The sequence below is a fragment of the Pseudomonas sp. OV546 genome, from assembly GCF_900116845.1.
Taxonomy (GTDB): domain Bacteria; phylum Pseudomonadota; class Gammaproteobacteria; order Pseudomonadales; family Pseudomonadaceae; genus Aquipseudomonas; species Aquipseudomonas petroselini.
This window is the reverse complement of sequence record NZ_FPCE01000011.1, coordinates 57,672-113,313: the sequence shown is the minus strand read 5'-3', so window position 1 is coordinate 113,313 and position 55,642 is coordinate 57,672. Positions and strand designations below refer to the sequence as shown.

The window sequence follows — 55,642 nt, the reverse complement described above, 5'->3', positions numbered from 1 at the left end:
ATCGCGGTAACCCAGCCAATACATCCGCCGGCATGTCCACCCTACCGGCAACTGCCCCCGCAACTCCTCATGCGCTTCAGTCGGCGTGGCCGGCTCGCCATTCACGGCGACGAAGTAATCCGGTGCGCGTTCAAAAAACCGCTGCAGCTCGGCCTCATCCCCACCGCCCAGCTCAGTGACCCGAATGCCCGCAACGGAGCCCCCCGGCAACAGGTGCGCATCCACGTCCATATTCATCCGCCCTCAATCGTCCCGCGTCAGGACTTCCAACAACTCGATCTCAAAGCGCAGATGACTGTTGGGCTTGATATGTGCGCCCATCGACCGCTCGCCATAAGCCAAATGCGCCGGCACGAACAAGCTGCGCACACCGCCCACTTGCATGCCCATCAAGCCCTGGTCCCAGCCCTTGATCACACGCCCGGTACCGATCACGCACTGAAACGGCTTGCCCCGCTCCCAGGACGAATCGAACACCGTGCCGTCTTCCAGGGTGCCGGTGTATTGGGTGGTAATCAGCGCGCCCTTGACCACGGTCTTGCCGGTGCCGGGGCGGAGGTCGATGATTTGGAGTTCTTCGTGGCTCATGGGCGTCCCTTTGGATACATAGTGTTTGCTTGTGTTGCTTTAAGCAGAGAGTTCGCGCAAGGCTGCCGTCGCTAAGAAACCTGACCGCGATGCATAGCGGTGGTCCTTTTGCACACGCTCATCAATACGTTGCAACAAGTGTTCCGGCAAAGAAGCATTGAACCGTACCGACTTCCCCAGATAGGGCGTGAGATCAAAGTCGACAATCGCCCAAACGCCACCGGCGAAATCCGGGTTACTTAAATGCGCATCAACCTCCAGTGCCTGAGGAAGCCGTTCCTGATCGGCAACCAGCCCTTCGAGATGCAAAGCCAATGCCTCGCGGACATTATCCAGTGCTTCGGAAAAAGACCCTCCCGCCGAGAAACAACCCGGCAAGTCAGGGACCGTCACGCTGTAATCCGAGTCAGCATCTTTGTGCACGACCACCGGGAATTTCATTGCTCCTCCTCTAGACAAGCCCCTCAGGAGCTCGTCCAACTCATTCAGCAGCATCAATAATTGAGACCGGCTGATTTGAAAATACTGTGCAGAGTGCCTTTGGCGATCTCCGACTTGGGATGAGGGACGGTTATTCGCCCCCGCTTCACAGGGTGTTTGAACTGATGGTGACTGCCTTTAACTGCCACCTCAAACCAACCCTCCGCAACCAGCAGGTCAATCAGCTCTCGACTTCTCATCGCCCAACCCTTAGGTGTGTATATTACACACCACCGCATGGCAATGCGTTATTTGTACACACGAGACACACTCATGAAAAAGCCCGCTTTACCTGCAAGCGGGCTTATGTGACGCGATGATGACGATGTGCAACTCCCTTACGCGAGCAAACTAATGTCAGTTTTTGTGCCCAGGTTTCGGTGGGTACAAAAGGCGGGTGGAATTTGACCGGATAAGAGTCGGCTATCTTGAGTTCTGCACAGCCACGCAGAATCTTGAAGCGGTCACAGGAGCCAGATCGGCGACATTTCCCTTTAACTTGCAGGACGATTCCGAGAGGATCTCGACCGCTTGCGCCGCTCAAATCACGGCCCTGCGTTTTGGTGGATCGGTCGCTGCCGTGTATACAGCCGAGCTAATACAGTGCTATCAGGGTGAGGGGGCATACTCCCTTATCGTCAGTTGTCGACACTGCCCTTACGAAAGAATACGACTTACCCTCGCCAAAAAGTCACGCCAGCTTATTTCAGGCTAACAACGCCCGCGTTCAACCTATGAAGAGCCCATTAACTCTGAATAGGGAATATCAGAATGACCATCGGTTCCAACTTCAACTACTCTGCCGACATCGCTCAACGGCATCATCGGAAAAAGCGCTCCAGCAAGAATAAATGGAGAACGACATACCCCAACCCGCCTGATTTGTGCTTTGACTATCGCGCGTTGGTCGAGCAAGTAAATGGCATCGCGCTGGCCACTGAAACCCAACATAAAATCTGCATCATCGGCGCGGGCATTACAGGCTTAACAACCGCACGCGAACTGTATCGATGCGGTTTCACCAACCTGACTTTACTTGAAAAATCGACACGCATTGGCGGCAGGCACCTTACCGCCCTTGGGCACAACAATACCAACACTGTCGGCAGACCACCTTTCGAGATGGGTGCAATGAGGATGCCGTTCTTCAACCACTCAAGCGAGCCTCCTAAAGAGGGGCGATCACTGATGGCCTATTACGCCAATGCGTTCGAATTACGTCATTCAGACTTTCCAAACCCGGGTAGCCCTGCAGTGCGCTCAACGGGTATCTACCTGCGAGAGGGAAGCATCGATAACAGCACAGAACCCACCATGCTCATCTGGAAAAACGCCGATGGGAAAACCCCGCCTCCGGGTCAAACGTTGGGCAACGTTTTTGCAAAATGGAAAGTCTTCGCCGAACGCATGACGCGGATCATCGCCGAACATTATGGGGCTGAGCACTGGGAGGACATGTGGGCGTCGATAGTCAGAACATATGAAGGTATTTCCTTTCGCGACCTGGTCAAAATGCCAAGTATCGACAACTGGAATCAAAGCAACCCTGGAAACTTTGGTGGCATGGGCATGACGGCGCAGGAGTCGGCTGTTTTCTACGCGATCGGAATTGGTGATGGCAGTTGGGGAGCGTTTTATGACGTCTGCGCGCTTTATCCGCTACGCACTGCAATATTCGGATTCAGTAGTCATCTGCAACTGATCCACGGCCGCGTAAACGCGGACGGCACCCTCATGGCCTCGCCTTACTTGGACGCTCCTGAGACGTTGGATTCGAGAGGCATTGCGTTCAACAAACCAAACTACATCGGCCTTGGATCGCTGGCCGAGTCCCTGCTCTTCATCAAACCCGGCGAAACGCAGGATTCCTTGTACGAACACCTCATAAAAAGTCAGTCCGGGCTATTGACCAGCAGTGCAGTGACAAAACTGAAGAAACTTAACAACGGGCAAATACGCGTCTATTACGACTGGAGCATCAGCCCAAAAGGAACATCGAGCAACGCATTCATCGATTGCGATTCTGTCGTAATGACGCTGCCCTCATGGCTGATCGAAACACAGGTATCCATTGAAGGCTTCAGCCAGGAAATGCTCCCCTTCGAGATCACAGAAGCCTACAAATCAGCTCACTGGGAAACCAGCTGTAAAGTGTACGCCCCGCTTAAAAAGTCGTTCCTCTCTCACAACAAGAACATTCCGCAGACGCTCGTGACAGACAGTTTAGTTCATGATGTATACACGTACCGCTATAACAACACCAACACCTATGATTGCATCCTACTCAGCTATACGTGGGAAGATGATGCCACAAAGTTATCGGTGTTCAGCGATGAAGAGCTTGTAGACAAATGCATCGAAGACCTTGACCGAATCCTGTTGAAATCCACAAACATAAAAGAAAAAATATCACCCTACATCGGACGCAAACAAGCGGTCGTGCAACGCTGGATGAACGATAAAAACGCACTGGGTTGCGCAAAGCTTTACCGTGCAGGCACTTACTACAACGCTATGAAACTACTGCAATATAATCGTAACTTCTCTCATAAGTCAGGCCTTTACCTCTGCGGGGAGTCTTTCTCCGTCGATGCAGGCTGGACGGAACCCTGTTTCAGAGGAGCAGTGGATACCGTGATAAACATTTGCAACAAAACCCGTGCAACATTCAACGGAGGTTTTACTATGCATGACTATCCCACCTACAAAGCCGAACCGTAAAAGAAAGAGACTACAACGCAACGGGAATCGCCCGACTTTCAATTAAACATTTGCTCGCCTCTTATAAACACCCAACCGATTTCCGGTTGTATAACAATAAGAGGTCACCTCCATGAGCGAACCAGCAAGCCCTGCACGCGTAGCGGTCATACAACTTGATCCTCAGGTTGGCATGAATAACCGAGCCAATAACTTGCATCAAAGTCTTGCACTGGCAACCGAAGCCGCAAACGGCGGAGCCAACCTGATCGTGCTGCCTGAGCTCACCAATTGCGGGTATTTTTTCAGCAGTCGCCAGGATGCTTTTGATCACGCCGAACTGGTTCCAGACGGTACCAGTGTGCAGGCATGGATAGACTTTGCCTGCAGGCATCAGGTTTATCTGGTGGCTGGCCTGTGCGAAATAGACGGTATGCAGTTGTTCAATACGGCCGTGCTGCTAGGTCCTGACGGGTTTATCGGCAAATACCGCAAAGCGCATTTGTGGAACCTGGAAAAGCTTTGGTTCACCCCTGGCAATACGGGCTTTCCAGTGTTTGAAACGCCGATCGGCCGTATTGGCTTGCTGATTTGTTGGGATATCTGGTTCCCGGAGGTGCCCCGCATTCTTGGCCAGCAAGGTGCCGATATTATTTGCAGCCTGAATAACTGGGTGTGGACGCCACCGCCGCTATTCGATGAGGCAGGCAAATGCATGGCGTCATACCTGACGATGACCGCCGCCCACGTCAATAATGTGTTTATCGCCGCCGCCAGCCGCATTGGCGAAGAGCGTGGAGCGCGCTACCTCGGATGCTCGTTGATTGCCGGCACCAACGGCTGGCCGATTGGCGCGGTAGCTTCGGCCAATCGCCAGGAAATCCTGTTCGCGGACATTGATGTCACCAGCGCCCGCAGTGCTCCGATCTGGAACAGCCTCAATGACCTGCAACGTGATCGACGTAATGATCTCTACGATCAAATGCTCGGTTACTCCCACCACCCTGCCCTTCCACGTTGATCGGAGGGCACAGCATGAAAACACTCATTACCGAAACGAGATCCGGCTGTTCCTGGATGGACATCACCGTCCTGATGCTGGGGTTGAGTAGCGTACTGCTGGTGCTTTGGGTAGCGCTGAGCACTCAAGGCTCATGGCCGGGCTACGCCGAGATGGTCGCGAGCCTGCCCCATCCGGTTGCGTGGCTACGGTGGATACTGGGGGATATCAGTGAAGTAGCCTTCTACAAGCATGAACTTGCATCACTCGGCTTGCTGGGCGGCGCTTACCTGGCTTGGTGGGCAAGCAAGCACGGTAAAACCTGGCAGGGATTTTCCATTTCCTACGGAACGGGACTGTGGCCTTGGCTGATAACCAGTTCACTGTTGGGGCTACTGCTGAGCAATCTACTGTGGGGCTGGAGCGTCACCGCACAGACGTGGCAACCGACGTTCGCGGCGTTCGTCTCATTACCGGCGGCGATGGTGCTGATGTTCGGTGGCGGCTGGAAAGTTGCGATAAACGGTGCGGTGCTGGGCGCATTGCTGGTGACGCCTATGTGCTTGTTGATCGTGAACTTCGTGTGCGTACCGCTAGGTCTTCCAGTGGTTATCGGCAACGTGGTGGGCATGGCCGTCGGCAGTGTCATAGCGTTTGTACTGTGTCGTAGAGTGCCCTTGCTGGTGCGTTCCGACTACATCGCCCCCGCCAGACCGGCGCCTGCAAAACCGCCTACTTACGGGATAGCCTGGAGCCTTCGGCGGGTGCTGGCAGACTTTTCCGAAGCGCCGTTTTTTGGGAACGAACTCGCCAGTCTCGGGTTGCTGGCAGGCGTGTTATTGGCATACGCCCTGAACCCCGTCAGCCCGGCGTATGGATCAGGCCTGGTCTTGCCGCTGCTGGGCGCCCAGGCGCTGACATCGTTGTCAGGTGTCGTGATCTGGCGAAAACAGTGGATCAAACGAGGCTGGTACCCAACCTACGTTCCACTGGTATCCGTCGTGCCTGCGGCTGTATTGACCCATGGTGGTAGTTGGACAGTCATTGCTTCGAGTGCACTGCTCGGGGCGCTGATCGCGCCGCCATTGGCCTGTGCGATTGCAGCGCGCGTGCCCGCACACGTTCACCCGTATATAGGTAATGTCACTTCAATGGCGTTGAGTACATTGATGATAGTGCCGCTGGTAGGTTGGTTAGTTCAAGCGTAAGAGCCTTCCCACGCTGCGTGCCTCCTGCAGCGTGGGAACAGCTTTTGGTCTCTCACAACCACCGCCAAAACCGACTCCAGAATCCCCGCCCCAAATCATCCTTACACCCCGCATATTGCTGCGCATACATCTGCGAGCGCGCCTGTACCTTGCTGGCCACCGGCGGCAACCAGGCTTTGCTGGCGTAGGTGCGCTGGCGGTAGCCGCCCCAGCCTTCGTGGTAGTTCAGGTACTGGCCGTAGGCGTCGTATTTGTACACGCCGTTGACGCTGTAGGTCTTGTCCATGTACCAGCCGACAAAGTCGATGGCGTCGTCGAAGTCATGGCGACTGGCGCCGCTGCGGCCGGTGCTTTTGCGGTAGTCGTTCCACACCTCATCCTTGGCCTGGGCGTAACCCGCGGCGGTAGAGACGCGGCCCCAGGGGATGATCCACAGCAGGTATTTGCGTGGGGCCAAGGCGTCCTGATGGAAACCCGACTCTTGGTACATGATGGCGAACGGCACCTGGATCGGCACGCCCCAACGCTTTTGCGTGACTTTAGCGGCGTCGTACCAGTCGTCCTTTTCACGGAAGATGCTGCAGAGATCGTTGGGGTTGCGTGGCGGTGAAGTACCACACGCCGCCAACAGAGAAGAGAGGAGTAACAGTCCGACGGCTTTGCCTGCGCTCAAGGGGCATCTGTGTGTCATACGCGTAAAAGGCCGCCAGTTTACGCGTATCACACCCAAGTACAGCGCTGCCGTGACGGGAAAAGCGGCGTCCTTGCCACTCGACCCAAAGGTTTAAGCCAACGGCACGCGACGGTTGGTCAGCGCCAGGCGACCCACAAAAAAGCTCAAGGCCGCACCCAGCAACAGCATGGCCAAAGTGCTCCAGGCAGCGCGGGACAGTTGCTTGGCGGCCACTTCGGCGGCTTCACGGGCTTTTTGTTCAGCCTGTTGTTTCAGCTCATCAACCTTCTGCATGGCCTGTTGATAGGCCTGGGCGTAGTTGTCGACGATCTGCGTGGCTTCTTCCTTGCTCTTGCCGGTACGGGCAGCCACGATGTTGACCAGGGCTTCTTTATCGGCCGCGTTCAGCGCAGGCTCACCGGAGGCTTTGACGCGCTCGAACCATTGCTTCAGCGCATCGCCGGCCTGGGCAGGGTCGGTCGCTGCGGCGGTGGCGGACTGTTTGCCATCGGCGGCGGCCTGGTCGGTCTTCTGCTCGACGTTAGCCGGGTCCAGTTCAGGCTTGCCGCTCTGCTTGAGCAAGGTATCGAGTTCGCCTTGCAGGCTGTTCCAATCCAACTGGATACCCTGCTCGTTCAGTTGTTGCTTGATGCTGTCACCAATGCCTGGCGCCGCCGCGGCGATACCACTGCCAGCAGCCGACAGGCCTTTACCGACCACATTGCCGGCAGTGCCGACGACACTGGCGGCCAAGCCAGCCAGCAGCCAGGTGGTGAGCAAGGTGGTGACGGTCCAGGTCAGCACGCCGTGCAGGCCGCCGCGATCCGGTGCCGTGCGGCCGGCGACAAACGCGCCAACGCCGATGGCAACCAGCGTGGAGACGAACAGCCAGATCCCTGCCCCGGTGCCGAAACCGCTCAGCGGGTTACCGGCTTCCATGGGGTTGACCGCGCTGGCACCGATGGCCGTGCCCAGCACACTGAGTACCAGATAGGTCACCAGGGCAATTGCACTACCGGCGAGCACCGAGCTCCAGGACACACGAAACAGCGAGCGATTGGTTTCATAGACAGTGGTCATACAGAGGTCCTTCACACGTTATGGGAGCAAGGCGAAATGCCTTGATGGGTGTGAGTGTGGCGAAACGACATACGTTCAGTCGTGGCCCAAATGCACCAGGTCGCCTGGTGCATTCGCACTCCCCTCCCTGCACTTTCTCTGCACTATCCTGATACCCGGGTGTCGTACTTTCATGCACCCAAAACCCGGAGATTCTATGACCCAGGATGTTCTCGCCAAAGAAACCAACCGTCGCCAACTGCAGCAAATAATCTCCGGTGTGTCCGACGGGATCATCCTCGCTGAGGTCGACCAGACCATCCTCTGGGCCAATGAAGCCGCACTGAACATGCACGGCATTGATGACGTCACGGCACTGGGTGCCAATACCCAGGCCTACGCCGAACACTTCGCCCTGCGCTATCGCAACAATCATCCGGTGCTACTGGAAAACTACCCCCTCGCCCGCGTAGCCGCAGGCGAAGAGTTCAGTGATGTGGTGGTCGAATGCACCCCCATCGCTGACGCCGATAAGACCTGGGTCCATCGCCTGCGCAGCCTGATCATCACGGACTCGCACGGCGAACCGGAATTGCTGGTGCTGATCCTCAGCGACGCCACCGAATGGGCGAGCGCCGAGCAGCGGTTCGAGAAAACCTTCAACGCCAATCCGGCGCCCGCGGTGATCTGCCGCTTGAGCGACCTGCGTTACATCAAGGTGAACCAGGGTTTTCTGGAAATGACCGGCTACAACCGCGACCAAGTCATCGGCAAATCCGTGTATGAACTGGACGTACTGGAACAGGCCGAACGCAAGGACCTGGCCATCCAGCGCCTGGGCGAAGGCGCGACCATCCCGCAAATGCAGGCCGAACTGAGACTGCCCGAAGGTGGCAGCAAACTGGTGATCGTCGCCGGCCAGCCGCTGGACATGAACGAAGAGGACTGCATGCTGTTTTCCTTCATGGACCTGGAGCCGCGACGCAAAGCGGAAATCGCCCTGCGCCAGAGTGAGGAACGCTTCGCCAAGTCTTTCCGCCTGACCCCGGTGCCCACCCTGGTGTGCAGCGCCGCCAACCGCCAGGTGGTGGACATCAACGAAGCGTTCATGAGTCTCACCGGCTATACCAGCGAGGAACTGATCGGCAAGTCCGTCGAAGACATCGACTTCATCGACAGCCCCCAAGCGGGTGCGCAGTTGTTCACCAGCCTGGAAAAAGCCGGCAATCTCGACGGCCAGGACCTCAAGGTGCGTAAAAAAGGCAATGAGGTGATCGACTGTGTGGTCTCTGCCGACACCGTGATCATTCAGGACGTGCCCTGCTATTTGCTGGTGATGATGAACATCACCGAACGCAAACGCTCGGAACTGGAACTGGTGGCCGCCATCGAAGAGGTGATGCAGGACGCCTCCTGGTTCAGCCAGACCCTCATCGAAAAACTGGCCAACGCCAAGAGCGTCAACAGTCCCAACCAACCCAATATCAGCTTTACCGACCTCACGGCCCGCGAGCGCGATGTGCTGGGCTTGATTTGCGAAGGCCTGGCCGACAAGGAGATCGCCTTGCGGCTGAAACTGGCGCCCAATACGGTGCGCAATCATGTCGCCACGGTGTACTCGAAACTGGGGGTGCACAGCCGCAGCTCGGCCATCGTCTGGGCCCGTGAACGCGGGCTGTTTGCGGGCGAGTTGCGTCTTAAAAAGTAAACCCTTTAAGTGCAAATGCACTAGTGCACCTAGTGCGAATTCGCCTTATGGCGCCAGGGGCCAGTCCTTAACCTTCAAGGGTCGAAACTTATGCCTTGAAGGAAACAGCATGTTTACCCTCTCTCAATTGCGAAATTGCATCGAAGAAGGCCTGTCGCCGCTGACATGTGAATTCACGTTGTGCCGGGATGCGTCCCTGACGCTCAAGGTCTACGACGCTGAAACCGGCCGCGTGGACTTGGTGGTGACCGGGATCAGCACGAACCGGCTGCAGACCCCGCAAGAAGTTGAAAAGATGGTGGAAGAGCTGCGCTACGAATTGCAATGCAACAACGTGGGTAAGCTCACGCTGGATGATTTGCCTTCAGCGACGCAACAATAAGCTCAGCGTGCGGGGGTAGTTTCTTAGTGGAGTAAGCACCCCCTGCTTTCTTCGCTGGGAAGGTAACGCGGTTTTTGAAGCCGGTTACCTCAACCCTGAGCCGCTACGATAACCACCGTCACTTCTTGACGGGGGTGATCTCCAGGATGGTGCCGTTGGTGGTCTTGAGCAGTACGAACTTATCGCCTACCCGCGTCCATTGGCTGTCTTCTTCAGGCTGCTTGAGACCGCGTTTTTTCCAGTCGCTGACGGCCGATTCCTTGCGCATCAGCATATCCGGCGCGCGATCACCTTCTTTCAAGTCACGGGCGTTGATATTCGAAGGTTGCACGGTTTCCTGAGGGGTATCACCGGCCTGCACGATAAAGCTGGCGGTGGACAGGCTCGTGGCGACCAGCAGGCAAGCGATCAGGGATTTGGATTTCATGGGTGCTCCTTCAATGAATGATGCGTACCCAGGTTCGGACCGCTGCCACGCGCGATCATTCAATCAAGCAACACGTCACCTGTGGCGAGGGAGCTTGCTCCCGCTGGGTTGCGCAGCAGCCCCAAAAAGCAGAACCGTGTACTCCCTGAACGGACGCGGCGTATAAATTGGGGCCGCTTCGCAGCCCAGCGGGAGCAAGCTCCCTCGCCACAGGTGACATGCCTTCATAGCCAGGAAGCGTCCCATAGAGGGTAGTCACCCACCAAGCCTGCTCGCAGGGGATTACCTATAATGTAGCGCCCCCCCCGTGGCGAGGGAGCTTGCTCCCGCTGGGTTGCGCAGCAGCCCCAAAAAGCAAAACCGTGTACTCCCTGAACAGACGCGGCGTAAGAGTTGGGGCCGCTTCGCAGCCCAGCGGGAGCAAGCTCCCTCGCCACAGGTGACCTGCCTTCATAGCCAGGTAGCGTCCCATAGAGGGTAGTCACCCACCAAGCTCGCAGGGGATTACCGATGATGTAGCGCACCACCCCCGTGGCGAGGGAGCTTGCTCCCGCTGGGTTGCGCAGCAGCCCCAAAAAGCTAAACCGTATAGCTCCTGAACGAACGCGGCGTATGAATTGGGGCCGCTTTGCAGCCCAGCGGGAGCAAGCTCCCTCGCCACAGGTGACATGCCTTCATAGCCAGGTAGCGTCCCATAGAGGGTAGTCGCCCACTTGCTCCACCAAGCCTGCTCGCAGGGGATTACCGATGATGTAGCGCGCGATTTGGATAAGGTCTTCTTCGGCACGCGCGGCTCGATCATGGTATCCGCTTTGCCAAAAAGCGCCCTGTGTGCCGCAGGCTCGATTGATCGTCAGCGTACTCCTCGATTTCACCCGCTGCATAACCTGGGGCAGCGACGCGTCCTGCAATTCAAACAACCAATGGAAATGATCCGGCATGATGACCCAGGCGAGTGATTCAACCAGGCCGAGGTCATGGGCCTGCTTGAGTTCTGCAACCAGCAACCGCCCCAGGTAAAAGTGGGTAAATACAGGCCGCCGTTGATAAACCACCGCGGTCACCAAGTAGGCACGACCTGTTTCTGAGTAACGACCACAACGTAACAAATGAGAGCTGGGCTTCTGAAGCAACTCAATGCTCCTGGCGATTGATAATCTGATCAACTCAACCTAGCAGTCCGCGCCCATCTCCCTGCTCAATTCAATTTCCTCATATTTCCTTCCACCCATGTGGCGAGGGAGCTTGCTCCCGCTGGGTTGCGCAGCAGCCCCAAAAAGCTAAACCCTGAATGACCTGAACGAACGCGGCGTACGAGTTGGGGCCGCTTCGCAGCCCAGCGGGAGCAAGCTCCCTCGCCACAGGAACCCCCTCATCCTGCAGCCCCCATTGCCCGCATGAAATAAATCCTGTAATTTTTCATGAAATTAATCGAAATAAATTTCATGAACCAACAAGAAGAACTCGCCACTCTCGCGGCGTTGATCCACGATCTGCGCAAGCACAAGAAGCTCACCCTCGCCCAGCTCGCGCAAAAAATTGAGCGTTCCGTGGGTTTCCTGTCCCAAGTCGAGCGCGGCCTGTCGCGACCGACGGTGGCCGATTTGACCGCCATCAGCCACGCCCTCGACGTGCCCACCACCTACTTCTACAGCCAGCCCAAACCCAAGGCCGTGGACTGGATCACCCGCCCCAACGAGCGGCGCACCGTGTATTACGCCAATGGCATCACCGACATCCTCGTCTCACCGAGCATGAACGGCGCGTTCTCGATGCTCGACAGCCTGTTGGCCCCTGGCGCCAACAGCGGCGAACAAACCATGAGCGATCGCGCCGAGCAGGCCGGTTTTGTGCTGGAGGGCGAATTAACGCTGTGGGTAGAAGGTGAGGCCGATCCGGTCACCCTTGGCCCCGGCGACAGCTTTCACCTGGCCAGCTTCGCCCATTGCCGCTACGCCAACCTCACCGACCTGCCCGCCCGCGTGTTGTGGGTTTACAACTAGGAGCAACACCCGTGAAAAGCCATGCCTCCACGTTACTGGCCGAAGTACGGACCTTTCGCCAGAACCATCCCGATGTGCGTTATGTCGACCTGATCGCCCTGGACATTCCCGGGCATTTCTACGGCAAGCGCTACCCCATCGAGATGCTGGAAAGAGTTGCCGCCGGCAGCCCGTTGAAGCTGCCGCAGAATGCCGTGTTGCTGGGGGCTCAGGGCGGGTTGTTCAAGATTGGCGACTACTGCTTCAACGACGGCGACCCGGACGCCAACCGCCGCCTGGTGCCGGGCACGCTCAAGCCGGTGAGCTGGGAATCACAGCCGTTGGGCCAGATGCTGATGACCTCCGATGGCACCGACGCGCCCATCGAATTCGAACCCCGCGAAGTCCTGGCCAAGGTGCTGGAGCGCCTGCAGCACAAGGGCATCCACCCAGTGGTGGCGTTTGAGCTGGAGTTCTACCTGTTCGACAAAACGTTGGATAACGGCCTGCCGCAATTCGCCCGCGACCCGCTCAGCGGCGATGCCGACGACCAGCCCAACTTGCACATCGAACGGCTGTCACGCTTCAACGGCGTGCTGGATGACATGGCGCAAACCGCCAAGGACCAGGGCATCGATATCACGGTGATCACCGCCGAACTCGGCCCCGGCCAGTTCGAGATCAACTTCGGCCACCTCGACGACGGCCTGCGCGCCGCCGACTGGGCCGCCCTGTTCTGCCGCAGCACCCGTGGCGTGGCGCTCAAACAGGGGTACCGCGCCAGTTTCATGGCCAAGCCTTACCTGCAATTCCCGGGCAGCGGCATGCACGTGCATGTCAGCCTGTATGACGGCGCGGGCAACAATGTGCTCGCAGCCCATCAGCAGCAGCCCCTGCGCCACGCCGTGGCCGGGTGCCTGGAATTGTTGCCGCACTGCATGCCGATCTTCTCGCCCAACCACAACGCCTTCCGCCGCCTGGGCGGCACGGTGAATGCCGCCACCCGCGCCAGCTGGGGCTTTGAAGACCGCGACGCGTGTGTGCGCATTCCCGAGTCCGACCCACGCAACCTGCGCGTCGAGCATCGCCTGGCCAGTGCCGATGCCAACCCGTACCTGGTACTGGCGGCGATCCTGGTGGGCCTGGAGCATGGCCTCGAAGCCAAGCGCGAACCCATCGCCCCGCTGAACGAGGACCGTAGCAGCGGCAGCGACTTCCCCCTGGAAATGCTCGAAGCCGTACGCGCCATGCAGCATCAAGCGGTGTTGCGCGATAAGCTGGGCGCCGAATTTGTCGACGTGTACTGCGAGAACAAACGCCAGGATCACCTGGCCTTTCAACAAGAGATCAATGCGCGGGAATACCGCTGGTTTCTTTAACCGCCCCTGGAATCATCGATGACCGACCAAGCTGCCCCGGCGCTGAAGGAAATTTTCAACGTCGAACGCCTGCAACACATCGCCAGTGAGATGACGGCGGTGTACCCGGCGTTCGACGCCAAGGGCTTCCTCAAGCACGCCAAGGCCGGGCTGGCCGAGTTATCGGTGATGCAGCGCATGGCGCGGGTCAGCGAGAGCCTGCATGCGGTGATCCCGCTGGACTACCCGCAAACCCTCACGCGGCTCTACGCCTTGGCGCCACGCCTGAACAGTGGGTTTGTCAGCCTGTTTTTGCCGCACTACGTGGCGAGCTATGGGCGGGATGACTTCAAGCGCTCCATGGCTGCCCTCAAATACTTCACAACGTTTGGCTCCGCCGAATTCGCCATCCGCCACTTTCTGCTGCACGACTTCCAGCGCACATTGGCGGTCATGCAGGCGTGGTCGCAGGATGACAACGAACACGTGCGCCGCCTGGCCAGCGAAGGGTCGCGGCCGCGCTTGCCCTGGTCGTTTCGCTTGGCCGAAGTCCAGGCTGACCCTGAGTTGTGCGCGTCGATCCTCGACCACCTCAAGGCCGACAGCAGCCTGTACGTGCGCAAGTCCGTGGCCAACCACCTCAACGACATCACCAAGGACCACCCGGAGTGGGTGCTCAGCCTGATCGAAGGCTGGAACCTGGAGAACCCTCACACCGCCTGGATCGCCCGCCATGCCCTGCGCAGCCTGATCAAGCAAGGCAATACGCGTGCATTGACCCTTATGGGTGCAGGCGCCAAGGCCGAAGTGAAGATCCACCATCTCATGGTCACGCCAGCGGTGATCAACCTCGGCGAACGCATCAACCTGTCCTTCACCCTGGAATCCACGGCCCCGGCCCCACAGAAGCTGGTGGTGGATTACGCCATCGACTACGTGAAGAGCACCGGCCACGGCGCGGCGAAGGTGTTCAAGCTCAAGGCATTCAGCCTGGGTGCCGGAGAGCAGCAGCACATTCGGCGCGAACAGCACATTCGCGACATGACCACCCGCAAGCATTACCCTGGCCGGCATGTGGTGCATGTGCTGGTGAATGGGGAACGGCTGGGGAGTGCCGAGTTTGAGTTGCGCGCCTGACCGGGTTCAGTGATTCCACACAAATCCAATGTGGGAGCAGTATTGATCCGGTTTCTTCAGTTGGTTTCGCCCAGCAACAAGCCTTGCTCCCGCGCGCACAACTCCACCACGTAGTCCCACAACACCCGCAGCCGCACCGACTTATGCAACTCCCGGCGCGAGCTGATCCAGTAACTGCGCTGGATCCCCTCCCCCGGCAGCAACGGCACCAGCTCCGGGTCGCCGGCTGCCATGAAGCACGGCAACACCGCGATCCCCAACCCGGAGCGCGCCGCCTGGTGCTGGGCGATCACGCTGGTGCTGTGGAACACCACCTTGGGGTTGCGGCAGAAGCTGCTGAGGAATTTGAGCTCCTGGCTGAACAGCAGGTCGTCCACGTAATCGATCCACGCATGCGCCGCGAGGTCTTCGCGTTTTTCGATCGGCGGGTTGCGGTCCAGATAGGCACGGCTGGCGTAGAGGGCCAGGCGGTAGTCGGTGAGTTTGCGTGTGACCAGTTGATCGACGCTCGGGCGTTCGAGGTGGATGCTGATTTCCGCTTCGCGGTTGAGGATGCTGACAAAGCGCGGCACCGCCACCAGTTCCACTTCCAGGCCGGGGTAGCGGTCGAACAGGCCGCCCATGCGGCTGGCCAGGAACATCACGCCCAACCCTTCGGCCACCCCGAGGCGGATCTTGCCCAGGGGCGCGGCGGAGTGGGTCAGTTCGTCTTCGGCCAGCAGCGCGACGTTTTCCATGGCTTCCGCGTGCTTGAGCAGGGCTTCGCCGGCGGGGGTCAGTTCGTAGCCCTGGGCATGCTGCACGAACAGTGCGGTGCCGAGGCTTTTCTCGATCGCCTCGATATGCCGGGCCACGGTGGCATGCGTGGTTTTCAGGCGTTGCGCGGCGGTAAGCAGGCGGCCGCTGCGCTGCAACTCGAGAAAGTACCGCAGGTCGTTCCAGTCGAACATGACGCCTCCATTGAATGAGCCTCGGCTACGCTGTTTAAAAACGCACAGCAGCTGGGTAAAAACTAACATTTTTAAGACGAAAACTAACAACTAGGATGGAACCAATAAGAAAAACAAGCGAGGCCTCAGATGCCCTTTGCAACTGCTGAATACGATTACATCGTGGTAGGCGCCGGCCCCGCGGGCTGCCTGCTCGCCAATCGACTGTCCGCCAACCCCGCCCATCGCGTGCTGCTGCTGGAAGCCGGCGGCCGCGACAATTACCCCTGGATCCATATCCCCGTCGGCTACCTGTTCTGCATCGGCAACCCGCGCACCGACTGGTGCTTCAAGACCGAAGCCCAGGAAGGCCTGCAAGGCCGTGCGCTGAGTTATCCACGCGGCAAGGTGCTGGGCGGCTGTTCGTCCATCAACGGCATGATCTACATGCGCGGCCAGGCCCTGGACTACGACGGCTGGGCGGCAGAAGGCAACGCAGGCTGGGCCTGGAAAGACGTGCTGCCGCTGTTCAAGCAAAGCGAAAACCACTTTGCCGGCAGCTCGGAGTTCCATAGCGACGGCGGTGAATGGCGGGTCGAGCAACAGCGCCTGCACTGGCCGATCCTCGATGCGTTCCGTGACGCAGCGGCGCAGAGCGGCATTGCCAACCTCAACGATTTCAACCAGGGCGACAACGAAGGCTGCGGCTACTTTCAGGTCAACCAGAAAGCCGGGGTGCGCTGGAACGCAGCCAAGGCGTTTCTCAAGCCGGTCCGCCAACGCCCCAACCTCACAGTGCTGACCGACGTGGACGTGGACCGCGTGCTGCTGGAAAACGGCCGCGCCTCTCAGGTGGTCGCGCGTCAGCACGGCCAGCAGGTCAGTTGGAAAGCGCGCAAGGAGATTGTGCTGTGCGCCGGCTCCGTGGGTTCACCGGGCATCCTGCAACGCTCCGGGATAGGTCCCTCCAACGTGCTAAAGCCATTGGGCATCGAGGTACTGCACGAGTTACCGGGCGTGGGCGGCAACCTGCAGGATCACCTGCAACTGCGGCTGATCTACAAGCTGGAAAACGCCCGCACCCTCAACCAGATCGCTGGCACCGTATGGGGCAAGATGGGGATGGGCCTGCGCTACCTGTACGACCGCAGCGGCCCGCTGTCGATGGCGCCCAGTCAGCTCGGCGCATTTGCCCGCTCGGGCCCGGAACAGGCCTCGGCCAACCTTGAATACCACGTGCAACCGCTGTCCCTGGAACGCTTTGGCGAACCGCTGCATGCGTTCCCGGCGTTTACCGCCTCGGTCTGCGACTTGCGCCCGCAAAGTCGCGGGCGCATCGACATTCGCTCGGCCAACCCGGCGGATGCACCGCTGATCCGTCCCAACTACCTCAGCCATCCGGAAGACTTGCGTGTGGCCGCCGATGCGATCCGCCTGACCCGCCGCATCGTTGCCGCACCGGCCCTGAGCCAGTTCAAGCCGGTGGAATATCTGCCGGGCGACTCGCTGCAGACCGAAGAGGAACTGCACGAAGCCGCCGCGCGCATCGGTACGACCATCTTCCACCCGGTCGGTACCTGCCGCATGGGCAGCGATAAAGAGGCGGTGGTCGATGCGCAACTGCGGGTGCATGGCGTCCCTGGGTTGCGCATCGCCGATGCGTCGATCATGCCGCGCATTACCTCCGGCAACACCTGTTCACCGACGCTGATGATCGCGGAGAAAGCCGCGCAGCTGATCCTTTCGCCGCCTACAAGGAGTCTCGCCCCGGAGAAAGAACTGGTTCATGCAATCTGAATAGCGGCGCCAAACCTGGCGCCGACAGTGGAACAACAATAAATAATCACTGTGAGGGCTACCCGATGTCAGAACATGCTCAACCCCTGGGCTCGGCGGTTACCGCCAGCACCGGCAACGAATCGAGAAAGGTCATCTTCGCCTCGTCCCTGGGGACGGTGTTCGAGTGGTATGACTTTTTCCTCTACGGCGCCCTGGCGGCGGTGATCAGCAAGCAGTTCTTTGCCGGGGTCAACGACACCACGGCGTTTATCTTCGCCTTGATGGCCTTCGCGGCCGGCTTTGTGGTGCGACCGTTCGGGGCACTGGTGTTTGGCCGGTTGGGCGACATGATCGGGCGTAAATACACCTTCCTCGTCACCATTATTTTGATGGGCGTGGCGACCTTCTGCGTCGGGCTGTTGCCGACCTACGCCAGCATCGGCATTGCGGCGCCGATCATCCTGATCGTGCTGCGCATGCTCCAAGGCCTGGCCCTGGGCGGCGAATACGGCGGCGCGGCGACCTATGTGGCCGAGCATGCGCCTGCGGGCAAGCGCGGGTTTCACACCAGCTGGATTCAATCCACCGCGACCCTCGGCCTGTTGCTCTCACTGCTGGTGGTGCTGGCCTGCCGTTACTTCACCGGTGACCAGTTCGAAGTGTGGGGCTGGCGCATTCCGTTCCTGTTTTCCATCGTGCTGCTGGGCATTTCCACCTGGATCCGCATGAGCCTGCATGAGTCGCCGGCGTTCCTGAAAATGAAAGAGGAAGGCAAGGTCAGCAAGGCGCCGATCCGCGAGTCCTTCGGCAAATGGGAGAACCTCAAGATCGTGCTGATCGCCCTGTTCAGCATCAACGGCGGCCAGGCGGTGACCTTCTACGCGGCGCAATTCTATGTGCTGTTCTTCCTCACGCAGTTCCTGAAAATGGACCCGGCCCTGGCCAACATGTTGTTGATCATCAGCGTGGTGATCGGCGCACCGTTCTTTATCTTCTTTGGTTGGCTGTCGGACAAAGTGGGCCGCAAGCCGGTGCTGATGCTCGGCCTGCTGCTGGCCACCGTGCTGTACTTCCCGATCTTCAAGAGCCTGGCGCACTACACCAACCCGGCGATGGACCAGGCCAGTCGCCAGGCACCGATCACCGTACTGGCCGATCCGGCGACCTGTACCTTCCAGTTCGACCCGGTGGGCAAGGCGAAATTTGACAGCCCATGCGACAAGGTCAAGACCTTCCTGGTCAAGCAAGGCCTGCCCTACAGCAGCGCCGTGGCACCTGCCGGCAGCCCGGTGCAGGTGAGCGTGGGTGACGTGCGTATCGACGGGTTTGACGAAAAAGCCCTGCGTGGCGCCGTGACCCTGGCCGGCTACCCGTCTTCGGCGGATGTGGCCCAGGTCAACAAGACCATGGTGGTGGTGCTGATCGTGGCGCTGATCCTGATCGCCGCCATGTGCTACGGCCCGCTGGCAGCGCTGATGGTGGAACTGTTCCCGACGCGCATCCGCTACACCTCGATGTCCCTGCCCTACCACATCGGTAACGGCTGGTTTGGCGGGTTCCTGCCGACCGTGTCGTTTGCCCTGGTGGTGTACACCGGCGATATCTTCTACGGCCTGTGGTACCCGGTGGTCGTGACAGGGGTGAGCCTGATTGTGGGGATGGTCTGCCTGAAAGAAACGCGGCATGTGGATATCGATAACAACTGACCCGTAACAACGGATTTTCAAACACTGAAGATCGCCTGTGGGAGGGGGCTTGCCCCCTCCCACATTTATTCCCCAGCGCCTACATAAATTGCTGTACATCCATACAGATAACAGTTGCTCAAATCCCTCAGACTAAGCATCCTGCAAGGCATCAACCCCATCTGATGTGATGACCATGCGGCTGTACCTCTGTGAAAAACCCTCCCAGGCCAAGGATATTGCGGCCGTGCTCGGCGCCAGCCGCCGGGGCGACGGTTGCTGGCTGGGCAATGGGGTCACAGTCACCTGGTGCATCGGCCACCTGTTGGAAACCGCCCCGCCCGATGCGTACGATGCCAAGTACAAACGCTGGGTGCTGGCCGACCTGCCCATCGTCCCGGAAAAATGGAAGATGCTGGTCAAACCCAAGACCGCCAGCCAATTCAAGGTGGTCAAGCGACTGCTGGGCGAAGCGCAGGAATTGGTGATCGCCACCGACGCCGACCGTGAAGGCGAGATGATCGCGCGCGAGTTGGTGGAGCATTGCCGCTATCGCGGGCCGATCCAGCGGCTGTGGCTGTCGGCGCTCGACGATGCCTCGATTCGCAAGGCCCTGGCGGCCCTCAAACCCGGCGCCGAGACCTTCAGCCTGTATCACTCGGCCCTGGGCCGCTCCCGCGCCGACTGGTTGATCGGCATGAACATGAGCCGCCTGTTCACGCTGCTCGGGCGCCAGTCCGGTTACCAGGGCGTATTGCCCGTAGGTCGGGTGCAAACGCCGACCCTGCGCCTGGTGGTGGACCGCGACCGCAGCATTGCGGATTTTGTGCCGGTGGCTTACTGGGCCATCGATGTCGACCTGCACCACGAGCGCATGACCTTCACCGCCCAATGGCGCGCGGCCGAGGATGCCTGTGATGACCAGGGCCGCTGCCTCAACCCGCAACTGGCGCGTGACGCCGCCGATGCCATGGCCAATGCCGCCACGGCGCGACTGGTGAAGCTACGCACCGAACGCATGCGTGAGGTCGCGCCCCTGCCCTTCGACCTCGGCACCCTGCAGGAAATCTGCTCCAAGAAACTCGGCCTCGGCGCGCAGGAAACCCTGGATATTGCCCAGTCGCTGTATGAAACCCACAAAGTCATCACCTACCCCCGCAGCGATTGCGGCTACCTGCCGGTCAGTCAGCACAGCGAAGCGCCGAAAATTCTGGCTGCGCTGGGACGCGCTGATGCAGCGGTAAACGCATTGATGCCGCATATCGATCCCCAGCGTCGCTCGCGGGCGTGGAACGACGCCAAGGTCAGCGCCCACCACGGCATCATCCCGACCGGTGCCGGCAAGGAGGTCGGGCAATTGGCCGGTAAGCATCGTGCGGTGTACACATTGATTCGCGCGCGCTACCTAGCGCAGTTCCTGCCCAACCATGAATACGATCGCACTCAAGCGGATTTCGACTGTGCGGGCCAAGCATTGCGTGCGGTGGGCAAAGTGGTGATCGAGCCGGGTTGGAAACGCGCCCTGCCCGAAGCACTCACACCGGCCAAGGGCCGTGAAGCGCCTGTGCCGCAGGCATTGCCGACATTGGTGCAGGGCCAGGATTACGCGGTGGCCAAGGTCAACCTCAAGGACCTCTGGACCCAACCACCCAAGCCCTTCACCGAAGGCGACCTGATCAAGGCGATGAAAAACGTCGCCAAGCTGGTGGAAGACCCGCTGCTCAAGCAAAAGCTCAAGGACACCACCGGCATCGGCACCGAAGCCACCCGCGCCGGGATTATCCAAGGGTTGCTCGACCGAGGTTACCTGGTGAAGAACGGCAAGGCGCTGTCGGCGACACCGGCGGCGTTCAGCCTGATCGACGCGGTGCCCCGCGCCATCGCCGACCCTGGCACTACCGCGATCTGGGAGCAGGCGCTGGACATGGTACAAAGCGGCGAAATGAGCTTGGAAGAATTCGTCGCCAAACAGGCGGCCTGGATGAGCAAGCAGGTGGCGCGCTGCAATGGCATGCGCATGACCATCACCGGCCCGGCCAGCCCGGCAGGTCGAGGCGCTACGCCGTGGAAAAACAAACGCAAGAGCGCGCCACGCAAGACGACAGCCAGCCCCAAGCGGGCAAAAAAGCCGACAAATGCTGGGTGAATACTGAAAAAAACCGGCGAATGACGCTTTTCGACGGGTTTAACGCCGCTTTGGACCTTGCCTCGGCGTGGGCCGTCTAGGATTCTGTAAGGGGACCCTGACTAACTAACAACAACACCGGAGTGGCCGCCATGAAAACCGTTGCACAAGTGCTCAAAAGCAAGGACCAGAAAAACCAGGAGGTCCATACCATCAAACACGACCACACCGTGTTTGAAGCACTGGTCCGGATGTCGGAGAAAAACGTCGGGGCTTTGCCGGTCATCAAGGAAGGCGTGGTGGTAGGGATCATCAGCGAACGTGATTACGCACGTAAACTCATCCTCAAAGGCCTGTCGTCGGTCACCACTCGGGTCGATGAAGTCATGAGTTCTCCGGTGATCACCGTCGACTCCCATAAAAAGGTCGATGAGTGCATGAACATCATGACCGACAGTCACCTGCGTCACCTGCCGGTGGTCGAAGACGGCAAGCTGCTGGGCTTGCTGTCCATCGGCGACTTGGTCAAAGAAGCCATCGCCGACCAGGCTGACCTGATCAAACAGCTGGAGCAGTACATCCGCGGCGAATAGGGGACCCCATGCTCGACACGCTGGAACATCAAGAGGACCACCTCGACACCCTGCACCGGGCCATGGCCGAACGGCGTTTTCTGGTGTTGACCGGTGCGGGGATCAGCACGTCGTCGGGCATTCCCGATTACCGCGACAGCGAAGGCGTGCGTCGAGGCCGGGCACCGATGATGTATCAGGAGTTCCTCGCCACCCCGCAGGCACGTCGCCGTTACTGGGCACGGGCGATGCTGGGGTGGCCAAGGGTACGCATTGCGCAACCGAACCAGGCACACCTGGCGTTGGCAACCTTGCAGCAGCGCGAGCGCATCAGCGGGCTGATCACACAAAACGTCGACACCCTGCATGATCAGGCCGGCAGCCACGATGTGATCGAACTGCACGGCAGCCTGCATTGGGTGCTGTGCCTGGACTGCCAACAGCGCAGCGAGCGCGGTGTGATCCAGCGGCAGATGGAAATCGACAATCCCTATCTGGCGCAAGTCCATGCGGTGCAGGCCCCGGATGGCGACACCTTGCTCGACCCGGCCTTTGAAGAGCACTTCCAGGTCCCCCACTGCCCCCATTGCAATGGCGAGCGCTTGAAGCCGGATGTGGTGTTTTTTGGTGAGAACGTCGCGCCGGCGACAGCGGCCAGGGCGATGGCTGCGGTAGGACATGCCGAGGGGTTACTGGTGGTAGGGTCATCGCTCATGGCCTATTCGGCGTTTCGCTTGTGCAAAGCGATGGTCGAACACGGCAAGCCCGTGATTGCCATCAACCTGGGCAAGACCCGGGGGGATGAACTGCTGCAGGTGAAAATCGAGGCATCGTGCGAGCGGTTGTTGCCGTTGTTGGTCGATCGACTCGGCTAGCACAACCACATTGAACGGTGTTGAGTTTGCCCTCTCAGTCTCGCGACCCACCGCACAAAAAATGACGCTCAAGTCACGTTTTCCCGCATTCTCCCGTCCCCACAGCAATTTATGTAGTGAGCAAAAATAATCACTACATAACCGTTGACGTAACGATTTTGTCCTTGCATTATCGAGACGTCTCCCGGATCGGGAGCGTTGGCAACCAGCGTTTTGAACAAGCTCGTCTGACCGCCGAGCTGTTTTTTCCGGATGTGCACTGCCCACAAGGCGGATTGATGAAGCTGACCGGCCCAAAGGGCTCGGTACAAGGCGCTCAAATGCGGCTTATCTTCGTTATGAAAGCATTGCGTAGCAGCTCATCAGCAAGACTACATGCATCAGGTTCAAGACCCTGCCCGTATTCGGCAGACCGTTGCTGACGCCCGGTTTTCGCAACCGGAGACAACTAAAGAAGTTTTAACGAACCAACTGATAGATCGCCAACTGGTCAAGGGGCTTACACATGAATCTGAACAACCAACCAACTATCGATGAATTGGCTGAGATGTTCGCAGCGCAGAAAGACACACTCGACGACCATATCCTGTGGATTGGCAAATCGGGCGAAGTGCAACTTGACTGCCTGGAGCCCAATACCGAAGAGGCCGAGTTCGACCGCAATCACCGCGAACTGGCAGCGCGCCTGAAGGTTTACCGTCGCGGCCAGGGTTATGTTGGTAAGAAAGCGGCAGCCGATCGTAATTTTATCGAGCAAGTCTTCCACACACTTAACACCGAATGGCAGAACCTCAAGGGCCAATCGCACGTTAAGGTAATTGATAGATACTGCTGATAAGAAACTAATTAACACATTAAGTCCGCCCGGTAAGCCGAGCGGACTTTTTTATTGCCATCGTTATTCTGTTATCAACAACAGCCGGCGCCTGCAGTGATCAGAGCGGAAACCGGCCTTTCGCGGCCTCATCCTGAAAAATATCAAACAACGCCTGCGCCGCCGCTGACAGCTCATGCCCCGGCTTGGTCAATACCCCAATCGGTCGCTCGATCACCGGGTCGGTCAAAGTGATGCAATGAGCACCCGCCTCTTCCATCTGCCGTGCGCACAACGCGGGTACCGCGCTGACGCCAAGCCCGCTGGCAACCATCTTGCCCACCGTCGCCAATTGATGGCTTTCCAGTGCGACCGGCAGCTTCATCTTTAGAGCGCCCAAGTGTTCTTCCAGCATCACCCGTACCGTGGACGGCCGTTGCAAGGTGATGAACGGCTGCTCCAGCAAGGTCTTCCAATCGATTTCGGCACACCCCGCCAACGGCGAATCACCGGGCACCACAGCGATGAAGCGGTCCAGGTACAACGGCGTGAACGCCAGCGACGACCCTTCTGACGGCTCGAACGCCACGCCCAACTCCACCTGGCGGTCACGCACCATCTCCAGCACCTGCTCGTTGATCAAGTCATGCACCGTCACGTTCACCTGCGGGTAACGTGCGCGGAATATCTTCAGGATCGGCGGTAACAAGTTGCCCGCAAACGACGGCATCGCCGCGACCGTGACTCGCCCACGCTGCAGCGTGAACCGTTGGCGCAGCTCATCCTCGGCGTTGTCCCAATCGGCAATCAGCCGGCGTGCCAGCGGAAGCAGGGATTCGCCTTCGGGTGTCAGCGCTACATTGCGCGTATTGCGGCTGAACAGGCGCCCACCCAGGCCTTCTTCAAGGCCCTTGATGGTCAGGCTCAGCGCCGACTGGGAAAGGTGCAGGCGCTCGCAGGCGGCAGCAAAACTCAGGCTCTGGGCCACGGCGAGAAACGCGCGCATCTGTTTGACGGTCATGAGGTTGCTCCGGGTGGCGGGTCGACTATGCTGTTTTCTAAATCAATCAACCTTAAAAAACAACTTAACAAATCAATCCGTCGGAGCAACACTCGGTTCATTGGCTGGCCCACACACAAGAAAAAGAGGTGCATATGGCAGGTTTCGATAAACGCGTGGCGTCCTATGAAGAAGCGCTGGCAGGCCTGGAAGACGGCATGACCGTGCTCTCCGGTGGTTTTGGCCTGTGCGGCATTCCGGAAAACCTCATCGCCGAGATCAAGCGCAAAGGCACCCGCGACCTGACCGTGGTGTCCAACAACTGCGGCGTCGACGGTTTTGGCCTGGGCGTGCTGCTGGAAGAAAAGCAGATCAGCAAGGTGATCGCCTCCTACGTCGGCGAAAACGCACTGTTCGAGAAGCAATTGCTCAGCGGCGAAATCGAAGTGGTGCTGACCCCCCAAGGCACCCTGGCCGAGAAAATGCGCGCAGGCGGTGCCGGCATTCCCGCTTTCTTCACCGCTACCGGCGTCGGCACCCCGGTCGCCGAAGGCAAGGAAACCCGCGAATTCAACGGCCGCCCGTACCTGATGGAAGAATCCATCACCGGTGACTTCGCCATCGTCAAAGGCTGGAAAGCCGACCACTTCGGCAATGTCATCTATCGCCACACCGCTCAGAACTTCAACCCGCTGGCCGCCACCGCCGGCAAGATCACCGTGGTCGAAGTCGAAGAAATCGTCGAACCGGGCGAGCTGGACCCGGCGCAGATCCACACCCCTGGCATCTACGTCGACCGGATCATCTGCGGCACGTTCGAGAAGCGCATCGAACAGCGCACCGTGCGCAAATAATCCGCCCCCAGCCCGAACAATAAGGACTCATAAAATGGCTCTTACCCGCGAACAAATGGCTCAACGCGTCGCCCGCGAAATGCAGGACGGTTTCTACGTGAACCTGGGCATCGGCATTCCGACCCTGGTCGCCAACTACATCCCCGAAGGCATGGAAGTTATGCTGCAATCGGAAAACGGCCTGCTCGGCATGGGACCGTTCCCGACTGAAGAAACCATTGATGCCGACATGATCAATGCCGGCAAACAGACCGTGACCGCGCGCATCGGTGCGTCGATTTTCTCCTCGGCCGAGTCCTTTGCAATGATCCGTGGCGGCCACGTCGATCTCACCGTGCTTGGTGCGTTTGAAGTCGACGTACACGGCAACATCGCCTCGTGGATGATCCCCGGCAAGCTGGTCAAAGGCATGGGCGGCGCCATGGACCTGGTGGCCGGTGCAGAAAACATCATCGTGATCATGACCCACGCCTCCAAGGACGGTGAATCCAAGCTGCTCAGCCAATGCAGCCTGCCGCTGACCGGTGCGAACTGCATCAAGCGTGTGTTGACCGACCTGGCGTACCTGGAAATCGAAAATGGCGCTTTTGTCCTCAAGGAACGCGCACCTGGCGTCAGCGTTGAAGAGATTGTGAGCAAGACCGCCGGTAAACTGATCGTCCCGGACCACGTTCCAGAAATGCACTTCCAGTGAGGACAGATCCCATGCAAGACGTCGTGATTGTTGCTGCCACCCGCACCGCCGTGGGCAGCTTCCAGGGTTCGCTGGCGAATATCCCGGCACCCGAACTGGGCGCCGCCGTGATCCGTCGCTTGTTGGAACAGACCGGCCTGGACCCGGCCGAAGTGGATGAAGTGATCCTCGGCCAAGTGCTCACCGCCGGCAGCGGCCAGAACCCGGCGCGCCAGGCTTCGATCCTTGCCGGCCTGCCCCACGCCGTGCCCAGCCTGACCTTGAACAAAGTCTGCGGCTCCGGCCTCAAGGCCCTGCACTTGGGCGCCCAGGCCATTCGTTGCGGTGACGCCGACGTGATCATCGCCGGCGGCATGGAAAACATGAGCCTGGCCCCCTACGTACTGCCCGCCGCGCGCACCGGGTTACGCATGGGCCACGCCAAGATGATCGACAGCATGATCACCGACGGCCTGTGGGATGCGTTCAACGATTACCACATGGGCATCACCGCCGAGAACCTGGTCGACAAATACGGCATCAGCCGAGAAGCCCAGGACGCGTTCGCCGCGGCTTCCCAGCAAAAAGCCGTCGCCGCCATTGAGGCCGGGCGGTTTGCCGACGAAATCACACCGATCCTGATTCCCCAGCGCAAAGGCGACCCAGTGGCCTTCGCCGTGGATGAACAGCCGCGCGCCGGCACCACCGCCGAGTCCTTGGCCAAGCTGAAACCGGCCTTCAAGAAAGACGGCAGCGTCACCGCCGGCAATGCCTCCAGCCTCAACGATGGCGCCGCTGCGGTGCTGCTGATGAGTGCCGACAAAGCCAAGGCCCTCGGCCTGCCGGTACTCGCGCGCATCGCCAGCTACGCCAACGCCGGCGTCGACCCGGCCATCATGGGCATCGGTCCGGTTTCGGCCACTCGCCGTTGCCTGGACAAAGCCGGTTGGAGCCTGGGCGACCTGGACCTGATCGAAGCCAACGAAGCCTTCGCCGCCCAATCCCTGGCCGTGGGCAAAGAGCTGGAATGGGACGCCGACAAGGTCAACGTCAACGGTGGCGCCATCGCCATCGGCCATCCGATCGGCGCCTCAGGCTGCCGCGTACTGGTGACCCTGCTGCATGAAATGATCAAACGCGATGCCAAGAAAGGCCTGGCGACCCTGTGCATCGGTGGCGGCCAAGGCGTGGCCCTGGCCCTCGAACGCAGCTGATTGTAGTGAGCGGGCTTTCTGTGGCGAGGGAGCTTGCTCCCGCTGGGCTGCGCAGCAGCCCCCTGCACTAAAGAGCAACACGGAAAAGGCCTGGTTCCACGAAAACCAGGCCTTTTCTTCATGTGGTATTCCTGAAAAAACGCAGTCCATCTATGGGAGCGGGCGACTGCGTGGCACGGCAAACACCGCACTCGCCCGCGCCACTCACTTCTGCCCCACGATGCTTTGCGTTAATCCGCCAGACCCGCTTTAATCGCCGTCAAATCCCCCCTGATCCCAAGGAACAGCAATACGCCACCTGGACGGCAAACCAAAACCCTACCTGTTGCTCCTGCTGGCAGCGTTGGCCGTTGCAGGCTGTTCGCCCAAGGACCACTCCCGCGCCACGGTGATCAACGGCGAACAGGGCCGGGCCGGGGCACAACTGGCCTACGAGCACGAGCTGAGCCTGGCCCTGCCCGGCGCCCTGCTCGCCCCTCGTATGCAGGCCACCCGCGAGGCCTGCGAAACGGCACGCTTCGGTGCCTGCAATATCCTCGGCATCACCGAAGACAGCAGCGGCGGCCAGATCATTCTGCGCATTGCGCCGACGGGTGTGGAGCCGATCGTTGCGATGGCCGCAGAAGGCGGCAAACTCGGCCAGCGCATAACCACCGCCGAGGACCTAGCCGATGCCGTCGCCGACGTACGCCGCCGCCAGGACCGCCTGCAAGCCCAACAACAACGCCTGGATGAGTTGGCCAAACGCAAGGACATCACCGTCAGTGACCTGATCGTCTTGAGTAAGGAACAGGCCGCTATCGAAAACGAACTCCAGGAGCTGGCCCAGGTTGCCGCCGGCCAGCAACGTCGTCTCGACACCAACCGTGTGACGCTGAATTTCCGCTCCGCTGATGGCGCCAATCAGCAGTCACGCTTCAGCCGCATGTTCAGCAACCTGGGCGACAACCTGGTGGAAGGCACAGCCGACGCCCTGGAACGGTCAAGCTATGTGTTGCCGTTCGTGATCCTGGCGTTTCCGGTCGTGTGGTTGTGGGTGTGGTTGTGGCGACGCTTTGTGGTGAGGAGCCGTCCTGGGGTGAACGGGCTTGCCCCGCGCTGGGGTGCGAAGCAGGCGCAGAGTGAGCCGCCGAGTGATGCCTGATAGACCGCATCGTACTTGATGGGGGGCGCTACGCACCCCAGCGCGGGGCAAGCCCGCTCACCACAGGAAGCCAGCTCACCACAGCAAGCCTGCTTACCACAGGAGCCCGCTCACCACACAGTTGATCAGCGTTTCATGCAACGCTGATACCGCTCATCCACGCGCTTGGCGAACCATGCGGTGGTGAGGTTGCGGGTGATCTTGGGGCTCTTGAGCACGATGCCCGGCAGGATCGCCCGTGGCATCGGTTTGCCCGCGGCCTTGTCAGCCAGGGCAAACACGCGCTTGTAGAGCGTGGTGTCCTCGAAATCCAGTTGCTCACCCTGCTCCAGTTGGCTGCGGATGCTGGGGTTGCGCATATCCAGCTTTGCGCCCAATGAGCGCACCGCCAGTTCGGTGGTGCCGGGGAGCAATGAACCATAGCGAATCAAATCCCCATCCAGCGCCAACTCGGTACCCGAGGCACGGCTGACGGCGGCCTGGAATGCGGCGTTGCGACTGGCGTACCAACCGGCATTGAAGTCGGCAAAACGGTACAGCGGCTGGTCATAGTTCACCGGGTAACCGAGCAAGTGCGCGATGCCGAAGTACAGGCCACCACGGCGGGTGAAAACTTCGCGGCGAATAGTGCCGTCCACCGTGTAGGGATAACCGCGTGCCTGTTTCTGCGCGAAGTCGATACTCACCTGCATCGGGCCTGCGGTGTGCACCGGGTTGAAACCGCCAAACAGTGTATTACCCAGGGGCACCATGCTGATGAAGTCATCGAAGATGCCACTCAGGTCCTTCTCCGTGCGCGCCGCGTTCAGGCGGTCGGCGTAAGTCTTGCCGGTGGGCGAACTCAGTTGCAGCGCACTGCGCACGACAAACGCCGGCACGTGGATTTTTCCGGCACGCCGCAGGATTTCATCCTGGGCTATCTTGCCCATGTTCGGCACGGGCGGGTCGACTTGGTACGTAGATTCCTGCTCGGTCACCGCCAGCACGGCGCAGATATTTTCCGTGCTGGGATAGATTTTCTGGGTGTCGAAGGCGGTGTAGATGTCTTGGGCCCAACCATTGCGATCGGACACCTTGGCCGGCAGCAAGCGCACGATCTGCGCCTTCACCTCGGCCTCGCTACGCTCCGGCTGTTGCGGGTTGCGCGTGGTGGAGCAACCGGCCAGTACCAGTAGCGAACAGAGTAAAAGGGGAAGACGGGACGAAGACATTCAAAGCTTCCTGAGGCGGCGGAATTGAAATACTACCCCACAAACGACGCAGCAAATGTGGGAGCAAGCCCCCTCCCACATTTGAGTATGCGGTGGCTTTAGATCCCCGCCAACGCCAGGTCCATCGCGAAGTAGGTGAAGATCAAGTCCGCGCCCGCGCGCTTGATCGAGCCCAAGGTCTCCCGCACCACACGGTCTTCATCAATCGCACCGGCCTGGGCGCCGAACTTGATCATCGCGTACTCGCCGCTCACCTGATACGCCGCCACTGGCAGGCGCGAGGCTTCGCGGATGTCGCGGATGATGTCGAGGTAGGCACCGGCCGGCTTGACCATCAGCGCATCCGCGCCTTCCTGCTCGTCGAGCAGCGATTCGCGCACGGCTTCGCGGCGGTTCATCGGGTTCATCTGGTAGCTTTTGCGGTCGCCCTTGAGCGCACTGCCGCCGGCTTCGCGGAACGGGCCGTAGAGGGCCGAGGCGAATTTGGTGGAATACGCCATGATGGGGATATGGGTGAAGCCCGCGTCATCCAGGGCACGGCGAATCGCCTGGACCTGGCCGTCCATCGCCGCCGACGGGGCGATGACGTCGGCACCGGCACGCGCAGCGGCCACGGCTTGCTTGCCGAGGTTGACCAAGGTCGCATCGTTGTCGACATGGGCGCCGTGCATCACGCCACAGTGGCCGTGGTCGGTGTATTCGCAGAAGCAGGTATCCGACATCACGATCATTTCCGGCACGGCGTCCTTGATGATCGAAGACATGCGCGAAACCAGGCCGCGCTCTTTCCAGGTGTCGCTGCCGCTGGCATCCAGGTGGTGGGACACGCCAAAGGTCATCACCGACTTGATGCCGGCACGCGCGTAGCGCTCGATCTCACCGGCCAGTTTCTTCTCAGGAATACGCAGCACGCCCGGCATACTGGTGATGGGCACGAAGTCGTCGATGTCTTCTTCGACGAAAATCGGCAGCACCAGGTCGTTGAGGGTGAACTCGCTTTCCTGGAACAAACCACGCAGCTCCGGAGAGCGGCGCAGGCGGCGTGGACGGGCTTGGGGGAACTGGCTGGTCATGGATATCCTGAAAAAGTGGCAGAAAACTTTAGGGCGAAAGCTTATGCCCCAGGCCCCGGCAGCACAAACGCCAAGGGGCCAACAGTGTATTGCGTGTGTCGTAACAATTTATTGATCTAGAGCCGTACATGCCCTTCGATGCACACCGCCACCGCGCCACCGACCCAGATTTCATCGCCCTGGCGCTCAACATGAATCCGCCCCGCCCGCCCTATGGCCGTGCCCTGGCTGACCACATAGCGCTCGGGCGCCAGGCCCTCGCTGAGCAACCATTGGGCCAGCCCGGCGTTCAAGCTGCCAGTGGCCGGGTCTTCCTGCGCGCCATCGCCTGCGATAAAGGCACGCACTTCGAACTGCGCGTCCACATCGTCGCGAGCGGGGTCACACGGCGCAATCACGCCCACCGCCAAACCGAGCAGTTGCGAGTAATCCGGTTGCAGGTCCAGCACCTGGTTTCGATCGGCCAACATCACCGCCAGCCAGCCCGCGCCATTATCGACCCACTGGCTGCGCACAATGGCGTCGGGCGCCACGTGCAACGCCTGACGCACGCGCTCTATCACGGCGGCCTCGACCGGCCCGGAACGCAATAATGGCGGTGCGATAAACGCCAGTTCATCGCCCTGGCGACGGATACGCACCAGGCCGATTTCGCACTCCTGGATGATCTCCTCGCCGCGTGGAATACCGCCTGCCTGCAGCCACGCGTGGCAACTGCCGAGCGTCGGGTGCCCGGCGAAGGGCAGTTCCTGCAGGGTGGTGAAAATTCGCACCCGATAGTCAGCCCTGGGGTCGCGGGGGGTCAGCAGGAACGTGGTTTCGCTGAGGTTGGTCCAGTTGGCAAAATCCGCCATCTGCCGGTCGGACAGGCTGTCGGCATCGAACACCACCGCCAGCGGGTTGCCTTTGAGCGGCACGCGGCTGAATACGTCCAGCTGTTTGAAATCGAAAGTCTGCATGTTTCAACTCGGAATATTAAGGCCACGGATCACTGCTGGCCGCGCAACAAAACCGTCCAGCGCGCGCAGTACATTGGGGAAGTCGGCAATGCCCACCAGGTCGCCGGATTCATAGAAGCCGATCAGGTTGCGAACCCACGGAAAGGTGGCGATATCGGCGATGCTGTAGGCGTCGCCCATGATCCAGGTGCGGCCCAGCAGGCGTTTTTCCAGGACGTCCAGCAGGCGCCGGGACTCAGCGGCGTAGCGGTCGCGAGGGCGCTTGTCTTCGTAGGCCTTGCCGGCAAATTTGTTGAAGAACCCCAGTTGGCCGAACATCGGGCCGATACCGCCCATCTGGAACATCAGCCACTGGATGGTTTCATAGCGGGTGGCCGGGTCTTCGGAAAGCAGTTGGCTGGTTTTCTCTGCCAGGTAGATCAGGATCGCACCGGACTCGAACAGCGCCAGCGGCTGGCCGCTGGGGCCATTGGGGTCAATGATGGCGGGGATTTTGTTGTTGGGGTTCAGGGACAGGAACTCGGGAGACAACTGGTCCTGCGTCTCGAAGCTGACTTTATGCGCCTCATAGGGCAGGCCCAGTTCTTCGAGCATGATCGATACTTTCACCCCGTTGGGCGTGGGCAGCGAGTACAGCTGCAAACGCTCGGGATGTTGAGCCGGCCATTTGCTGTTGATCGGGAAAGCGGCAAGCGGGTTCATTGGGAAGTCCCTGGGCAGAAAGCCCCATCATAATCATCCGCACGGTGTCCTGCATGGGTCATCAATGCGCAACATCGGCTGGCTATTATCCCTCGCAGGCGAACCAATACGCCTATGGGCACTCTCAAGTGCGCTTGTCCGGTGAATGGAGGCACCTCGCTACATCGACAGGGAACACCGCAGGACGCTGGATGCGTACTGGGCCGGGCTTGTCCGCCTTAATCCGATGCACTGAAGACTCGACACTCATGACAATCAAGCCTCTGTGCCTTGCGCTGCGCCTGAAACGATATTCATACATTATGTTACCGCTGCTGCTGGCAGGCGGCGCTGTTGGCCTGACCCTGGAATCGCGCATCAGCAGCGCCGAACCGGTGGATGGCGTACAAACCCTGGTTTTCCTGCGCCACGGCGAAAAACCCGTCGGTGGCCTGGGCCAACTCAATTGCCAGGGCCTCAACCGTGCGATGAACCTGGCCACAGTGCTCCCGGAAAAATTCGGCAAAGCCAATTTCGTCTTTGCGGCCAACCCGACACGGAATGTCGAGGAAGGCGAGCTAGACAATTCCTACAGCTATATTCGACCCCTGATGACCATCAGCCCCAGCGCCATCAAGTTGGGCCTGCCGGTGAACATCAAGTTTTCCGCGAATGACACCAGCGCCCTAGCTGACGAACTGGTCGAGGACAAATACCACAACTCCATCATCTACACCGCCTGGTCCCACGGCTACCTGCCGGAGTTGATCAACAAGGTGGCCAGTGAAGCGTCGGGGGAAAAACACACCATCACCCACGACTGGTCCGGCAGCGACTACGACACGCTGTATGTGTTGACGCTGACGTGGCACAACGGCAAGGCCTCGCTGCTGAGCCGCAACTACAAGCAAGGCTTGAACAACGGCGATCAGAGCTGCCCGGACCCTACGCAGGTCAGCGCGGAATCCTGACGGCAAAGGGCCGGCTGGGCTTCTGGGAGCTTAGGTATACGGGTATGGCGCTTGACCTGTGGCGAGGGAGCTCGCTCCCGCTGGCGGCCTGACCGACGACCGCCATCTAACGGTTAGACCGCGATCCAAATGTGGGAGGGGGCTTGCCCCCGATAGCGGTGTGTCAGTCAATTCATCAGGTGACTGATTCAGCACCATCGGGGCATAGGTATCTACACCACTCTAGGTACGGCGCTGGACCTGTGGCGAGGGAGCTTGCTCCCGCTGGCGGCCTGGCAGCTCACCTGGATGTTGGATCAGACCAGGTACATATCCGTTATGTAGGTAACGGCCACTATGGGTTCCGCTTTTACAGCGGCTCACTTTTGAAAAGCGCAAAAGTAAGCAAAACGCGCTTGCCCCAACACTCGGCACCTCGCTCACGCTCGGTGTGCCCGTAATCCGACAGGGATTTGGGGGGCCGCCTGAGATCAAAAGCTAGATCAAGATCACGATCAAGAGCGGCTCGCTTCACATCGTAGTTAGCGTAGCGAGCCGTCTGTTTCTGCTGTTACTGCCGGGCGGCGAGCAAGCGTTTGTGGCGGTTGCGGCGGGCGATGTTCAAGCATTCGATCGCTGCGGAGAACGCCATGGCCGCGTACACGTAGCCTTTAGGCACATGGGCACCGAAGCCTTCGGCGATCAGGGTCATGCCGATCATGATCAGGAAGCCCAGGGCAAGCATCACGACGGTCGGGTTGTCGTTGATGAACTTGGCCAACGGCTCAGCCGCCACCAGCATCACGATCACCGAGGTCACTACGGCAATGATCATGATCGGCAGGTGCTCGGTCATGCCCACGGCGGTGATGATGCTGTCGATGGAGAACACCAGGTCGAGCAGCAGGATCTGCCCGATGGCGGCGGCGAAGCCGATGGCGACCGTATTGCCGACGCTGGCTTTCTCTTCGGGCTCCGGGTCCATGCTGTGATGGATCTCGGTGGTCGCCTTCCACACCAGGAACAAACCACCGGCGATCAGGATCATGTCTTTCCACGAGAAGCCCTGGCCGAACACTTCGAACACCGGCGTGGTCAGTTGCACGATGAACGCGATGGTGCTCAACAGGCCCAGGCGCAATATCAACGCCATGCTGATACCAATACGGCGCGCCTTGGCCCGATGCTTCTCCGGCAATTTATTGGTGAGGATCGAGATAAAGATCAGGTTATCGATGCCCAGCACGATTTCCATGACGATCAAGGTGGCCAGGGCAATCCAGGCAGTGGGGCTGGCAGCCAGTTGTAAAAGGTAATCCATAGGTCAGTCCTGACGTTGTACGGGGAAGTTAGGCTTCTTTGCTGTTCGATTCAGACTCGTTTTCTTCCTGATCATCCTTTTTTTGTGGCGTGATCAGGCCGTTTGTCGCTTCACTCAACGCCTGCTCGGCGGCCTTGTGGGTGTCATCGATCGCTTGCTTGGCCGACTCGGTGGCTTTGCCCAGCACCTGCTGCGCACTTTTCTCGACCTGATCGCAACCGCTGATCACCACCAATGAAAGCGCAAGCAGCGCTGCCGTGCCCAGGGAATTGAGTTTCATGATGTCTTCCTCGTTAGAACCATTGGGTCCAAATAGTGGCCCCGCGATAGCGAGGCATTCTATGCAGGTGAACAGTTCAGGAAAATTCGTATTTTTCTCGCGTATACTTCGGTTTTTACGAAGTGATGGCCGCCATGCTCAATTACCGACAACTGCACTACTTTTGGGTGGTGGCCAAGACCGGCAGCATCGTGCGCGCCTGTGAGCAACTCAACCTCACGCCCCAGACGATCAGCGGGCAGATCAGCCTGCTCGAGCAGACCTTTGGTATCGCGCTGTTTCAGCGGGTCGGGCGCCAGCTTGAACTGACCGAAGCCGGGCGCCGGGCCCTGCCCTATGCCGAGCAGATGTTCCAGACCGGCAACGAACTGGAGGCCCTGCTGCGTGCACAACCCGATGAGCAGCAGATCCTGTTCCGTGTCGGCGTGGCGGACGTGGTGCCCAAGTCCATCGTCTACCGGCTGATCGCGCCGACCATGGAATTGAGTGAGCCGATCCGTATCACCTGCCGCGAGGACAAACTCGAACGCCTGCTGGCCGACCTGGCGATCCAGCGCCTGGACCTGGTGATTTCCGACAGCCCCATGCCCACCCACCTCGACATCAAAGGCTATAGCCAGAAGTTAGGCGAATGTGGCATCAGTTTTTTCGCCACCCAGGCGCTGGCTGACGCATACGGTGGTGATTTCCCACAGTGCCTGCACGGCGCACCGCTGTTGATTCCGGGTGCGGAAACCGTCGTGCGCAGCCGTTTGCAGCGTTGGTTTGCCGAGCAGCAGATTCAACCGAAGATCATCGGCGAGTTCGATGACAGCGCGTTGATGCAGGCATTCGGTCAATCCGGCAGTGGGATCTTTATCGCCCCCAGCGTGATTGCCGATGAAGTGGTGCGCCAGTACGGCGTGGCGCTGATTGGCCAGACCGTGGCCGTGACCGAGTCGTTCTACGCGATCTCGGTGGAGCGCAAGGTCAAGCACCCTGGCATCGTGGCGATTACCGAGGGCGCTCGACGGGAGCTGTTTACCACCCTGCCCTGAGCATAATGTGGGCGTGCTGCGGTGAGTGGGGCTTGTCCCCCGACGGGTTCACCGCCGACCCAAGGGCTGCTTCGCGGCCCAGCGCCGGGCAAGCCTGCTCACCACAACAAGCCCGCGCCCACATGAGTCAGGCACAGGTCGACATCGATTTCGCGGTCATCAGCCACAATGCGAGCAGGATCGACACCAGGATAAACCCCGACGCGGCAAAGCCCAGGCTGCCCAGGCCGAGGGTGTCGATCACATGGCCACCGACCATCGCGCCCAGGCCGATCCCCAGGTTGGCCCCGGCGATATTCAGCGACGCGGCAAACGCCGGCGCGTGGGGCGCGGCCTTCATCAAGCGCACATGGCTGACCAGGAACATCGCCGCCTGGGTCACGCCCCACACGGCCATCGCCGCCGCCAGGCCGACGGTGGAGTGAATCGCCGGCACCAGCGCGACCATGCCGGCGATCATAAAGCCGCAGAACACCATGGACGCAATCAACGGATGGCGGTCCACCGCGCGCCCGCCCAAGGAATTGCCGATCAAGCCGACTGCACCAAAGCCCATCAAGCACCAGCCCACCAACGTGCCGTCGAAACCGGCCAGGCGTTCAAGGATGTCGGCCAGGTAGGTGTACGCCGTGAACATGCCACTGAACACCAGGATCGACAGCAGGATATGACCCTGCATCAACGGATTGCGCAGGATCTTGAACTGCGAGCGCAACGTCACTTGATCGTTCTTGGGTTGGGTCACCGGCAGGTAGATAAACAGCAGCAAGGCCTTGGCCACCGCCACGATCGCAAGGATGGCAAACGCGCTGCGCCAGCCGAACATATCGGAAATCAGCGTGCCCACCGGAATGCCGAACACCGTGGCGCAGACGATGCCGAAACCGATCTTTTCGATGGCGCGCCCGGCGTATTCAGGGCCGACGATGTCCACTGCGGTTTCACTGGCCAAGGCCCAGAACACCGGTAAGCCCAACGCCGGAATCAACCGCGCCAGCGCCATCACCCAGATATTCGGTGCCAGCGCCGCCACCGTATTGGCCACGCCAAACATGATCAGGATGCTGATAAACAGCCGCTTGCGTGGGAAGCGCGCGCAGTACGCCGTGAGAAACGGACCAAAGGCCGCCACGGTAAACGCGAACAACGTCACCAGCAGCCCGGCCTGGGACACACTGACGTTCAAGTCACGGGCGATGGACGGCAGCAGGCCGACGATGACGAATTCTGTGGTCAGCACGGTAAAGCCGGCGGCCGACAGCAGCAGGATGGGAAACAACATGAAAACTCCAGAAACGACGACATCAACGACAGCCCTGAGGGCTCGCTGAAGGATAGGAAAAATGAGAGGACGCAATCTTAACAGGATTTTGCGAGAGCTTGGGCTCCTGGGTGACGCGATGCCGCACCACCAAGGACTTTTCCTACAGCATGCTAGACTTCGCGATCCGCGTCCTACAGCCCTTTCTGCCTGTGCCGCTGTGCCTCCAAAAACTAGAGACAAGTGTTTATGACTGCTGCCCCTTCCCTCCTGCATCGACTCGCGCGCGTCAGCCTGGTCACGCAAATCGTCATTGGCTTGATCGCCGGCATCCTGTTGGCCTTGCTGTTGCCCGAGGCCGCCAAGGCCACCGGATTTATCGGCAAGGTCTTCGTCGCGGCGCTCAAGGCCGTGGCACCGATCCTGGTATTTGTGCTGGTGATGGCGTCGATCGCCAACCATAAGCACGGCCAGGAAACCCATATCAAGCCGATCCTGTTCCTGTACTTGCTGGGCACCTTCGCCGCGGCCGTGGTCGCGGTGATCGCGAGTATGTGGTTTCCCTCTTCGTTGGTGCTGGCGACCCATGACGCGACCGTCAGCGCGCCGGGCGGCATTGGTGAAGTGCTGCAAAGCCTGCTGCTGAGCGTGGTGGACAACCCGGTCAGCGCGCTGATGAATGCCAACTTTATCGGCATCCTAGCCTGGGCCATCGGTATGGGGGTTGCCATTCGCCATGCGGGCGAAACCACCCGCACGGTGCTCGACGACCTGTCCAACGGCGTCACGCTGATCGTGCGCGTGGTGATCCGCTTTGCGCCGCTGGGCATTTTCGGCCTGGTGGCATCGACCCTGGCCACCTCCGGTTTCGGCGCCCTGCTCGGCTACGCCCACCTGCTGCTGGTGCTGATCGGCTGCATGCTGTTCGTGGCACTGGTGATCAACCCGGCCATCGTATTCTGGAAGCTGCGCCGCAACCCCTACCCACTGGTGCTGATGTGCCTGCGCGAAAGCGGGATCACCGCGTTCTTCACCCGCAGTTCGGCGGCGAACATCCCGGTCAACCTGGCGTTGAGCAAACGCCTGGGCTTGCATGAAGACACCTACTCGGTATCGATCCCGCTCGGCGCCACCATCAACATGGCCGGTGCCGCGATCACCATCACCGTGCTGACCCTGGCGGCCGTGCACACCTTGGGCATTGCCGTCGACCTGCCGACTGCCGTGCTGCTCAGCGTGGTCGCGGCCATCTGCGCCTGCGGCGCTTCCGGCGTGGCTGGCGGTTCGCTGCTACTGATTCCGCTGGCGTGCAGCCTGTTTGGCATCCCCAGTGAGATTGCCATGCAGGTGGTGGCTGTCGGTTTCATCATCGGCGTGCTGCAGGATTCGGCGGAAACCGCGCTCAATTCGTCGACTGACGTGTTGTTCACCGCGGCTGCTTGCCTGGGCAAGGAAGAACAACCGGCTTAAATGCCAGGCGAAAAAAAGCCCGGGGGCGTTCACTGAAGAACGACCCCGGGCTTTTTTGTGACTGGATGCTTAGAAAGCGCCCATGTAATCGCGCTTGCCCACTTCCACACCGTTATGGCGCAGCAAGGCATAAGCCGTGGTGACGTGGAAGAAGAACTGCGGCAGGCCGTAGGTCAGCAGGTAGGACTGGCCGCTGAAGCGCTTCTCTTTCGGCGTGCCGGGACGGGTGATGATCTCGATGCCTTCCTTGCCGTCGATCTGCTCTGGCTTGATGGTATCGACAAACGCCAGCACCTTGGCGATCAGCGCCTGCAGGTCGGCGAAGGTAACTTCGGTGTCTTCATATTTCGGCACTTCGATCTCGGCCAGGCGTGCGGAAACGCCCTTGGCGAAGTCGACGGCGATCTGCACCTGGCGCACCAGTTGGAACATGTCCGGGAACAGGCGTGCTTGCAGCAGCGCGTTCGGCTCGATGTTCTTGGCGGTGGCGTGGGCTTCAGCCTTGGTCAACACGCCGCTCAGGGCGGTGAGCATTTGCTTGAAGACCGGGATGGAGGCGGCGTACAGGGAAATAGTCATGGCAGTCTCATGGTTATGGCACGGTTTGAACCAGCGGCGATTATAGACATGCTCGCCGCTTGTCTTTTATTTTTTCGGGATTAGGCTAAGGACCTTCACAGCATAGGGAAAGCGCGATGACCGCCGAGCACGACACCGACACGCCTGAGCCGCGCCTCAACAGCACGGAAATCCGCATCCTGGGCTGCCTGATCGAAAAACAGGCAACCAACCCGGAAACCTACCCCTTGACCCTCAACGCCCTGGTGCTGGCCTGCAACCAGAAAACCAGCCGCGAGCCGGTGATGAACCTCAGTCAGGGCCAGGTCGGCCAGAGCCTGCGTGTGCTCGAAGGCCAAGGCTTTACCCGCTTGGTCATGGGCAGCCGTGCCGACCGCTGGGAGCATCGCGTGGACAAGGCGCTGGAACTGGTGCCGGCCCAGGTGATCCTGACCGGGCTGCTGTTTTTGCGCGGGCCGCAGACCGTCAATGAACTGCTGACCCGCAGCGGGCGCATGCACGACTTCGAAGATGCCGAGCAGGTGGTGCACCAACTGGAGCGCCTGATTGCACGGGGGCTGGCGTTACTGGTGCCGCGTCAGGCGGGGCAGCGGGAAGATCGTTATACCCATGCGCTGGGGGACCCGGCGGATATCGAGGTGATTATCGCGGCACGCGGGAGTCCGGTGGAGCGCGGGGCTGGCAGTGGCGTGTCTGTGGAACGCATCGAAGAACTGGAAGCGCGGATTGCACTGCTGGAAGAGCGGCTGGCCAAATTGGAGCCGCTGTAACGCGGAAAAAATATGGGAGGGAGCCTGCCCCCTCCCACAGTTGATTTTCAGTGCTCTTTAGGTTCGGGCGAATGCCACGGCTTTTTCGAACTGCTCCTGCGTCGGTCGTACCCCGGTGTAAAGCACAAACTGCTCCAACGCCTGGATTGCTATCACTTCCAACCCCGTGATCACTCGCTTGCCCTTGGCGCGCCCGCGCACGATCAGCGGCGTTTCGGAGGGGATCGCCACGACATCGAAAAGGGTGTCGGCCGCGTCGATAGCATTCGCCTCAAATGCCAACGCCTGCGCTTCGGGCCCGCCGGTCATGCCGATGGGCGTGACGTTGATCAGCATCTGCGGGCGCAAGTCCCCCAGTTCGGCTTGCCACTCATAACCCAAATGCTTTGCCAACGCCCGGCCCGCCGTCTCGTTGCGCGCGACGATGACGCCATTGGCGTAACCACCGTCGCGCAAGGCACTGGCCACGGCCTTGGCCATGCCACCGCTGCCATGCAGGGCAAACGTGTAGTCCTTCGGCACCGCGTGCTTTTTCAGCAACTGCTCGATGGCGATGTAGTCGGTGTTGTAGGCCTTGAGGTGCCCATCGGTGTTGACGATGGTGTTCAGGGAATCGATGGCTTGAACCGAATCGTCGAGTTCGTCCACTAAGGCAATGGCGGCCTCCTTGAACGGCATGGACACCCCGCAGCCGCGTACGCCCAGCGCCCGGATACCACCGATCGCGCCGGGCAAATCCTGGCTGCTGAAGGCTTTATAGTAGAAGTTCAGACCCAGCTGTTCGTACAGATGGTTATGAAAACGCAGGCCGAAATTACCAGGGCGCGCCGACAGTGACATGCACAGCCGAGTGTCCTTGTTGGGGTGCATCTGCATGGGTAACTCCTTTGAGTAAGCAAATCGGTACAGACCTTACACAACCTTTACCTAGCGGCTGTGCTGTTTTTCAGAAATACGTTGTCTTAAAAGTATCCCCGCGACATTACTTGAGTCTATTGATTACAGACCACAAGCGCAGGGGCTAACCGAGGAATGACCATGATTCGTACAATCCCCAAGATCGCCTTGCTTGTTGGCGCACTCGCTATGGCAGGCCAAGCCTCCGCCCACGGTGGTGGTTGGGGTGGCCCGGCCGTATTGGGTGCTTTAGTCGGCGCCGCAGTCGTGGGCTCCGTGGTTGCCAGCCAGCCGCGTGAGGTCTATGTGCAGCAGCCGGTGTATGTGCAACCGCAGCCGGTGTATGCCGCTCCGCCGCCGGTCTATTACGCACCCCCACCACCGGTGTATGTGCAACAACAGGTTTACTACCGTCCGGCGCCGGTTTATTACGGCCCACCGCGTGGCTACTACGGCCCTCCCCACGGCTACTACGGCCGCGGCTGGTAATCGACTGATCTGAAACAGGCCTCGCAGGTTGCGGGGCCTTTTTTTGCCTGGATTTTGTCTGGTAAGTCTGGATTTATCGCGCCAAGGTCGTTCCGAGGACAATGCCAGACGCGTATTCGCACATCATCGACATCAATGTCTACTTGCCCGAACGGGCCTCGCGCTGTCATGTTTATGTCACGACATACTTCCACTATCGATTCTGTCCACTCAATAACAACAAGGACGACTGACCATGCCCACGCAAAACCCACACCGCACCGCCGGCCTCTGTACATCCAGCAAGGTCTACAGCGCCCTCACCGAGCTCAAGCACCTGGAAGGCCACCGCAGCGCCAAGTTCCTCGCGCTGCTGGCGGAAAACCTGGTGCGCAAAGGCCTGCTCAGCGAGCAGGAAGTGGTGAACATGCTCGACCAGGTCGTGGACTGACGCCTCGCGTCGATGTCGACTATCGAGCCAGGTGATTTTTCCTCGGCCGCCCAGCCCCGTAAGGTGACCCCCATAGCGATTGGAGGTCCTTATGCCCACTGTTCAGATCATGTCCGTCATCGGCAGCGCCGTCCCCGCCCCACTTCGGGAGCTGGGTTTGCTCGCGTGCTGGTACGTAGTTCGCGATGGCGAGGCCATCAGCGGCCCGCTCACGTCCTTGTCCGCAGCCGAAAAACAGCTGCAACAAGCCTCGACCTTCAGGCTGCATGCCTAGGTTTACGGTAATGGCAATTTGACTCGCGGCTTGCTTTCCACAAACAACGCCCAGCTGGACATGAACAGCGCCGCCACCAGCGGCCCGATGACAAAGCCGTTCAAGCCAAACACCGACAGGCCGCCCAGGGTCGAGATGAGGATCAGGTAGTCCGGCATCTTGGTGTCCTTGCCCACCAGGATCGGGCGCAGCACGTTGTCCACCAGGCCGATCACAAACACGCCAAACAGCGCCAGCACGACGCCCTGCCAGATCGAACCGCTCAACAGGAAGTAAGCGGCCACCGGCCCCCACACAATCCCGGCGCCCACCGCAGGCAGCAACGACAGAAACGCCATCAGCACCGCCCAGAGCAACGCACTGGGGATATCCAGGAACCAGAAGATCAACCCGCCCAACGCGCCCTGGGTCACGGCCACCAGCACGTTGCCCTTGACCGTGGCACGCACCACGCGATTGAACTTGAGTTGCAACCGGCGCTTCTGCGGCTCGGCCAACGGCACCGCCGTGCGCACCTTGCGCACCAGCTCCGGGCCATCGCGCAGCAGGAAGAACAGCAGATACAGCATGATGAAAAAGCTCACCAGGAAATCAAACGTGCCCTGGCCGAAGCTGAACGCCTGGGTCGCAAAGAACTGGCTGCCTTGCATTGCGCTCTTGACGATTTTCTCCCGCAAGCCTTCCAGGTTCCCCATGCCAAAGCGGTCGAGCAGGTGCTGGAAGTACGGCGGCAGCACGTTCTTGAACTGCTCGATATACCCCGCCACGTCCAGCTTGCCGCTTTCCACATTTTTATAAAGCGTCGCGCCCTCTTGCACCAGCAAGGCACTGGTGATGATCACCGGCAGGATCGCGATGATCAGGCAGGCACTCAAGGTCGCCAGGGAGGTGAAGTTGCGGTTCCAGCCAAAGCGCTGCTGCAGGCGACGCTGCATCGGGGCAAAGATGATGCCGAGGATCACCGCCCAGAACACTGCGCCGTAGAACGGCAGCAATATCCAGATGAAGGCGATGGTCACAAGGCCCAGGAGCAACAGCAGGGTTTTGAATTGCAGGTTGGTTTGATTCATGTCCGATCCATGTCAGAAAAGCAGCAGCCCCGTGTAGGCCCCGTTGCTTAGTCCGCAGCGAAACCTGGGAGTGCCCCTGGGTTATCGAACAAGCATAGACCGCCTCACTTGAGGGCTTTAGCTTCGTCCAATAACGCCTGGATCATCTGTTCCTGAACCTCATAACGACCTTCGCCAAAGTGGGTGTAACGCAGTTGCCCGTCGGCGTCGAACAGGTAATGGGCGGGCCAGTACTGGTTGTCGAAGCTGCGCCAGATCGCGTAGTGGTTGTCGACAGCCACCGGGTAAGTGATACCCAGCTTGCGCACCTGGTCCTTGACGTTGCTGAGGATGCGCTCGTAGCCGTATTCCGGGGTGTGCACGCCGATCACCACCAAGCCCTGCTGCCCATACTTCTGCGCCCATTGCTTCACATAGGGCAGCGTGTGCTGGCAGTTGATGCAGTCGTAGGTCCAGAAATCCACCAGCACCACTTTGCCCTTCAAGGATTCGCGCGTGAGTTCGGGTGAGTTGAGCCACTCGACCGCGCCGTACAGCGACGGCATCGCGCCCTGCGCGTTAGCCGGTACCGGATCGGCCTTGACCTTGCTCACCCGGTCATCCACCCCCTTGGGAACCTGTTCCAGCACGCCTTTTTCCAAGCTGCTGACGCCTTCGGACGACGTACCCGCGAGCAGGGTTTTGTCGGCCCCGGTGGACATCACCACCGCCGCCGCCAGTACCGCCACCCCTGCCCCACGGCGCAGCCAGCCGGTGACCGGAATCGAGGCCCTGAGCCGGTTGACCAGGCCGCGTCCCGCAACAATCAAGGTGCCCAGCGACAACGCGCTGCCCAAACCATATGCCACCAGCAACACGCTGGTCTGCGCATTCGCGCCTTGCAGCATCGCACCGGTCAGAATGACGCCCAGGATCGGTCCGGCACACGGCGCCCACAGCAAGCCGGTGGCGACGCCGATCAACAGCGATTTGAGCGCGCCGGACTGTGCACGGTGGTCGGGGTCAATGCGGTTGCCCAACAGCACGAACGGCCGCGCCAACCAGGCGCCAACCCGCGCCGAGATCAACGACAGCGCAAACAGCACCATCACCATCAGCGCCCCTTGGCGGCCGGTATTACTGGCCTGTGCCACCCACTCACTGCTGGTCACCGCCAGGCTGGACACCAGCGCGAAGGTCAGGACCATGCCGCCAAGCGTCAGCAGGATCGAACGGCGGGTTCGGCCAACCCCGACGAACAGAAACGGCACCACCGGCAGGATACAAGGGCTGAGGACGGTCAGGATGCCGCCCAGGAATGCGATCAGTAGCATGATGTTCACCTTATGGCCGCAAGCAATCAGTTATCGCCGATGCAACCGTCGCCGAACTTGAGGTAGTCCAGCACCTGGGTCCTGTCGTGGGAGTCCAGGTAGGTCATGCGCGCATTGACCACGCCGCAGGCTGGCGTGGGATCCTGAGTCATGGACACTACCTGCTTGATGTCCAAGTGAGTGCTGTAGTCGTAGGTGTGCGCAGTGACGCTGGCTTCGGCGCGGGCCGACAAGGTGCAGACATTCAGGGCAGCACACAGGCAGGCGGCGTACATGGCGTTGGTGTTCATGGCGTTAGGCTCCAGGGTTCGATGACGAGAGGCGGTGTGCCTCGCTGGAATCCATTAGAAGGCCCGCAGGTATCGCGTCTGTGTCGAAAACCCGTGCGTGTAAATCCCCACGTATCCACGCCGCCCGTCGATACACAGCGATACAAAAAGCTCAAAGGACGACCTGGATCAATAAACCGCCGCTGCCGCTCGGCTACCTTCGCGACCTTTTGCGACCCGTGCCCATGCCTCCCATCCTCGCCCCCGAACTGCTCGCCCCCGCCGGCACCCTGAAGAATATGCGCTACGCCTTCGCCTATGGCGCCGATGCGGTGTACGCCGGCCAGCCGCGCTACAGCCTGCGGGTACGCAACAACGAGTTCGACCACGCCAACCTGGCCCTCGGCATCCAGGAAGCCCACGCCCTGGGCAAGCGTTTCTACGTGGTGGTCAACATCGCCCCCCACAACGCCAAGTTGAAGACCTTCCTCAAGGACCTGGCCCCGGTGATCGCCATGGGCCCGGATGCACTGATCATGTCCGATCCGGGGCTGATCATGCTGGTGCGCCGCCACTTCCCGCAGATGCCTATCCACTTGTCGGTGCAGGCCAATACGGTCAACTGGGCGAGCGTGGAGTTCTGGCAGCAGCAAGGGATCTGCCGGGTGATCCTGTCACGGGAATTGTCCCTGGAAGAAATCGACGAGATTCGCCAGCAAGTACCGGCCATGGAGCTGGAAGTGTTTGTACACGGCGCCCTGTGCATGGCTTATTCCGGGCGCTGCCTGCTCTCGGGCTATATGAACAAGCGCGATGCCAACCAGGGCACCTGCACCAACGCCTGTCGCTGGAAGTACCAGGCGACCCCGGCGGTGGAAAACGCCACGGGCGATATCGTCCAGGAATGTCAGCCCACGCTGGGCATAGGCGCGCCCACCGACCACGTCTTCCTGCTGCAAGAAGCCAACCGCCCTGATGAACAGATGCCCGCCTTCGAAGACGAGCACGGCACCTACATCATGAACGCCAAGGACCTGCGCGCCGTGCAGCATGTGGAGCGCCTGACCCACATGGGCGTGCATTCGCTGAAGATCGAGGGCCGCACCAAATCGCACTTCTACTGCGCGCGCACCACCCAGGTGTATCGCCAGGCGATCGACGATGCGGTAGCCGGTCGCGCTTTCGACCGCCACCTGATGACCGACCTCGAATCCCTGGCCCAGCGCGGCTACACCGAAGGCTTCCTGCGCCGCCATGTGCACGACGAATACCAGAACTACCAGAACGGCAGTTCGGTGTCGGAGCGCCAGCAATTCGTCGGGGAGCTGACCGGCGAGCGTCGGGGCGAGTTGGCCGAGGTCAAGGTGAAGAACCGTTTTGCCGTGGGCAATCATCTGGAATTGATGACGCCCGCCGGGAACTTTCACTTTGACCTGGCCACCTTGCACACCATCAAGGGCGAGGCCATCGACGTGGCGCCGGGGGATGGGCACACGGTGTATGTGCCGCTTCCGGCCGAGATGGACGTGCGCTTTGGTTTGCTGATGCGCGACGTCTAACGGGTCGCCACGCAGAACCGGTGGATCGCCGCGCAGGCTTGGCGCAACGAACCCTCATCCAAGGCGTAGGCGATCCGCAGGTACGGCGCCAGGCAGTTGCAGGAAATCCAGTGCATCGGAAACCGTGTGGGTATCGAGTTCAGCCAGGCGTTGAAGCGGGTCGGTAAGGTCGGCAAGTGACATGAGATGAGCCCCTGTTGTGGTAAGGGCTCACGTCTCACTGAGGGGCGGTGATAGGTATATTCGTATTAACGTTAGGCCAACATACGCTGAAGCTATGGCTGATCAGATCCTGAACTGGCCGACCAGTTGCCCCAAACGCTGACCCAGATCCGCCAGGCTGCGCGAGGTCTGGGCACCCAGTTGGGTCTCATCGGCGACGCTGTCCACCGCCACGGCGATCTGATGCACGCTGCGATTGATCTCTTCGGCCACGGCGGTCTGCTCTTCGGCGGCGCTGGCGATCTGCGCGTTCATCGAATTGATGGTGCCGATCAACTGCGCCATGGTGTCCAGGGACGCCCCGGCTTCGTTGGCCTTGGCCGAGGTGCCGTCGCCAGCATCGCTGGAGCGGCGCATGGCGTCCACGGCGGCTTCGGTGCCTTTTTGCAGGCGGTCGATCATGCCCTGGATTTCCTGGGTGCTGGTCTGCGTGCGGCTGGCCAGCGCGCGCACTTCATCCGCCACCACCGCAAAACCACGCCCGGCCTCCCCTGCCCGTGCGGCCTCGATCGCGGCGTTGAGCGCCAGCAGGTTGGTCTGTTCAGCAATAGAGCGGATCACGCTGAGCACACTGACGATGGAGGACACGTCCTGTTGCAAGCTGTCGAGGGACACGCCGCTGCTGCGGATGTCGTTCACCAGCGCATGGATCTGCGCGATGCTGCCGTCTACCACGCGCTTGGCGGCCTGGCCTTCGGCATCGGTTTGCTGGGCGGCCACCGAAGCGCCTTGGGCGCTGCGCGCCACTTCTTGCGCGGCGGACGACATCTGGTTGATCGCGGTGGCGACTTGGTCGGTCTCGTGGCGCTGGCGCTCCATGGCCTGCTCGGAGCGCTGGGCCTGATCGGAGACCTGGCTGACCAGGCCGGTGAGTTGGGTGGTCATCTCGGTGATCTGGCGCACCAGGCCGTGGATCTTGTCGACAAAACGGTTGAACGCGCCCGCCAGATCGCCCAGCTCGTCCTGGCTGGTGATGGCCAGGCGGCGGGTCAGGTCGCCCTCCCCGGCGGCGATATCGTCGAGGTTGGCTTTCATCAGGTGCAGCGGGCGCAGGATGGTATTGGCCATGACCATACCGACGGCCGCGATCACCAACAGCACCACCACGGCCACGCCGAGAATGCTCAGCAGCACGCCTTCCATGCGTTTCTCAACCTTGGCTTCGACCACGGCGACCTGGGCCTCGATGCCATCCAGGTTCACCGACGTACCAATGACCATGTCCCATTTGGGCAGGTATTCGGTGTAGCCCATCTTCGGCACCAGTTCGGTCTGCCCCGGCTGGGTCGAGCTGTATTGCAGGTAGTGGGTGCCGTCCTTGCCGACCTTGACCAAGTCACGGTTGACGTAAACACCATTGGGGTCGCGGTTGTCCTTGAAGCTCTTGCCGACGCCGTCGGGGCTGTTGCCCTTGAACAGGCGAATGGTCTCGGAGTCGTAGCCGAAGAAGTAGCCATCTTTGCCGTAGCGGGTGTTGGACAGCAGCTTGACCACCTCGGTACGCGCGGCGGTATCACCGGGGGCCGCCGCGTCGTAGAGCGGTTTGATGGTGGTCATGGCCACTTCGACATAACTTTGCAGAGTGGCCTTGGCATCGTTGAGCAGGCGCTGGCGGGTTTCCTCCACCTCGTTGCGCGCCTGACCCTGCAGGATCCAGACGGTGGTCAGGCTGATGACCACGGCGAACAGCAACACCGGCACTACGGCGAGTGAAAGGACTTTGGCCTTGAGGCTCAGACGCATGGCTTTTCTCTCTTATTAGGCGACTTGAAAAGCTATCGGCCGCACAAGAGATATCTGTAGTGAGCGGGCTTGCCCCGCGCTGGGGGGCGAAGCCGCCCCAAACCAGGCACTGATGTCTCCCTGAGAAAATGGGATGGATCTATTTGGGGCGGCTTCGCCCCCCAGCGCGGGCGGTGCGACGATTCGACAAGCCCGCTCACTACAAGTCAGAAGATCAAAGGGTCATTGCCGCCAGCCAGCCGAACGCCAGCAACGGGAGGTTGTAGTGCAGGAACGTCGGCACCACGGTGTCCCAGATGTGGTGGTGCTGGCCGTCGATGTTCAGGCCGGAGGTGGGGCCGAGGGTGGAGTCCGAGGCCGGTGAGCCGGCGTCGCCCAAGGCACCCGCCGTGCCGACGATGCACACGATGGCCACCGGGCTGAAGCCCAGTTGCACGCACAGCGGCACAAAAATCGCCGCCAGGATCGGCACCGTGGAAAACGACGAACCGATGCCCATGGTCACCAGCAAACCCACCAGCAACATCAGCAGCGCGCCCACCCCACGGCTATGGCCGATGAACGCCGCCGAGGTTTCCACCAGCGAACGCACGTCACCGGTGGCCTTGAGCACTTCGGCGAAGCCCGACGAGGCAATCATGATGAAGCCGATCATCGCCATCATCTTCATGCCTTCGGTGAACAGGTCGTCGGTGTCGCGCCAGCGCACGATGCCCGACACCGAGAAGATCAAAAACCCGGCCAGGGCGCCGATGATCATCGAGTCCAGCCACAGTTGGATGATGAACGCCGAGGCAATCGCCACGCCGGCCACCAGCAGGGTCAGCGGGTTGTATTGCACCGCGACCTGTTCGACCCGCTCGATTTTCTCCAGGTCGTACACGCGCTTTTTGCGGTAGCTGACAAACACCGCCACCAGCAGGCCAACCACCATGCCCAGCGCCGGCAGGCTCATGGCGTGAGTGACGTTGACTTGGCTGATATCCACCCCGCTCTTGGCCACGTTGGCCAGCAGGATCTGGTTGAGGAAGATATTGCCGAAACCTACCGGCAGGAACATGTAGGGCGTGATCAGGCCGAAGGTCATCACACAGGCGATCAGGCGGCGGTCCAGTTGCAACTTGGTCAGCACGTAGAGCAGCGGCGGCACCAACAGCGGGATGAACGCGATATGGATCGGCAGGATGTTCTGCGAGGCAATCGCCACCACCCACAGGAGGCCAATCAACAGCCATTTGACGTGACTGCCGCCGGTGGCTTCCTGGCGGTCGACCAGCAGCAGCGCCTTGTCGGCCAGGGCGTGGGCCAGGCCGGATTTGGCAATCGCTACGGCGAAAGCGCCGAGCAAGGCGTAGGACAACGCCACAGTTGCACCACCGCCCAAGCCGCCATTGAAGGCTTTGAGCGTGGCGTCGATACCCAGGCCACCGGTAAGGCCACCGACCAGGGCACCGACGATGATGGCGATGACCACATGCACGCGGGACAGGCTGAGCACCAGCATGGTGCCGACCGCGGCAATGACTGCGTTAATCATGGTTACCTCAAGCAGAAACATAAAAAACAGGCATGCCCGCGCCCAGGCAGCCATCGGATGGCAGCCAGCGTGCAGGCTTGAAGGAGGTCTTATTAGAGGGCGCGCACTTTGCAGCAGGTGGGCCCGCATGTCAAAAAACCTGTGGTGAGGATGACTGTTTTAATAAAGAAACCTCTGAAACCGCCGATACAGAGCCTCTGTTTGTATTTTAGGTTAAGGATTTCCGATGTCGCTTAGGCAGCTCTCTATTCAATGGAAAATCACCCTGCTCGCCGGCCTGTGCCTGCTGGGGATCGTGACCCTGCTGGTGGGTCTTTCGTTGTATCGCATGGCGCAGAGCTCTCAGCAGGTCAAAGCCTCCAGCATGCAGATGCTGGATGAAGCCGCCCAGGCGCGCATCGAGGCGCAGGGTGAAGTGCAAGCGTTGGGCATTCGTCGCCAATTCATGGACGCCTACCAATACGGCCACGGTTTTTCCCGCCAGGTGCTGTTTTTGCGTGAGCAGGCTGAAAAGCGCTTCCTCGACGCCTTCGACACCCGTGAAGACCTGACCCGCCAAGTCAAGGCCGCCCTGCAGGCCAACCCGGACTTGCTCGGTTTATCCCTGGTGTTCGAAGCCAACGCCCTGGACGGCAAGGATGAGTTATTCGCCGGCCAGGCCGAACTGGGCAGTAATGACAAGGGCCGCTTCGCCCTGTACTGGTCGCAACCGACGCCGGGCAAGCTGACCTCGATGGCGTTGCCGGAAAGCGACATGTCCAATACCCAGCTCAGCCCCAGCGGCGAGAAGGCCAACGCCTGGTTCACCTGCCCGCGTACGACCCTCAAACCCTGCGTGATCGAGCCCTACTTCTACAAGATCGATGGGCAAAACGTGCTGATGACCAGCATCGTCTTCCCGCTGATGGTCAATGGCAACGTCATCGCTTCGTTGTCGGTGGACATCAACCTCAACAGCCTGCAGGCCGTGAGCCAACAGGCCAGCCAGAAGTTGTATGACGGTCAGACCCAAGTCAGCATCCTCAGCCCCACCGGCTTGCTCGCCGGCTACAGTCCGGACGCGAGCAAACTCAGCCAGCGCCTGGACCAGGTCGACACCACCAACGGTGCGCAGTTGATCAGCGCCCTGGCCGGCAGTACACAGATCCGCAGCCTGCGCAGCGACCATCAGCTCAAGGTACTGGCACCGTTTGCGCCGATTCCGGAGGGCAAACCGTGGGGCGTGTTGCTGGACGTGCCAGAGAACGTCCTGGTGGCCCCCGCCGAAGCGCTGAAAGCCCAACTGGATGCCGACAATGCCAAGGGCACCCTGCTGGAACTGAGCCTGGGCCTGATTGCAGCCGTGGTCGGCCTGATCCTGGTGTGGCTGATGGCGCGCAGTGTGACCCGGCCGATCCTCGGCGTGGCACACATGCTCGAAGACATCGCCAGCGGCGAAGGCGACCTGACTCGCCGCCTGGCCTACGACAAACAGGATGAGCTGGGCCAACTGGCCGGCTGGTTCAACCGTTTCCTCGACAAGCTGCAACCGATCATCGCCGAGGTGAAACGCTCGGTGCAGGACGCCCGTGGCACCGCCGACCAGTCCGCCGCCATTGCCACGCAAACCAGCGCCGGCATGGAACAGCAGTACCGCCAGGTCGATCAGGTGGCCACCGCCTCCCACGAAATGAGCGCCACCGCCCAGGACGTGGCGCGCAGCGCGGCGCAGGCGGCGCAAGCGGCCCGCGAAGCCGACCAGGCGACCCGCGACGGCCTGACCGTGATCGACCGCACCACCGCCAACATCGGCCACCTGGCGGCGGACATGAGCACCGCCATGGCCCAAGTCGAAGGCCTGGCCGCCAATAGCGAGAAGATCGATTCGGTGCTGGAAGTGATTCGCGGCATCGCCGAGCAGACCAACCTGCTGGCCCTCAACGCCGCCATCGAAGCCGCCCGCGCCGGTGAGGCCGGCCGTGGCTTTGCGGTGGTGGCCGACGAAGTGCGCAACTTGGCGCAACGCACCCAGGAATCGGTGGAAGAAACCCGCCTGGTGATCGAGCAGTTGCAAAGCGGCACCGTCGATGTCGTCGGCGCCATGGGTAACAGCTATCGCCAGGCCCAGGGCAGCGTCGAACAAGTCGGCGAGGCCGTGACTGCCCTGCGTCAGATTGGCGATGCGGTCACAGTGATCAGCGACATGAACCTGCAAATCGCCAGCGCCGCCGAAGAACAAAGCGCGGTGGCCGAGGAGATCAACAGCAACGTGGCGACCATTCGCGATGTGACCGAGTCGCTGTCGGAGCAGGCGAATGAGTCGGCCAGGGTGAGCCAGGCGTTGAACAGCCTGGCGAATCAACAACAGGGGTTAATGGACCAGTTCCGCGTCTGAGCGACTGCACGCCACCTGACCTGACGCAGATCAACAGTGGGAGGGGGCTTGCTCCCGATAGCGATGAATCAGTCGATAGAGGCGTTGGCTGACACACCGACATCGGGAGCAAGCCCCCTCCCACGGGGTAATTCGATCAGCACTTTCAGCCCACCCAACTCACTTTCGTGCAACTGCAACACCCCGCCCCACACCTCGACAATGTCCCGCACGATCCCCAACCCAAGGCCGTGGCCGTCTATCTGTTCATCCAGGCGCGCGCCACGGCTGAACACCTGGTCACGCTGCGCTTCGGGGATGCCGGGACCGTCATCTTCCACCGCCAACCGGTAGCTGTGCTCAGTCTCGATGATGCTCAGGCGCACATCGGCGTCCGCCCATTTGCAGGCGTTGTCCAACAGATTGCCGAGCAGTTCCAACAGATCTTCACGGTCCCAGGGCAACTGCAGGCCGGGCGCAGCGTGGTAGCTGAGGTCCAGGTGCTCGCCGTGGATCATGGTCAGGGTGGCGAGCAGGCCAGGCAGTTCTTTATCGCAATCGAACAACGCACCGGGCAGGGTTTCACCCGCCAGGCGGGCGCGGTTGAGTTCGCGGTTGAGGCGTTGTTGCACCTGCTCCAACTGGTCACGCAACAGTTTGCTCACCTCAGGACGATCTTTGAGCGCTTCGCTCGATGCCGCGCTCAACAGCACTGCCAACGGGGTTTTGAGCGCGTGGCCAAGGTTGCCGAGGGCATTGCGCGAGCGCTTGAGGCTGTCTTCGGTGTGGGCCAGCAAGTGGTTAATCTGCGCCACCAACGGCTCCAGCTCCAGCGGTACCTGGGTGTCGAGCTGCGAACGTTGGCCCTGCTGCAGTTGGGCGATCTGGTTGCGGGCGGTTTCCAGCGGGCGCAATGCGCGGCGTACGGTGACCCGCTGCAGGACCAACACCAGCAGCAGCGCCGCCAACCCCAGCACCAGGCCGATCTGACGCATCAGGCGGAAGCTTTCACGCACCGGGGTGTAGTCCTGGGCCACGCTGATGGAAATCGACTGGCCGAAGCGTTTGTAGTCCGAACGCAACACCAGCAATTGCTGGCCTTCCGGGCCCAGTTGCAGATTGCCCTTGAGCCCGATCTCGGGCAGGCGCGGCAGTTCCTGGTCCCATAAGGAGCGGGAGCGCCAGTGGGTCTCGGCAAAATCGATGCGGAAGTAGTGCCCGGAAAACGGCCGCTGATAGGCCGGCGACAGGCGTTGTTCATCCAGCTGCACGCCGTTGGGTCCGCGCACCAGAGCCACCAGCAGGTTTTCGGCATCGTTGCGCAGACCAGCTTCCAGGTAGCGCTGCAAACCGGCTTCGAACAACCACAGGCTGGTCTGCGCCAGCACCACGCCGACGACCACCATCACACTGATAAGGCCCAGGCTCAGGCGCCGCTGGATCGACCTCATGCAGGGTTGGCGCCAAACCGGTAACCCTGGCCGCGCCGGGTCTCGATCACGCTGCGGCCCAGCTTGCGGCGCAGGTGATTGACGTGCACTTCCAGCACATTGGAATCCCGCTCGGTCTCGCCATCGTACAGGTGCTCGGCCAGGTGGCTTTTCGACAGGATCTGTTCGGGGTGCAGCATGAAATAGCGCAACAGGCGGAATTCGGCGGCGGTCAGCTGGATCTCGGCGCCATCGCGCAACACGCACTGGCGGCCTTCATCCAAGTGCAGGCCGGCGGCTTGCAACGTGGGCTGGTTAGTTTGGCCATGGGAACGGCGCAACAACGCCTGGATACGCAGGTATAACTCTTCAGGGTGAAAGGGTTTGGCCAGGTAATCGTCCGCGCCGGCCTTGAGCCCTTCGATGCGCTCGGCCCAGGAATCGCGGGCGGTGAGAATCAGCACCGGGATTGCCAACGCGGCGGCACGCCACTGTGCCAGCACCTCGAGTCCAGGCAGGCCGGGCAGGCCAAGGTCGAGAATGATCAGGTCGTAGGGCTCGCTTCGCCCCTGGTAAACGGCATCGCGCCCGTCGGCCAGCCAATCGACGGCATAGCCCTGGCGCTGGAGGCCAGCCAACAGTTCATCGGCCAAGGGTACGTTGTCTTCCACCAGCAGCAGGCGCATCAGTCTTCCTCGTCTTTGATCAGCACACCGGTGCTCGCGTCCAGCTTGATCTCGCGCACCACACCGTCGGTGGTCACCAGTTCCACTTCATAGGCATATTGCCCGTGTTTCTTTTCCAGCTCGGCTTCCAGCAGGCGTGAGCCGGGATAGCGCGCCATGGCCTGATGCAACAGCTGTTCGAGCGGCAGGATTATTCCCTGCTGGCGCAGTGCCAAGGCTTCATCCTGATTGAGGTCGCGGGCCGCCAAGCTGGAGCAAAATGCCATGAGCACCAGCGCCACGCGACTGCCGGCGCGTAAATTTACCTTCATTACGTATCCTGATGATTCTTGAGAACCTGCCCGGTGAGCGCGTCCAATTCAACATCCCATTCGATGCCGTGGGCATCTTCCAATTCGACCTCGTAGACGTACTTGCCATAGGCCTCGTCCAGGTCGGTATCCAGCAGTGTTGAACCGGGGTGCAGGGCCAGGGCCGCCGCTTCCAGTTGATCAAAGGCGACAATAGTAACAGTGGCCGGCACTTTCAGTGGCTTGTCGGGGTCCACGGCTCGGGCCTGGGTCGCCGTGAGAGCGATGATACCGGCGGCAACCAGAGCGGTGAGGCGCTTCATGATAAGTCTCCGTTACAGGATGTTTTCCTACGCCAGCCACCGTACGCGCTGCAACTTAACTGAAACTGAATTGCCACCATGGCAATTCCAGCCCAGGCCTTTTTCCCTCATCCCGCGAGATTTTCTATACTGCCCCGCTCGCTTCAACAGAGACCGGTATGACAGCCATCCACATCAAGTTTCCCGCCCTGACCCTCAAGGCCGGCAAACGCGCCTTTGCCCGGATTTGCGAGCAAGGCCTCAAGCCTGCCGATGTCGGCATCCTGCCCGGCGCGGCCGGTGGCCCCAAGGCGCTGGGTATCCAGGGCCTGGACCTGGCGCTGTTCGGCGACTGGCTGCCCCGCGCACCACGCGAGCGGGCGCTGATCGGCGCGTCCATCGGTTCCTGGCGGTTTGCCAGCGCCTGCCTGCCCGACCCGGTGCAAGGCCTGCTGGACCTTGGCCGCTTATATAACGAACAGCGCTTTGCCAAAGGCGTGACCATGGCCGAAGTCAGCCACAGCTGCCGGCGCATGCTCGACGACCTGCTGGCCGGCCGCGATGCACGGGTGCTGGACAACCCGGACTACCGCCTCAACATCATGGTGGTCAAGAGCCATGGCCTGCTTGCCGATGACCACCGTGGGCGCCTCGGGCTGGGCCTGTCCTCAGTAATCGCCGACAACCTGCGCGGCCGCGCGCGGCTGTCGCGGCACTTCGAACGGCTGATCATCCACGACCCACGCCAGGCCCCGCCCGTGCACCCGCTAAAGGATTTCCCCTCGCGCTTCCTGGCCCTGGAACTGGGCAACCTGCGCCA

56 protein-coding genes and 2 pseudogenes (2 of these 58 only partly in view) are annotated in these 55,642 nt (G+C 60.5%); 29 read left to right on the top strand and 29 right to left on the bottom strand.

Annotation, left to right across the window (positions count from 1 at the left end):
* The 4 genes in view from BM403_RS23120 to BM403_RS23105 are tightly spaced (at most 53 nt apart) and all read right to left on the bottom strand, a layout consistent with a single transcriptional unit that may run on beyond the window.
* Positions 1–231: the beginning of a GNAT family N-acetyltransferase gene (locus tag BM403_RS23120; protein ID WP_043206181.1), read on the bottom strand. The gene continues 375 nt to the left of window position 1, outside the view; only the first 231 of its 606 coding nucleotides appear in the window; it begins with the start codon at positions 229–231; the stop codon falls past the left edge of the window.
* Between the two features lie 12 nt (positions 232–243).
* The gene (locus BM403_RS23115; protein ID WP_012723413.1) at positions 244–588 is read right to left on the bottom strand and encodes an FKBP-type peptidyl-prolyl cis-trans isomerase; all 345 of its coding nucleotides are present in this window, start codon (positions 586–588) and stop codon (positions 244–246) included.
* A 39-nt stretch (positions 589–627) separates the two neighbouring features.
* Complete coding sequence (locus BM403_RS23110) at positions 628–1,029, bottom strand: type II toxin-antitoxin system HicB family antitoxin (RefSeq protein ID WP_012723412.1); 402 nt, start codon at positions 1,027–1,029, stop codon at positions 628–630.
* A 53-nt stretch (positions 1,030–1,082) separates the two neighbouring features.
* Complete coding sequence (locus BM403_RS23105; RefSeq protein WP_093545249.1) at positions 1,083–1,268, bottom strand: type II toxin-antitoxin system HicA family toxin; 186 nt, start codon at positions 1,266–1,268, stop codon at positions 1,083–1,085.
* Between the two features lie 571 nt (positions 1,269–1,839).
* Between BM403_RS23105 and BM403_RS23100 the strand changes: the two genes are divergently transcribed.
* The 3 genes from BM403_RS23100 (at position 1,840) to BM403_RS23090 (ending at position 5,976) form a co-directional block, all read left to right on the top strand.
* On the top strand, positions 1,840–3,789 hold the full coding sequence (locus BM403_RS23100) for a flavin monoamine oxidase family protein (RefSeq protein ID WP_093545028.1): 1,950 nt from the start codon (positions 1,840–1,842) through the stop codon (positions 3,787–3,789).
* Between the two features lie 112 nt (positions 3,790–3,901).
* On the top strand, positions 3,902–4,789 hold the full coding sequence (locus tag BM403_RS23095; protein WP_012723410.1) for a nitrilase family protein: 888 nt from the start codon (positions 3,902–3,904) through the stop codon (positions 4,787–4,789).
* Positions 4,790–4,803: 14 nt separating this feature from the next.
* On the top strand, positions 4,804–5,976 hold the full coding sequence (locus BM403_RS23090; RefSeq protein ID WP_175538097.1) for a hypothetical protein: 1,173 nt from the start codon (positions 4,804–4,806) through the stop codon (positions 5,974–5,976).
* Between the two features lie 52 nt (positions 5,977–6,028).
* On the opposite strand, the gene BM403_RS23085 is transcribed toward BM403_RS23090, so the two are convergent.
* Both BM403_RS23085 and BM403_RS23080 read right to left on the bottom strand, forming a co-directional pair.
* Positions 6,029–6,649, bottom strand: a complete 621-nt coding sequence (locus tag BM403_RS23085; protein ID WP_012723408.1) for a transglycosylase SLT domain-containing protein — start codon at positions 6,647–6,649, stop codon at positions 6,029–6,031.
* A 111-nt stretch (positions 6,650–6,760) separates the two neighbouring features.
* Positions 6,761–7,729 (bottom strand): hypothetical protein, encoded by a 969-nt coding sequence (locus tag BM403_RS23080; RefSeq protein WP_064055492.1) that lies wholly within the window; start codon positions 7,727–7,729, stop codon positions 6,761–6,763.
* Between the two features lie 196 nt (positions 7,730–7,925).
* Between BM403_RS23080 and BM403_RS23075 the strand changes: the two genes are divergently transcribed.
* Both BM403_RS23075 and BM403_RS23070 read left to right on the top strand, forming a co-directional pair.
* On the top strand, positions 7,926–9,416 hold the full coding sequence (locus BM403_RS23075) for a helix-turn-helix transcriptional regulator (RefSeq protein ID WP_093545025.1): 1,491 nt from the start codon (positions 7,926–7,928) through the stop codon (positions 9,414–9,416).
* A 109-nt stretch (positions 9,417–9,525) separates the two neighbouring features.
* On the top strand, positions 9,526–9,798 hold the full coding sequence (locus BM403_RS23070) for a DUF1652 domain-containing protein (protein WP_012723405.1): 273 nt from the start codon (positions 9,526–9,528) through the stop codon (positions 9,796–9,798).
* A 118-nt stretch (positions 9,799–9,916) separates the two neighbouring features.
* Here the strand turns inward: BM403_RS23070 and BM403_RS23065 are convergent, their stop codons facing one another.
* Both BM403_RS23065 and BM403_RS23060 read right to left on the bottom strand, forming a co-directional pair.
* Entirely contained in the window at positions 9,917–10,225 is a 309-nt protein-coding gene (locus tag BM403_RS23065) for an RcnB family protein (protein WP_012723404.1), read from the bottom strand.
* Between the two features lie 674 nt (positions 10,226–10,899).
* On the bottom strand, positions 10,900–11,358 hold the full coding sequence (locus BM403_RS23060; RefSeq protein ID WP_093545022.1) for an REP-associated tyrosine transposase: 459 nt from the start codon (positions 11,356–11,358) through the stop codon (positions 10,900–10,902).
* A 312-nt stretch (positions 11,359–11,670) separates the two neighbouring features.
* Here BM403_RS23060 and BM403_RS23055 point away from each other — a divergent pair, with 312 nt between their 5' ends.
* Genes BM403_RS23055 through BM403_RS23045 form a run of 3 tightly spaced genes read left to right on the top strand, consistent with a single transcriptional unit; the run spans position 11,671 to position 14,702 of the window.
* Complete coding sequence (locus tag BM403_RS23055) at positions 11,671–12,228, top strand: helix-turn-helix domain-containing protein (RefSeq protein WP_046035925.1); 558 nt, start codon at positions 11,671–11,673, stop codon at positions 12,226–12,228.
* Between the two features lie 11 nt (positions 12,229–12,239).
* The gene (locus tag BM403_RS23050; protein WP_093545019.1) at positions 12,240–13,586 is read left to right on the top strand and encodes a glutamine synthetase family protein; all 1,347 of its coding nucleotides are present in this window, start codon (positions 12,240–12,242) and stop codon (positions 13,584–13,586) included.
* Positions 13,587–13,604: 18 nt separating this feature from the next.
* The gene (locus tag BM403_RS23045; RefSeq protein ID WP_093545016.1) at positions 13,605–14,702 is read left to right on the top strand and encodes a DNA alkylation repair protein; all 1,098 of its coding nucleotides are present in this window, start codon (positions 13,605–13,607) and stop codon (positions 14,700–14,702) included.
* A 56-nt stretch (positions 14,703–14,758) separates the two neighbouring features.
* Here the strand turns inward: BM403_RS23045 and BM403_RS23040 are convergent, their stop codons facing one another.
* The gene (locus tag BM403_RS23040) at positions 14,759–15,652 is read right to left on the bottom strand and encodes a LysR family transcriptional regulator (protein WP_046035923.1); all 894 of its coding nucleotides are present in this window, start codon (positions 15,650–15,652) and stop codon (positions 14,759–14,761) included.
* A 129-nt stretch (positions 15,653–15,781) separates the two neighbouring features.
* Here BM403_RS23040 and BM403_RS23035 point away from each other — a divergent pair, with 129 nt between their 5' ends.
* From BM403_RS23035 to BM403_RS23010, 6 genes are all read left to right on the top strand, one after another.
* Positions 15,782–17,428: a GMC family oxidoreductase gene (locus BM403_RS23035; RefSeq protein ID WP_046035922.1), complete on the top strand. Its 1,647-nt coding sequence runs from the start codon at positions 15,782–15,784 to the stop codon at positions 17,426–17,428.
* Positions 17,429–17,493: 65 nt separating this feature from the next.
* On the top strand, positions 17,494–19,116 hold the full coding sequence (locus BM403_RS23030; RefSeq protein ID WP_012723397.1) for an MFS transporter: 1,623 nt from the start codon (positions 17,494–17,496) through the stop codon (positions 19,114–19,116).
* Between the two features lie 175 nt (positions 19,117–19,291).
* The gene (locus BM403_RS23025) at positions 19,292–21,241 is read left to right on the top strand and encodes a DNA topoisomerase III (protein ID WP_093545246.1); all 1,950 of its coding nucleotides are present in this window, start codon (positions 19,292–19,294) and stop codon (positions 21,239–21,241) included.
* Between the two features lie 131 nt (positions 21,242–21,372).
* Positions 21,373–21,813, top strand: coding sequence for a CBS domain-containing protein (locus BM403_RS23020; RefSeq protein WP_012723394.1), 441 nt, complete (start codon positions 21,373–21,375; stop codon positions 21,811–21,813).
* 8 nt (positions 21,814–21,821) lie between these two features.
* A complete protein-coding gene (locus tag BM403_RS23015; protein WP_093545013.1) occupies positions 21,822–22,667 on the top strand; it encodes an NAD-dependent protein deacetylase in 846 nt (281 codons plus the stop codon).
* A 505-nt stretch (positions 22,668–23,172) separates the two neighbouring features.
* The gene (locus BM403_RS23010) at positions 23,173–23,502 is read left to right on the top strand and encodes a hypothetical protein (RefSeq protein WP_012723392.1); all 330 of its coding nucleotides are present in this window, start codon (positions 23,173–23,175) and stop codon (positions 23,500–23,502) included.
* 100 nt (positions 23,503–23,602) lie between these two features.
* On the opposite strand, the gene BM403_RS23005 is transcribed toward BM403_RS23010, so the two are convergent.
* Positions 23,603–24,502, bottom strand: a complete 900-nt coding sequence (locus BM403_RS23005) for a LysR family transcriptional regulator (protein ID WP_012723391.1) — start codon at positions 24,500–24,502, stop codon at positions 23,603–23,605.
* Between the two features lie 134 nt (positions 24,503–24,636).
* Here BM403_RS23005 and BM403_RS23000 point away from each other — a divergent pair, with 134 nt between their 5' ends.
* The 4 genes from BM403_RS23000 (at position 24,637) to BM403_RS22985 (ending at position 28,366) form a co-directional block, all read left to right on the top strand.
* Positions 24,637–25,335, top strand: coding sequence for a CoA transferase subunit A (locus BM403_RS23000; protein WP_010211319.1), 699 nt, complete (start codon positions 24,637–24,639; stop codon positions 25,333–25,335).
* Positions 25,336–25,369: 34 nt separating this feature from the next.
* Positions 25,370–26,029, top strand: a complete 660-nt coding sequence (locus tag BM403_RS22995; protein WP_032886654.1) for a CoA transferase subunit B — start codon at positions 25,370–25,372, stop codon at positions 26,027–26,029.
* 11 nt (positions 26,030–26,040) lie between these two features.
* Positions 26,041–27,222, top strand: a complete 1,182-nt coding sequence (locus BM403_RS22990; RefSeq protein ID WP_093545010.1) for an acetyl-CoA C-acetyltransferase — start codon at positions 26,041–26,043, stop codon at positions 27,220–27,222.
* 289 nt (positions 27,223–27,511) lie between these two features.
* Positions 27,512–28,366: a DUF4349 domain-containing protein gene (locus BM403_RS22985; protein ID WP_093545007.1), complete on the top strand. Its 855-nt coding sequence runs from the start codon at positions 27,512–27,514 to the stop codon at positions 28,364–28,366.
* Between the two features lie 125 nt (positions 28,367–28,491).
* Here the strand turns inward: BM403_RS22985 and BM403_RS22980 are convergent, their stop codons facing one another.
* The 4 genes from BM403_RS22980 to BM403_RS22965 form a co-directional block, all read right to left on the bottom strand.
* A complete protein-coding gene (locus BM403_RS22980; protein WP_046035917.1) occupies positions 28,492–29,577 on the bottom strand; it encodes a DUF1615 domain-containing protein in 1,086 nt (361 codons plus the stop codon).
* A gap of 98 nt (positions 29,578–29,675) precedes the next feature.
* The gene (hemB, locus tag BM403_RS22975; protein WP_012723386.1) at positions 29,676–30,650 is read right to left on the bottom strand and encodes a porphobilinogen synthase; all 975 of its coding nucleotides are present in this window, start codon (positions 30,648–30,650) and stop codon (positions 29,676–29,678) included.
* 116 nt (positions 30,651–30,766) lie between these two features.
* Positions 30,767–31,609, bottom strand: a complete 843-nt coding sequence (locus tag BM403_RS22970; protein ID WP_046035915.1) for a PhzF family phenazine biosynthesis protein — start codon at positions 31,607–31,609, stop codon at positions 30,767–30,769.
* Between the two features lie 3 nt (positions 31,610–31,612).
* Complete coding sequence (locus tag BM403_RS22965) at positions 31,613–32,311, bottom strand: glutathione S-transferase N-terminal domain-containing protein (protein ID WP_012723384.1); 699 nt, start codon at positions 32,309–32,311, stop codon at positions 31,613–31,615.
* Between the two features lie 248 nt (positions 32,312–32,559).
* Between BM403_RS22965 and BM403_RS22960 the strand changes: the two genes are divergently transcribed.
* On the top strand, positions 32,560–33,261 hold the full coding sequence (locus BM403_RS22960) for a hypothetical protein (protein ID WP_064055478.1): 702 nt from the start codon (positions 32,560–32,562) through the stop codon (positions 33,259–33,261).
* Positions 33,262–33,811: 550 nt separating this feature from the next.
* Here BM403_RS22960 and BM403_RS22955 read toward each other — a convergent pair.
* Positions 33,812–34,561, bottom strand: a complete 750-nt coding sequence (locus BM403_RS22955) for a TerC family protein (protein WP_012723382.1) — start codon at positions 34,559–34,561, stop codon at positions 33,812–33,814.
* 28 nt (positions 34,562–34,589) lie between these two features.
* Entirely contained in the window at positions 34,590–34,841 is a 252-nt protein-coding gene (locus BM403_RS22950) for a hypothetical protein (RefSeq protein WP_012723381.1), read from the bottom strand.
* 134 nt (positions 34,842–34,975) lie between these two features.
* Here BM403_RS22950 and nhaR point away from each other — a divergent pair, with 134 nt between their 5' ends.
* Positions 34,976–35,878 (top strand): transcriptional activator NhaR, encoded by a 903-nt coding sequence (gene nhaR, locus BM403_RS22945; RefSeq protein ID WP_012723380.1) that lies wholly within the window; start codon positions 34,976–34,978, stop codon positions 35,876–35,878.
* 127 nt (positions 35,879–36,005) lie between these two features.
* Here the strand turns inward: nhaR and BM403_RS22940 are convergent, their stop codons facing one another.
* Complete coding sequence (locus tag BM403_RS22940) at positions 36,006–37,160, bottom strand: MFS transporter (RefSeq protein ID WP_012723379.1); 1,155 nt, start codon at positions 37,158–37,160, stop codon at positions 36,006–36,008.
* Between the two features lie 228 nt (positions 37,161–37,388).
* Here BM403_RS22940 and sstT point away from each other — a divergent pair, with 228 nt between their 5' ends.
* Positions 37,389–38,609 carry a serine/threonine transporter SstT gene (gene sstT, locus BM403_RS22935; RefSeq protein WP_046036838.1) on the top strand — a complete coding sequence of 407 codons (1,221 nt, stop codon included), beginning with the start codon at positions 37,389–37,391 and terminating at the stop codon, positions 38,607–38,609.
* A gap of 69 nt (positions 38,610–38,678) precedes the next feature.
* Here sstT and BM403_RS22930 read toward each other — a convergent pair whose 3' ends face one another.
* The gene (locus BM403_RS22930; protein ID WP_010211342.1) at positions 38,679–39,188 is read right to left on the bottom strand and encodes a DUF1993 domain-containing protein; all 510 of its coding nucleotides are present in this window, start codon (positions 39,186–39,188) and stop codon (positions 38,679–38,681) included.
* A 116-nt stretch (positions 39,189–39,304) separates the two neighbouring features.
* Here BM403_RS22930 and BM403_RS22925 point away from each other — a divergent pair, with 116 nt between their 5' ends.
* Positions 39,305–39,958: a YceH family protein gene (locus BM403_RS22925; RefSeq protein WP_012723375.1), complete on the top strand. Its 654-nt coding sequence runs from the start codon at positions 39,305–39,307 to the stop codon at positions 39,956–39,958.
* 57 nt (positions 39,959–40,015) lie between these two features.
* Here the strand turns inward: BM403_RS22925 and BM403_RS22920 are convergent, their stop codons facing one another.
* On the bottom strand, positions 40,016–40,834 hold the full coding sequence (locus BM403_RS22920) for a shikimate 5-dehydrogenase (protein ID WP_093545004.1): 819 nt from the start codon (positions 40,832–40,834) through the stop codon (positions 40,016–40,018).
* 156 nt (positions 40,835–40,990) lie between these two features.
* Between BM403_RS22920 and BM403_RS22915 the strand changes: the two genes are divergently transcribed.
* From BM403_RS22915 to BM403_RS22905, 3 genes are all read left to right on the top strand, one after another.
* Positions 40,991–41,344, top strand: a complete 354-nt coding sequence (locus BM403_RS22915) for a hypothetical protein (RefSeq protein WP_012723373.1) — start codon at positions 40,991–40,993, stop codon at positions 41,342–41,344.
* A 235-nt stretch (positions 41,345–41,579) separates the two neighbouring features.
* Positions 41,580–41,774 (top strand): hypothetical protein, encoded by a 195-nt coding sequence (locus BM403_RS22910; RefSeq protein ID WP_010211349.1) that lies wholly within the window; start codon positions 41,580–41,582, stop codon positions 41,772–41,774.
* A gap of 91 nt (positions 41,775–41,865) precedes the next feature.
* On the top strand, positions 41,866–42,048 hold the full coding sequence (locus BM403_RS22905) for a hypothetical protein (RefSeq protein WP_012723371.1): 183 nt from the start codon (positions 41,866–41,868) through the stop codon (positions 42,046–42,048).
* A 2-nt stretch (positions 42,049–42,050) separates the two neighbouring features.
* Here the strand turns inward: BM403_RS22905 and BM403_RS22900 are convergent, their stop codons facing one another.
* The 3 genes from BM403_RS22900 to BM403_RS22890 form a co-directional block, all read right to left on the bottom strand.
* Positions 42,051–43,118: an AI-2E family transporter gene (locus tag BM403_RS22900; RefSeq protein WP_012723370.1), complete on the bottom strand. Its 1,068-nt coding sequence runs from the start codon at positions 43,116–43,118 to the stop codon at positions 42,051–42,053.
* Positions 43,119–43,222: 104 nt separating this feature from the next.
* Complete coding sequence (locus BM403_RS22895; protein WP_043205129.1) at positions 43,223–44,431, bottom strand: cytochrome c biogenesis protein DipZ; 1,209 nt, start codon at positions 44,429–44,431, stop codon at positions 43,223–43,225.
* Positions 44,432–44,457: 26 nt separating this feature from the next.
* Positions 44,458–44,721, bottom strand: coding sequence for a DUF2790 domain-containing protein (locus BM403_RS22890; protein ID WP_012723368.1), 264 nt, complete (start codon positions 44,719–44,721; stop codon positions 44,458–44,460).
* 224 nt (positions 44,722–44,945) lie between these two features.
* Between BM403_RS22890 and yegQ the strand changes: the two genes are divergently transcribed.
* Positions 44,946–46,259, top strand: coding sequence for a prephenate-dependent tRNA uridine(34) hydroxylase TrhP (yegQ, locus tag BM403_RS22885; protein WP_012723367.1), 1,314 nt, complete (start codon positions 44,946–44,948; stop codon positions 46,257–46,259).
* A gap of 285 nt (positions 46,260–46,544) precedes the next feature.
* Here yegQ and BM403_RS32625 read toward each other — a convergent pair whose 3' ends face one another.
* The 3 genes and pseudogenes from BM403_RS32625 to BM403_RS22875 form a co-directional block, all read right to left on the bottom strand.
* On the bottom strand, positions 46,545–47,300 hold the full coding sequence (locus BM403_RS32625; protein WP_371914030.1) for a methyl-accepting chemotaxis protein: 756 nt from the start codon (positions 47,298–47,300) through the stop codon (positions 46,545–46,547).
* A gap of 102 nt (positions 47,301–47,402) precedes the next feature.
* Positions 47,403–48,224: pseudogene (locus tag BM403_RS32620) on the bottom strand (cache domain-containing protein); the annotation flags it as partial.
* A 214-nt stretch (positions 48,225–48,438) separates the two neighbouring features.
* On the bottom strand, positions 48,439–49,758 hold the full coding sequence (locus BM403_RS22875; RefSeq protein ID WP_162471077.1) for a Na+/H+ antiporter family protein: 1,320 nt from the start codon (positions 49,756–49,758) through the stop codon (positions 48,439–48,441).
* A 229-nt stretch (positions 49,759–49,987) separates the two neighbouring features.
* Here BM403_RS22875 and BM403_RS32615 point away from each other — a divergent pair.
* Both BM403_RS32615 and BM403_RS32610 read left to right on the top strand, forming a co-directional pair.
* Positions 49,988–51,277 (top strand): annotated as a pseudogene (locus tag BM403_RS32615) (HAMP domain-containing protein); the annotation flags it as partial.
* A 102-nt stretch (positions 51,278–51,379) separates the two neighbouring features.
* Entirely contained in the window at positions 51,380–52,135 is a 756-nt protein-coding gene (locus BM403_RS32610) for a methyl-accepting chemotaxis protein (RefSeq protein ID WP_370636136.1), read from the top strand.
* A 68-nt stretch (positions 52,136–52,203) separates the two neighbouring features.
* On the opposite strand, the gene BM403_RS22865 is transcribed toward BM403_RS32610, so the two are convergent.
* Genes BM403_RS22865 through BM403_RS22850 form a run of 4 tightly spaced genes read right to left on the bottom strand, consistent with a single transcriptional unit; the run spans position 52,204 to position 54,843 of the window.
* Positions 52,204–53,565, bottom strand: a complete 1,362-nt coding sequence (locus BM403_RS22865) for a sensor histidine kinase (RefSeq protein WP_093545001.1) — start codon at positions 53,563–53,565, stop codon at positions 52,204–52,206.
* Positions 53,562–54,230 (bottom strand): response regulator transcription factor, encoded by a 669-nt coding sequence (locus BM403_RS22860; protein WP_012723362.1) that lies wholly within the window; start codon positions 54,228–54,230, stop codon positions 53,562–53,564. Before BM403_RS22860 ends, BM403_RS22865 begins: the two co-directional genes overlap by 4 nt.
* Entirely contained in the window at positions 54,230–54,541 is a 312-nt protein-coding gene (locus BM403_RS22855; protein WP_012723361.1) for a PepSY domain-containing protein, read from the bottom strand. Before BM403_RS22855 ends, BM403_RS22860 begins: the two co-directional genes overlap by 1 nt.
* Positions 54,541–54,843, bottom strand: a complete 303-nt coding sequence (locus BM403_RS22850; protein ID WP_012723360.1) for a PepSY domain-containing protein — start codon at positions 54,841–54,843, stop codon at positions 54,541–54,543. The genes BM403_RS22855 and BM403_RS22850 overlap by 1 nt, the downstream gene beginning before the upstream one ends.
* Before the next feature lie 158 nt (positions 54,844–55,001).
* Between BM403_RS22850 and BM403_RS22845 the strand changes: the two genes are divergently transcribed.
* Positions 55,002–55,642 carry the 5' portion of a hypothetical protein gene (locus tag BM403_RS22845; protein WP_093544999.1) on the top strand. 439 nt of this gene lie beyond the right edge of the window, so 641 of the gene's 1,080 nt are visible here — the first part of the coding sequence; it begins with the start codon at positions 55,002–55,004; its stop codon lies beyond the right edge, outside the window.

Excerpts from the sequence above, each read along its gene's own strand:
- BM403_RS23040 (WP_046035923.1), bottom strand. The coding sequence starts at position 15,652 with ATGTTCGACTGGAACGACCTGCGGTACTTTCTCGAGTTGCAGCGCAGC.
- BM403_RS22990 (WP_093545010.1), top strand. The coding sequence starts at position 26,041 with ATGCAAGACGTCGTGATTGTTGCTGCCACCCGCACCGCCGTGGGCAGC.
- BM403_RS22950 (WP_012723381.1), bottom strand. The coding sequence starts at position 34,841 with ATGAAACTCAATTCCCTGGGCACGGCAGCGCTGCTTGCGCTTTCATTG.
- BM403_RS22895 (WP_043205129.1), bottom strand. The coding sequence starts at position 44,431 with ATGCTACTGATCGCATTCCTGGGCGGCATCCTGACCGTCCTCAGCCCT.
- BM403_RS22910 (WP_010211349.1), top strand. The coding sequence starts at position 41,580 with ATGCCCACGCAAAACCCACACCGCACCGCCGGCCTCTGTACATCCAGC.
- nhaR (WP_012723380.1), top strand. The coding sequence starts at position 34,976 with ATGCTCAATTACCGACAACTGCACTACTTTTGGGTGGTGGCCAAGACC.
- BM403_RS23045 (WP_093545016.1), top strand. The coding sequence starts at position 13,605 with ATGACCGACCAAGCTGCCCCGGCGCTGAAGGAAATTTTCAACGTCGAA.
- BM403_RS22965 (WP_012723384.1), bottom strand. The coding sequence starts at position 32,311 with ATGAACCCGCTTGCCGCTTTCCCGATCAACAGCAAATGGCCGGCTCAA.
- BM403_RS22920 (WP_093545004.1), bottom strand. The coding sequence starts at position 40,834 with ATGCAGATGCACCCCAACAAGGACACTCGGCTGTGCATGTCACTGTCG.
- BM403_RS23110 (WP_012723412.1), bottom strand. The coding sequence starts at position 1,029 with ATGAAATTCCCGGTGGTCGTGCACAAAGATGCTGACTCGGATTACAGC.
- BM403_RS23015 (WP_093545013.1), top strand. The coding sequence starts at position 21,822 with ATGCTCGACACGCTGGAACATCAAGAGGACCACCTCGACACCCTGCAC.
- BM403_RS23020 (WP_012723394.1), top strand. The coding sequence starts at position 21,373 with ATGAAAACCGTTGCACAAGTGCTCAAAAGCAAGGACCAGAAAAACCAG.
- BM403_RS23070 (WP_012723405.1), top strand. The coding sequence starts at position 9,526 with ATGTTTACCCTCTCTCAATTGCGAAATTGCATCGAAGAAGGCCTGTCG.
- BM403_RS23105 (WP_093545249.1), bottom strand. The coding sequence starts at position 1,268 with ATGAGAAGTCGAGAGCTGATTGACCTGCTGGTTGCGGAGGGTTGGTTT.
- BM403_RS22850 (WP_012723360.1), bottom strand. The coding sequence starts at position 54,843 with ATGAAGCGCCTCACCGCTCTGGTTGCCGCCGGTATCATCGCTCTCACG.
- BM403_RS23025 (WP_093545246.1), top strand. The coding sequence starts at position 19,292 with ATGCGGCTGTACCTCTGTGAAAAACCCTCCCAGGCCAAGGATATTGCG.
- BM403_RS23055 (WP_046035925.1), top strand. The coding sequence starts at position 11,671 with ATGAACCAACAAGAAGAACTCGCCACTCTCGCGGCGTTGATCCACGAT.
- BM403_RS22970 (WP_046035915.1), bottom strand. The coding sequence starts at position 31,609 with ATGCAGACTTTCGATTTCAAACAGCTGGACGTATTCAGCCGCGTGCCG.
- BM403_RS22855 (WP_012723361.1), bottom strand. The coding sequence starts at position 54,541 with ATGAAGGTAAATTTACGCGCCGGCAGTCGCGTGGCGCTGGTGCTCATG.
- BM403_RS22905 (WP_012723371.1), top strand. The coding sequence starts at position 41,866 with ATGCCCACTGTTCAGATCATGTCCGTCATCGGCAGCGCCGTCCCCGCC.
- BM403_RS23115 (WP_012723413.1), bottom strand. The coding sequence starts at position 588 with ATGAGCCACGAAGAACTCCAAATCATCGACCTCCGCCCCGGCACCGGC.
- BM403_RS32625 (WP_371914030.1), bottom strand. The coding sequence starts at position 47,300 with ATGGAGCGCCAGCGCCACGAGACCGACCAAGTCGCCACCGCGATCAAC.
- BM403_RS23095 (WP_012723410.1), top strand. The coding sequence starts at position 3,902 with ATGAGCGAACCAGCAAGCCCTGCACGCGTAGCGGTCATACAACTTGAT.
- yegQ (WP_012723367.1), top strand. The coding sequence starts at position 44,946 with ATGCCTCCCATCCTCGCCCCCGAACTGCTCGCCCCCGCCGGCACCCTG.
- BM403_RS22860 (WP_012723362.1), bottom strand. The coding sequence starts at position 54,230 with ATGCGCCTGCTGCTGGTGGAAGACAACGTACCCTTGGCCGATGAACTG.
- BM403_RS23090 (WP_175538097.1), top strand. The coding sequence starts at position 4,804 with ATGAAAACACTCATTACCGAAACGAGATCCGGCTGTTCCTGGATGGAC.
- BM403_RS22940 (WP_012723379.1), bottom strand. The coding sequence starts at position 37,160 with ATGTTGTTTCCCATCCTGCTGCTGTCGGCCGCCGGCTTTACCGTGCTG.
- BM403_RS23005 (WP_012723391.1), bottom strand. The coding sequence starts at position 24,502 with ATGACCGTCAAACAGATGCGCGCGTTTCTCGCCGTGGCCCAGAGCCTG.
- BM403_RS23030 (WP_012723397.1), top strand. The coding sequence starts at position 17,494 with ATGTCAGAACATGCTCAACCCCTGGGCTCGGCGGTTACCGCCAGCACC.
- BM403_RS32610 (WP_370636136.1), top strand. The coding sequence starts at position 51,380 with ATGGAACAGCAGTACCGCCAGGTCGATCAGGTGGCCACCGCCTCCCAC.
- BM403_RS22960 (WP_064055478.1), top strand. The coding sequence starts at position 32,560 with ATGACAATCAAGCCTCTGTGCCTTGCGCTGCGCCTGAAACGATATTCA.
- BM403_RS23065 (WP_012723404.1), bottom strand. The coding sequence starts at position 10,225 with ATGAAATCCAAATCCCTGATCGCTTGCCTGCTGGTCGCCACGAGCCTG.
- BM403_RS22865 (WP_093545001.1), bottom strand. The coding sequence starts at position 53,565 with ATGAGGTCGATCCAGCGGCGCCTGAGCCTGGGCCTTATCAGTGTGATG.
- BM403_RS23010 (WP_012723392.1), top strand. The coding sequence starts at position 23,173 with ATGAATCTGAACAACCAACCAACTATCGATGAATTGGCTGAGATGTTC.
- BM403_RS22955 (WP_012723382.1), bottom strand. The coding sequence starts at position 34,561 with ATGGATTACCTTTTACAACTGGCTGCCAGCCCCACTGCCTGGATTGCC.
- BM403_RS23100 (WP_093545028.1), top strand. The coding sequence starts at position 1,840 with ATGACCATCGGTTCCAACTTCAACTACTCTGCCGACATCGCTCAACGG.
- BM403_RS22930 (WP_010211342.1), bottom strand. The coding sequence starts at position 39,188 with ATGACTATTTCCCTGTACGCCGCCTCCATCCCGGTCTTCAAGCAAATG.
- BM403_RS22900 (WP_012723370.1), bottom strand. The coding sequence starts at position 43,118 with ATGAATCAAACCAACCTGCAATTCAAAACCCTGCTGTTGCTCCTGGGC.
- sstT (WP_046036838.1), top strand. The coding sequence starts at position 37,389 with ATGACTGCTGCCCCTTCCCTCCTGCATCGACTCGCGCGCGTCAGCCTG.
- hemB (WP_012723386.1), bottom strand. The coding sequence starts at position 30,650 with ATGACCAGCCAGTTCCCCCAAGCCCGTCCACGCCGCCTGCGCCGCTCT.
- BM403_RS22995 (WP_032886654.1), top strand. The coding sequence starts at position 25,370 with ATGGCTCTTACCCGCGAACAAATGGCTCAACGCGTCGCCCGCGAAATG.
- BM403_RS22915 (WP_012723373.1), top strand. The coding sequence starts at position 40,991 with ATGACCATGATTCGTACAATCCCCAAGATCGCCTTGCTTGTTGGCGCA.
- BM403_RS23000 (WP_010211319.1), top strand. The coding sequence starts at position 24,637 with ATGGCAGGTTTCGATAAACGCGTGGCGTCCTATGAAGAAGCGCTGGCA.
- BM403_RS22980 (WP_046035917.1), bottom strand. The coding sequence starts at position 29,577 with ATGTCTTCGTCCCGTCTTCCCCTTTTACTCTGTTCGCTACTGGTACTG.
- BM403_RS23075 (WP_093545025.1), top strand. The coding sequence starts at position 7,926 with ATGACCCAGGATGTTCTCGCCAAAGAAACCAACCGTCGCCAACTGCAG.
- BM403_RS22925 (WP_012723375.1), top strand. The coding sequence starts at position 39,305 with ATGACCGCCGAGCACGACACCGACACGCCTGAGCCGCGCCTCAACAGC.
- BM403_RS23080 (WP_064055492.1), bottom strand. The coding sequence starts at position 7,729 with ATGACCACTGTCTATGAAACCAATCGCTCGCTGTTTCGTGTGTCCTGG.
- BM403_RS22890 (WP_012723368.1), bottom strand. The coding sequence starts at position 44,721 with ATGAACACCAACGCCATGTACGCCGCCTGCCTGTGTGCTGCCCTGAAT.
- BM403_RS23035 (WP_046035922.1), top strand. The coding sequence starts at position 15,782 with ATGCCCTTTGCAACTGCTGAATACGATTACATCGTGGTAGGCGCCGGC.